The organism is Microbacterium sp. Marseille-Q6648, assembly GCF_943181415.1.
Taxonomy (GTDB): Bacteria; Actinomycetota; Actinomycetes; order Actinomycetales; family Microbacteriaceae; genus Microbacterium.
On sequence record NZ_CALPBZ010000005.1, the window covers coordinates 398,908 to 456,578 of the forward strand.

Consider the following 57,671-nt stretch of genomic DNA (forward strand, 5'->3'; position numbering starts at 1 on the left):
ATCTGAACGCGTTCGACGACGCCATGCACTCGGCTCTAGCTGACGTTCTGAACGCCAACACATCCGCGCCGTGGGTCTTGACCTACGACGATGCGCCCGAGATCCGACGACTGTATTCGGGTAGGTTTCAAGGCACCTTCGAGCTTCCGTACTCCGCGCATCGGTCAGCACAGTTTGCTGAACGGATGATTGTGTCGTCGGCAGTCGCCCGACACATGGAGGAGTTCACACCGTCACGGTGACAAGAGGACTTTGGGCGTACAGCCGAGCGACGACAAGCCAGCGCGTTATCTTGGCTATCAAGCGCAGCTCTTCGTCGCTTCCCTCGGCCACGCGAGCCACTTGAATCGTCGCTAGCTCTACGATTCGCAAACGATCGAGAACCAGCCCAAAGTTGCGCTCATCCTGACGCGCATGACCTCGAGCGGACACTGCAAAGGTCACTTTTTTCGACGCGGTGGCATCATCGTGCAACATGAACGGCATGAACATGGCCGGCAGAAAGTGCTCGGCAGGCACGTCCTCGAACCAGTCGAAGAAGTGACCCTTAATGAAGGTGAGAACAGACTTCCCTCGCCAGTTCTCACCCGACGCTACCTGTCCAAAGACAGTCAGCGCCGCATATTGCCCGTCGACGAACGGCCGCCAAATGACAATATCGACTGTGCCGTCTTTCTCGTACCCCGTTGTCCATTCGGGGTCTTCCTGTTTGATCTTGCCGTGACCGAGACGCTCGACGAGCACGGTTAGCGCGGCACGAAGCTTCGGAGTCGCGTCCGGACGGGGCCACCCGAACCAGTGGGCCATGCCACCGACCAACGCTGGTGCCGCGAGGAATGAAACGGCCTGGAAGACATCGCCGGCACCTGACTTCATCCATTTGTATCGACTCTTTAGCGTCTTGGGCCAGTCCGACGTGGGCTTGGGGAGCACGCCGCGGCGAAACCCCGCAATCAGCAAGCACACAAGGTACGCGAGACGCGGCAGCGAAACAGTCGGATCCGATTCCGATACGGCGAGCGACCACCCGCCGTCGCCCTGCGTTCGAAGCGCGAATGGGTACGACGATCCGAGGGTCGTTTGCCTATGGCGTAGCTCCATCCAAACGTCGTTCACGATTCGCTCGGACTCAGAATCGAGGATCTCTGCATCCAAGAATTCACCGACCTCGTCGTCCAGCTCCGGCCGGCCGTTTGTCGGATCCTCGCGAACGCTCTGGCTCCGTGAAAGATCGGCATGGGAAACTCGCTCGCCTGTGCGGAATGCCCTAATTTCCACCCAGTCAGCCATGATCGATCGCGTGGATCCAGCGTCGAAGAGCTCGATGGGCATATTCAGGCGTCTCTTAAACCGGGATTGACGTCACGCGCCTCACTGAGCATTGACTGCTGGATAGCTCGGGTCGTCTTGAAGGCGGTACTGGCGATTTCGAGCAGTTCAGGGTCGCCGTCATAGTTCCCGATCAAAGAGGAAACGGTCTTGGCCTGGGCAAGAAGCGCAGTGAGTTCGGCCGAGAAGCGGGCTGGCTTGTCCTCAACCGTCTCGTACGCGACCTCAAGGTCGTTCGTGCTGGACAGCATCGCGATCGCTGACGGGTTTTCGAGCACCGAGGCGAGGTGCTTTAGGTCAGGGTTTTGACTCTGAATGACTGGTGGGGTGTCACCCTGACCGTAAAGCCAGACCATGAGTTGGTTCAGATGAGCGGCATGACTGTCGGGGATCGGATTCTCAGGCAGGAGCGTCCCAGTGTCCGTAAGACCGACGTATTCACGGAGGCTGGGTCGCGTCAGCCCGGTGTAAAGGTGCGAGAAGGCGAAACGTCCTGAAATGGCGCCGCGATCGAAGCCTTGCCGTTCGCTCTGTGTCAATACGCGGTACCCGTTCACTAGGCGTACGACCGTATTGTGTGTATCGCCCAGCCGGCGACTAACTGTGGCTAGGTCGGGTTCTTCAGCAAGCCACTCCGCGGCGTACTTTGCCTTGGCGAAGGAGTCCCACTTGAAGGCTCCATTGATGTGCTTGAACCCTATGAAATCCCGAGCCTCCGCGCGCGTCTTTACGCGCCACACGGTGACGATGTCAGGGATACTCCCTGCGGGGATGTCTTTCGGGATCGTCTGACCGACCCGTTTCGCCAATGCTGGGTCGGAGAGCAGGCGCAACACGGCGAGCCGCCGGTTTCCTTCAATGACAACGTCGTCGACCTTCAGCACGTCGTCACGATCGAGCACGATCATGGGTTCGTAGTTCATCCAACCCGAACTGGTGATCGAGTCGATCAGTTCGGAGAGTGAGGCGTTATCGACTAGGTGCTGGATGGCCTCCTCTTCATTCGCAAAGAGGTTGTCCGGCATGCGCGGATTGCGCAGATCGAAGTTGAGGTCCGAAGGACTGGAGGTGTCCTCGCGAAACTGAGACATGGCACTCCCTAACGTCTACTTGAGACTAGCGGCGGCGAGACCCGGCGCACTGCTTCGTCGGCATAGGGCAGAGATCCGGTTGGCCACATCTTGGCCACAACCGGCCGCCAGGGGGAAGCGATTCTGTGATCACCGTGCACATCTGAGATCAGACACGGCCTGGGGAGGAGTCGCAGGCCCAGCTTGCGCTGCTACTTCCAGCACGACTGAAAATCGTGAGGTCACGGGATCGACGCCCGTCGGAGCCACTGGGACCCTCGTGTGGCTTCTACACACGGGGGTTTCTTCATGCCCCGCCGCCCGCCTCGCGATGCGAGGCTGGAGGCATGTCCGGAGCCATCGTCAGCCTCGAGCTCCTCCTCGACGGCCGCACCGAAGCGGCCGTGCGCGACGAGTGGGCGGCGCTGGCGGCATCCGGTCTGTCGAGTCTTGCCGCGCACACCGCCCCGAGCAACCGGCCGCACATCACCCTGGTCGTGCGGACGCGGATCGCGGCGTTCGAGACTGACGGGATCGCACGACGGCTCCCTCTGCCGGTGACGCTCGGCGCGCCGGTGCTGTTCGGCACGGGCGACCGGCGAGTGCTCGCGCGGTCGGTGGCGCCGAGCCCCGCCCTCGTCGACCTGCACCGCGACCTGCACGGCGCCCTGGGAGCGGGCGAAGACGCTGCGCACACCACACCGGGCGCATGGTTCCCCCACGTCACGCTCGCGCGGCGGGTGCGGCTGGCCGATCTCACGACCGCCCTGCCGCTCGTCGGCGGCGAGCTCGACGGCACGGCGACGGCGCTGCGGCGATGGGATGCCGCGACGCGCACCGTCACCCACCTGACGGGCGCGGATGCGTGAAGGGATGTGACGCGCCCCGGGCGCGCGCGGCGCGGGCTCGATAGGTTAGGCGCGTGACCGCTCCGATCGATGCCACCGCCACTTCCGCCTGGGCCGAGCTCTCTGCGCACCGGGACGCCTTCACCCCCGACCTGCGCGGCTGGTTCGCCGCCGACCCCGACCGGGTCGAGCGCCTGACCTTCACTCTCGCCGACCTGCACGTCGACCTGTCGAAGAACCTCGTCACCGACGAGATCCTCGCCTCGCTCGTCCGCCTCGCCGAGCAGACCGGCGTCGCCGAGCGGTACGCGGCAATGCTCGCCGGCGAGCACATCAACACCACCGAGGACCGGGCGGTGCTGCACACGGCCCTGCGCCGGCCGAAGGGTGCGACCCCCGCGCTCGTGGTCGACGGGCAGCAGATCGACGACGACGTGCACGAGGTGCTCGACCGGGTCGCCGCGTTCGCCCGGCGCGTGCGCTCCGGCGACTGGAAGGGCGCCACGGGCAGGAAGGTCACGCACGTCGTCAACATCGGCATCGGCGGCTCGGACCTCGGTCCCGTCATGATCTACGAAGCGCTCAAACCCTACGCGGATGCCGGCATCGAGGCCCGCTTCGTCTCGAACATCGACCCGACCGATCTGGCGCAGAAGACCGCCGACCTCGACCCCGAGACGACGCTGTTCATCGTCGCATCGAAGACCTTCACCACGCTCGAGACCCTCACCAACGCCCGCCTGGCGCGGGACTGGCTGTGGTCGAAGCTCGCCGAGACCGGCGCCATCGCCGACGACGAGACCGCCAGGACGGATGCCGTCGCCCACCACTTCATCGCCGTCTCGACGGCGCTCGACAAGGTCGCCGCGTTCGGCATCGACACCGACAACGCGTTCGGCTTCTGGGACTGGGTCGGCGGCCGGTACTCGGTGGACTCGGCGATCGGCACGTCACTGGCGATCACCCTCGGACCCGACGTGTTCGCCGAACTGCTCGCCGGATTCCACGCCGTCGACGAACACGTGCGCACGCAGCCCCTCACGCGGAACGTCCCGGTCCTCATGGGTCTGCTGAACGTCTGGTACGTGAACTTCCTCGGCTCGCAGTCGCACGCCGTGCTGCCCTACGCGCAGCAGCTGCACCGCTTCGCGGCCTACCTGCAGCAGCTCACGATGGAGTCCAACGGCAAGTCCGTGCGCTGGGACGGCAGCCCTGTCACCACCGACACCGGCGAGGTCTTCTGGGGCGAGCCGGGCACGAACGGCCAGCACGCGTTCTACCAGCTCATCCACCAGGGCACGCGCCTGATCCCCGCCGACTTCATCGCGTTCGTGAACCCCGCGTACCCGCTCGCGGACGACGGCCGTGACGTGCACGGGCTGTTCCTGGCGAACTTCCTCGCGCAGACGAAGGCGCTCGCGTTCGGGAAGACCGCCGAAGAGGTCGAGGCCGAGGGCACGACCGGCGCCCTCGTGGCTGCCCGCACGTTCGCCGGCAACCGGCCCACGACGTCGATCTTCGCCCCGTCGTTGACCCCTGCCGTGCTCGGCCAGCTGGTCGCGCTGTACGAGCACATCACCTTCACGCAGGGGGTGATCTGGGGCATCAACTCCTTCGACCAGTGGGGCGTCGAGCTCGGCAAGCAGCTCGCGCTGCAGATCGCGCCCGCCATCGAGGGCGACGACCAGGCGCTGGCCGCTCAGGATGCGTCGACTCAGGCCCTGCTGGCGTACTACCGCTCGCACCGCAGCTGAGTCGCGGCATCCGGGGGCGGGGCTCTCCTCCGCTCGTCGCGGCGACGGGAGGACGTGTCGCCCACGGGAGGACCTCCCGCGGCCGGAGCATCCTCCGCTCGGCGACGACTCCTCCGCCCGTCGCGGTGGACGGAGGCGCTGAGTCGCGGCCCGTCACTCGGTGAGGGTGACGTCCACCTGGATCTCGGTCGCGAGACGCTCGAGCTCGCCGGTGACCACGCCCAGATCCACGGATGCCGGAACGCGCGCCACGACGGTCGCCTCGAAGAGGCGCCCGCCGTACATGGCCGCGTCGCGGGTCTCGGTGCTCAGCCGCTCGATGCTCAGGTCGTGTTCGCGGAGCACGGCGCTGACGTCGCGGACGATGCCGGGACGGTCGTTGCCCAGCACCTGCAGCGTGAGGTGGCGCGAGGGCGCGGCATCCTTCTCGGCGGCTCCGGTGTGGACGGCCACGGTGAGCAGTCCGTCGAGCACGGTGAGCGCGACGCGCAGCTCGTCGGCGCGATCCTCGGGGACCGAGACCTCGATGACGCCGGCGAAGGCGCCGGCGAGCTCTGCCAGGCGGCTGTTCTCCCAGTTGCCGCCGTGCTCCTCGACGATGTCGGCGACGGTGGCGACGAGACCGGCGCGGTCGTCGCCGACGACGGTGAGGACGAGGGTGATCACGAGCGCCAGCGTAGCGCTCGCGCCCGGGCCGCGTCAGCGCCGCGCGTCCAGCCCGCCCGGACCTGCCCTCTGGTGCTGACGGCGGCCGCTGGGGCATGATCTGCCTCAGGCCGCATCGCCGAGGGGGGCTGCATGACGGATGCCGGACGACCCGTGCTCGCGCGCTGGCACGTCGATCTTCCCGACCTCTCGGGCCGCCGCGCTCTGGTCACCGGCGCCAGCGACGGGGTTGGGGCCGAGATCGCGCGGGCGCTCGCGGGTGCGGGCGCGCATGTGGTCATGCCGGTGCGCTCGCGGGCGAAGGCCGCGGTGGTCACCCAGCGCATCCTCGCCGAGACTCCGGACGCGCAGCTGTCGGTCCGGCTGGCCGACCTGTCGTCGCTCGGGTCGGTCGACGGGCTCGTCCGGCAGCTGCTGGCCGAGGAGGAGCCGATCGACATGCTCGTGCTGAACGCCGGGATCGTGCTCCTGGGCGATCCGGCGCGGCACGTCAGCACCGACGGGTTCGAGCTGCACCTCCAGACCAACGCCCTCTCGCACGTGGCGCTGACCGCCGGCATCCTGCCTCTGCTGCGAGCGCGCGGTTCTCGCGTGGCCGTGCAGTGCAGCCTCGCGGTGAAGCACGGGACGCTGGCGTTCGACGACCTGCAGGTCGAACGCGGATACCGCCCGCTCCGCGCCTACACGGCGTCGAAGGTCGCACTCGGCCTGTTCGCCGTCGAGCTGGCACGCCGCAGCGGGGCCGGGGACTGGGGGGTGCGGGTCGCGCTCTGCCACCCCGGCATCGCCCTCACGAACATCGCGCCCGCAGAGCTGCGCGGGCGCCGCTCCCCCGGCGCGCGGCTGGGGCGCGCGCTCATGGAGCGCCGCATCCTGAGCCAGAGCGCGGGCGAGGCGGCGCTCCCGGCGCTGCGGGCGGTGACGTCTCCCGACGTGTCGTCCGGAGAGCTGGTGGTGCCCTCGGGGGCGTTCGAGCTGCACGGGAGCCCCCGAGCGAGGAAGCCGTACCGGAGCATTGCGGACCCCCTCGCCGCCGCACGGGCGTGGGACGTGCTGACGCAGCTCGCGGGTGCCCGCTTCCCGGCCGAGCCGGGCACGCCGCCCCTCGGTCCCGGCAGCGGGCGCGGCTGAGGATCCGGGTCAGAGCTCGCCCGGCGACGTGGCCTGGCGATCGAGCTCGTCGACGAAGCGGCGCGCGGCGCTCGGCTCGGCGTCGGGCTTGCGCGGGGCGTAGACCACGAGCGAGTGGAAGACGAAGCGCACGACGAACGCGACCACGAGCGTGATCGCCGTGGCCACCACGGCCGACAGGTGCCACGACTCGACCATGAACGCCATGATCGGGATCCGGATGAGAGCCTCGGCGTTGTTGAACGAGAACGACTTCGCGAAGCGCACCCAGCCAGTGGAGGCCTGATCGCGCATGTCGTGGAAGACGAACCGCTCCATGAGCAGGAAGTTGCCGATGATGGTCGCCTCGGCGCCGATGACGGCGGCGACGATGTAGTCGACCCCCAGCTGCGTGAGAGCCCACACGATCGCGAGGTTCGCCACCGCCCCGAGCCCGCCGATCACGGCGAAGAGCGACATCTTGCCGAACCGCAGCGCGGCCAGCTGCGATATGAAGTGCAGCCCCTGGCGGAAAGACGCTTTGGAGTCGCCGGCATGGCGATCGGCGAAGTCGAACGGCACCTCGGCCACCCGCAGGGCGCGGCGCGCGAGGATCTCGAGGAGGATCTTGAAGCCACGGGGCTGGAGCAGCGCCTGGTCGACGCTGCGCCGGTCGAGGAGGAAGAAGCCGGTCATCGGGTCCGAGACGTTCCGCAGCCGCACCGGGAACATCGCGCGGGTGATCGCCGTCGAGGCCTTCGACACCATCACCCGCGTCCGGTCGGCCAGGCCGCCCGACGTGCCCCCGCCGGCGTACCGCGAGGCCAGCACCAGGTCGACGTCGCCGCGTTCGAAGCGCTCCCACAGGACCGGGATCGTCTCGGGGGGATGCTGCAGATCGCCGTCGATGACCAGGCACGCATCCGACTCCGCCGCGGCGAACCCCTCGAGCACCGCCCCGCCCAGTCCGCCGGCCGCGTGGGCACGGTGGATGACGCGCACCGGCAGCGGCGCGGTGGCGGCGACGGCCTCGATGACGTCGGGGGTGTCGTCCGTGCTGTCGTCGACGAACACGATCTCGGCATCGAGGCCGTCCACCGCCGCCGAGACGCGACGGACCAGCTCCGAGACGTTCGGAGCCTCGTTGTAGGTCGGGACGATGATCGAGAGCTGCACCGGGTCTATCGTCGCACGCGCCCTCGCCCGCCAGGGCGCGGATTTCTCGCCCCGGATCATGCGTGCGCTGCGGCGTCCGGTCCCTATGCTGGCGGCAGGACCGGCGGAGGGGGAACCGTGGTGCGGGATCGGCGTGGGGTGCTGCTGCTGGCCGGCATCGCTCTGGTCGCCCTCACGACGCGGTTCCTTCCGTATGTCCTGCCCGGGGTGCTGGTCACGCAGCGCGAATACGACGACGGCGTGATGTTCGCCGCAGCGCTGTCGATGCTGTCGGGCCAGTGGCCGTATGAGGACTTCGTCTACCTGCATCCGCCGGGCTCGTTCCTGTGGCTCGCACCGCCCGCGCTGCTGGCCGGCGTCGTCGACGAGGCCACGGCCTTCGCCGTCGCCCGGATCCTGGCGGTGGCGACGGGGGTGGCGAACACGGTGCTCATCGGCGTGCTGCTGCGCCGCTTCGGTACGGCGGCCATGGTGACCGGTGCGCTGCTGTACGCGGTGTGGCCGGTGGCGGTGGCGACCGAGCAGGTGTACCTGCTCGAACCGGTGCTGAACCTGCTGCTGCTCGTGGCGCTGTGGTCCCTGTCGCGGCGAGCGCTCGCGATGACGTGGATCGCCGGCATCGCGCTCGGCGTCGCCCTCACCGTCAAGTACTGGGCCGTCGTCGACATCGCGGTCGTCGCGGTCATCGTGGCGGTGCGCTTCGGCGCGCGCGGACTCGTGCGCTTCGTCGCCGGCGCCGCGGGGGCGGCGGCCGTCGTGGCGCTGCCGTTCTTCGTCCGCGCCCCTGCGGAGATGTGGCAGCAGAGCGTCATGACCCAGCTGTCGCGTCCGCCGGCGGGAACGAGCCTGGCCGCACGGGCCAACCGGTTCTCGCTGTTCGTCGACGTGCCGTGGCTGGACGCCCTGGTGCCGTGGCTCGTGTGGGCGGCGCTGCTCGTGGCGCTGCTCGTGATCGCCCTGCTCCCCCTCGCACGCGCGCTCCGCGCGAGGACTCGCGCGTCGGTCTGGCCGGATGCCGTGTGGTGGGGGCTCCTCGCCGTGATCCACGCCGTGCTCATCGCCGCGAGCGGCGTCTTCTACAACCACTACGCCACCTGGGTGCTCGCCCCGCTCGCGCTGTCGACGGGCGCCGCCGTCGCCGCCCTCTCGCATCGGCGGGTGCGGCGCGGACTCGTCGCCGGGATCGCGGCGGTCGCGGTCGTGACGGTCATCGCGGGCCTGACGGCCGTGCGACCGACGAGCCTGCGCATCGACGAGGTGACTGCTTGGTCGTCCACGCGGGAGTGCGTCTGGGGCGATCCGACGAAGCTGATCCAGGCCGACACCGTCCAGCGCAACATCGCCCGTGGCTGCGCGTTCGACGTCGATCCGTTCGGGGTCGGGCTCGTCCTCGTCGGACCGGATGCCGCAGGCGACGCCGTGCAGGACGAACCCGTCGTGCACCAGCACACCTGGCGGCAGCTCGAGCGTGCGGACGGCGTCGTGCTCGGCACCGAGCCTGCGCCGCGCGCCGGAGGCGGTCCCGGACGGTTCGCCGAGGAGTTCGCGCCCGCCGGCTCGAGTGGCGGTGTGGGCATGTGGAGTCGTCGCGGGACGTGAGGAGCGGCATCCGGGCCCTGCTCAGGAAGCATCCGTGAGAATGGAGCGCATGACTTCTGACGCTTCGTCCTCGATCACCATGTTCGGCGCCGACTGGTGCCGCGACTGCATCCGCACCAAGAAGCAGCTCGACCAGCTCGGCGTCGAGTACACGTACGTCGACCTCGTCGCCGACCCGTCCGCAGCGGACGTCGCCCGCGACATCTCGGGTCGCACGAACATCCCGGTGGTGGTGTACCCCGACTCCACCCACCACGTCGAGCCCTCGAACGCCGACGTCGAAGAGAAGCTCAAGGAGCTTTCGCTCATCTGATCCGCCGCGCCCCACCGGCTCTGCCGCCCGCGAGCGGCGGTGGATAGGCTCGGGGCGTGAACGAAGGCGTCGAGCGCAATACGCGCCGGATCGAAGGTTCGGTGGTCACCGACTTCACCGACCGCATGAGCTACGGCGGGTATCTCGACCTGGGGACGCTGCTGAGCGCGCAGCGCCCGCTGAGCGAACCCGAGCACCACGACGAGCTGCTGTTCATCATCCAGCACCAGACCACCGAGCTGTGGCTGAAGCTGGTGCTGCACGAGCTGACGGGCGCCGCGGACCTGCTGCGCGAGGACCGGCTCGCCCCGGCCCTCAAGTGCATCGCGCGGGTCAAGCACATCCAGAAGACGCTCACCGAGCAGTGGTCGGTGCTGGCGACCCTGACGCCCGCAGAGTACGCGCAGTTCCGCGGCATCCTGGGCAATTCGAGCGGCTTCCAGTCGGCCCAATACCGCGCCGTGGAATTCCGGCTGGGCAACAAGAACGCCGCCATGCTGCGGGTGTTCGACGCGGATGCCGCGTCGAGCGCGCTCCTGCAGGACGCCCTCGAGGCACCCAGCCTCTACGACGAGTTCCTGCGATTGCTGGCGCGTGCGGGCTACGACATCCCCGACGGCGTCCTCGAACGGGACGTCACCGAAGCCTGGACCTTCACGCCCGAGCTCGTGCCGGTCTTCGCCGCGATCTACGACGATCCGCAGGCGCATTGGGCGGCGTACGAGACGTGCGAGGAGCTGGTCGACCTCGAGGACAACTTCCAGCTGTGGCGGTTCCGCCACCTGAAGACCGTCGAGCGCATCATCGGCGGCAAGACGGGCACCGGCGGATCCAGCGGGGCCCCGTTCCTGCGGCGCGCACTCGAGCTCACCTTCTTTCCGGAGCTGTACGCGGTGAGGACGGAGATCGGGCGATGATCGAGCTGCTCGGACCCGACGCCCGTTTCGCGCGACGTGCTCTCACCGGCGAGCACGGCGTCTCGCTGCCCGCCTTCATCGACCACCACGTGCACCTGCACCTGATCGACGAGCACGCTCTGCCCGCCGGAGGGATCGCGGCCGTGCTCGACCTCGGCGGGGACCCCACTGCTCTCGCTCGACGCTCCCGCGAAACCATGCCGCACGCGGCATACGCGGGGGCGTTCCTGACGGCGCCGGGCGGCTACCCCTCCGGAAAGTCCTGGGCGCCGGCGGCGACGGTGCGCGAGGTGTCGTCGGCCTCGCAGCACCCGGGGGTGCCCGGCGGCGCCGCGACGGCGGTCGACGAACAGGCGTCCTGCGCGGCATCCGTCATCAAGGTCGCGCTCCACGCGGGCGCTCCGGGCGTGCTCGACCCGCCCACGCTCGAGGCGATCGTCGCGAGTGCGCGCGAACGCGGGCTGCCGGTGGTCGCGCACGTCGAGGGCGAGGGCATGACGCGACGGGCCCTGGACGCGGGGGTCGACGCCCTCGCGCACACGCCGTTCAGCGAGTGGCTCGACGGAGCCTCGATCGCGCGAGCGGTGGCGCTCGGACAGCGATGGATCTCGACGCTGGCCATCCACGACGGCGTCGAGCGCGAGCGCGCGATGCTCAACCTCGAGACCTTCGCCCGCGCCGGCGGTCACGTTCTCTACGGCACCGACCTCGGCAACGGCGAACGGCCCGCCGGCATCGACGTCACCGAGCTCGAGGCGCTCCACGCCGCCGGCGTCCGAGGCCCGTCGCTCATCGCCGCGCTCACCGCGGCCTGGCCCGGCGGGGTCGCCACGCGCGGCGTCGCCACCTTCATCCCCGGTCCTGCCCCGTCGTCCGACGACGGGATCCCCGCGTGGCTCGCGGGCGCGACCGTCACCCCGATCGAGGAACTCGTCCATGACGACCACTGACCCCGCAACCGATCCCGCGGCCCCCGCCGCACGTGAAGACCTCGACGAGCGCGCCGCGAAGCTGGATGCCGCCGATCCCCTCGCGGGCCTGCGCGACGAGTTCATCGGCAGCGAGACGCCGCTGGTGTACTTCGACGGCAACTCGCTCGGCCGCCCACCCCGCGCCACCGTGGACCGCCTGTCGTCGTTCGTCGTGGACGAGTGGGGCGGGCGGCTCATCCGCGGGTGGGACGAGTCGTGGATGAAGCTGCCGTTCGACATCGGCGACACGATCGGCCGCGTCGCGATCGGTGCGGCCGCCGGCCAGACCGTCGTCGGCGACTCGACGACCGTGCTGCTCTACAAGCTGCTGCGGGCGGCGTTCGACGCCCAGCACGCCGTCGATCCCGCGCGTGTCGAGATCGTGTGCGACACCGACAACTTCCCGACCGACCGCTACCTCGTCGACGGCATCGCGCGCGAGCGCGGCGGGCGCGTGCGGTGGATAGACGTCGACCGCTCCGCGGGCGTGACCGCCGAGGTTCTCTCGGGCGCGGTCGGGGCCGAGACCGCCGTCGTGCTGCTCAGCCACGTCGCATACCGCTCGGGGCATCTCGCCGATGCCGAGACGCTCACGCGGGTCGCCCACGATGCCGGAGCGCTGGTGCTGTGGGATCTCTGCCACAGCGCCGGTTCGGTGCCGGTCGAGTGCGACGCGTGGGGGGTGGACCTCGCGGTGGGCTGCACCTACAAGTACCTCAACGGCGGACCGGGATCACCCGCGTTCGCCTATGTCGCGGCGCGCCACCAGCAGTCCCTCGCGCAGCCGATCCAGGGCTGGATGGGTGCCGCGGACGTCTTCGCGATGGGACCGGAGTACGTTCCCGCCGACGGCATGCGACGCTTCCTGTCGGGCACGCCCCCGATCGTCGGGATGCTGGCGATGCAGGACACCCTGTCGATCCTCGACCGCGTCGGAATCGAAGCCGTCCGCGCCAAGTCCCTGGCGCTGACGTCGTTCGCGATCGACGCCGCCGACGGGCTGCTGGGCCCGCGGGGCGTCACGGTGGCCTCGCCGCGCGACCCGGGAGCCCGTGGCGGACACGTCACCCTTTCGCACCCGGCGATGCGCGCGGTGACGGCGCGGCTGTGGTGCGAGGACGTCATCCCCGACTACCGCGACCCCGCGGGACTTCGGATCGGCCTGTCGCCGCTGTCGACGAGCTTCGCCGAGACCCTACGCGGGCTGCGGGCGGTCGCAGACGCACTCGACGCCGAGGCCTGAGCCCCGGCGTCGAGTGTGACGAGCTGAGTGGTCAGCGACCGCCGCGACGGGCGCCGCCGCCGTTGGGACGCACGACCGAGCCGACCATGAGCTTCGGAGCGGCAGCCCCGCGACCCTGGCCGCCACCGCTGCGGCGGCGCTGGCCACCACCGGCGGCCTGGCCGGTGCGCGCGGGCTGGTCGGCGCTCTGCGCTGCCTGACCCTGACCGCGGCCGCGGCCCTGACCGCGAGCCTGACCCTGACGCTGGCCGCCCTGGCCCTCGCGCTCCGAGCGTGCGGCGCGCTTGCGCTGGGCGTTGGCACCCTGGCTCGTGCCGGCGACCGGCGCGGCCTTCGGGGCGGGGGTGACGAAGGCGGCGACCTCGCCGACGAGCTCGGTCACCTGGGCCGACTCGTGGTGCACGGCCACGGGCGTCGCCGAGATGGCAGCGGCGCGCAGCAGCTGGGTCACGTCGCGACGCTGCTCGGGCAGCACGAGGGTGACGACCGAGCCCTCGGCGCCGGCGCGCGCGGTGCGGCCGGAGCGGTGCAGGTACGCCTTGTGCTCGGTGGGCGGATCGACGTGCACGACGAGCTCGACGTCGTCGACGTGGACGCCGCGGGCGGCGACGTCGGTGGCGACGAGCACCTTCGCCTCGCCGGACGAGAACGCCGCGAGGTTGCGGTCACGGGCGTTCTGCGACAGGTTGCCGTGCAGGTCGACCGAGGGGATGCCGCGGGCGGTGAGGTGCTGCGCGAGCTTCTTGGCCTGGTGCTTGGTGCGCAGGAACAGGATGCGGCGGCCGGTGCCCGAGGCGAGCACGCGCACGACCTCCTTCTTGGCGTCCGGGTCGGCGACTGAGAAGACGTGGTGGGTCATCGCGGCGACGTGCGAGGTGGCCTCGTCGACGGAGTGCAGCACCTCGTTCTTGAGGAACCGCGACACGAGCTTGTCCACGCCGTTGTCGAGGGTGGCGCTGAACAGCAGTCGCTGGCCACCGGCCGGCGTGGCCGACAGGATGCGGGTGACACCCGGCAGGAAGCCCAGGTCGGCCATGTGGTCGGCCTCGTCGATGACGGTGATCTGCACGGCGTCGAGCTTGACGTAGCCCTGCTTCATGAGGTCTTCCAGGCGACCGGGGCAGGCGACGATGATGTCGACGCCGTCGTTGAGCGCCTGGACCTGGCGCTGCTGGCTGACGCCGCCGAAGATGACGGTCGTCGACAGGCCGGCGGCACGGGCGAGGGGCTCGAGCGTGGCGTTGATCTGGGTGGCGAGCTCGCGGGTGGGTGCGAGCACGAGGCCGCGGGGCTTGCGGCGACGCTGGTTCGCGGCATCCAGTCGGGCGGCGAGCGGGATCGCGAAGGCGAGGGTCTTGCCCGAGCCGGTCTTGCCGCGGCCGAGCACGTCGCGACCGGCGAGGGTGTCGGGGAGGGTGTCGATCTGGATCGGGAAGGCGGTGGTCTTGCCGTCCGCCGCGAGCGTGTCGACGAGGTTCTGGGGCACGCCGAGCGCGCCGAAAGTGATGTCAGTCATGAATGTGTGTTCTCCGGGCACGATGGTGCCCTGGGTCGGTGCCGCGTCGGATCTCGTCCGCGGGTCGCCGTACGAAAGATGTCAGCCTGCGAGAATCCCGGGGGACCGCGGCGAGGGAAGCGTTCTACGACGCAAGAAGCGCGTCGGAGCGCTGCCAGATCCCCCCACCCTAGCAGGGCGACGCTCGGCGGCCGCCGTCAGGAGCCGGCGAAGCCGTCGGCGGCGGCACGCAGAGCGCGGGCGATGCCGGGCTCTGAAGCGGCGTGAGAGGCGTCCGGCACCACGACGAGGTCGGCTTCGGGCCACGCCCGATGCAGGTCCCACGCGGTCATCATCGGCGTGCAGACGTCATATCTCCCCTGCACGATGACACCCGGGATGCCGCGCAGGGCGTGCGCGCCGCGGATGAGCTGCTCGGGTTCGAACCAGCCGTCGTGCACGAAGAAATGGTTCTCGATGCGCGCGAAGGCGGTCGCCGCGGCATCCTCGGTCATCCCCGAGATGAGCTCCTCGTCGGGGAGGAGCGTGAGCGTGGCGGCCTCCCACCGCGACCACGCGACGGCGGCGGGCACGTGCACCGCGGGATCCGGATCCGACAGCCGGCGATGGTACGCCTCGATCATGCGGTGGCGCTCGAGCACCGGGATGGGGGCGATGAACTCCTCCCACAGGTCGGGGAACAGCGCCGCCGCGCCGCCCTCGTAGAACCACTCCAGCTCGTGACGGCGAAGGGTGAAGACCCCACGCAGCACCAGTTCGCTCACCGCGGTCGGGTGGGACTGCGCGTACGCGAGGGCGAGGGCGCTCCCCCACGATCCGCCGAAGACCTGCCAGCGGTCGATGCCGAAGTTCCGGCGCAGCAACTCGATGTCGGCGACCAGATGCCACGTCGTGTTGAAGCGCAGGTCGGCGGCCGGCTCGCTCGCATGCGGCGTGGACCGTCCGCAGCCGCGTTGATCGAACAGGATGATGCGATAGCGATCCGGGTCGAAGAACCGCCGGTGCCAGGGCGACGTGCCGGCCCCCGGGCCGCCGTGCAGGAACACGACGGGCTTGCCGTCGGGGTTTCCGGACTGCTCCCAGTAGACACGATGCCCGTCGCCGACCAGCAGCTCTCCGGTCTCGTACGGCTCGATGGGCGGGTAGAGGATCTCGTCGAGGAGACCGCTCACAGACGGTCCCCCGCGATGGAGAACGTGTCGCACACCGAGACGCCGCCTTCGTAGCCCTCGCGGAACCAGCGCTCGCGCTGGTCGCTGGAACCGTGCGTCCAGGACTCGGGGTTGACCTGTCCGCCTGACTGCTCCTGGATGTGGTCGTCGCCGACGGTCTCGGCGGCGTTGAGCGCATCGGCGACCTGCTGCTGCGTGGGAGGCTCGAGGAACGGCGTGCCGCTCTCGTCCTCCTGCTCGGTCATCTGGCCGACCCAGGCGCCGGCGAAGCAGTCGGCCTGCAGCTCCATGCGCACGCCGTTGCTGTCGGGGCCGGTGCCGTTGTTGGGGTTCTGCTCCATGACGCCGGTGATGTACTGCACGTGGTGGCCGTACTCGTGGGCGAGCACGTAGAGCTGGGCGAGCGGGCCCGCGCTGGCGTCGAAGCGCTCGCGCAGCAGGGCGTAGAAGGTCGGGTCGATGTAGATCGTCTCTTCGGGCGGGCAGTAGAAGGGCCCCGTCGCGTTGGACGCGGTGCCGCACTGCGTGGAGGTCTCGCCGTCGACGACGATGACGCCGGGCTCACGGTAGCCCTCGACCGTTTCGGCCCAGAACTGGTCGATGGCGAGCGACCCGGCGGCGATGCGGCACGCGTCGTCCTCGTTCGCGTCGGCTCCGGTCTCGCAGTCCTGGATCTCGCTCTCGGGCGCCGGCGCCCCGCCGCCTCCACCGCCCCCGAGAAGACCGGACAGATCGGTGCCGGTGAAGAGGCTGATCAGCAGCACCGCGATGGCGCCGATGCCGACTCCACCGCCCGCGATGGCTGCACCGCGCCCGCGCCGACGCGCCCGGTTGCCCGAGACGTTGGCGTTGTCGTTGAACGTCATGGCCACACCGTACTCCGTCGTCGCCGGTTCCCGACGCCGCTTGACAGGCGGCAATAAGCTCGCCCCATGACCCCGCCACCTGTCACCGTCACGATCACCGGCGCGGGAGGCCAGATCGGCTACGCGCTCCTGTTCCGCATCGCCGCGGGAGACATGCTGGGCGACCGCGACGTCCGCCTGCGGCTGCTCGAGATCCCGCAGGGGATGCGCGCCGCCGAGGGCGCAGCGCTCGAACTCCAGGACTGCGCCTTCCCGCGGCTCGTGAACGTCGAGGTCACCGACGATCCGGGCACCGCGTTCGACGGCTGCAACGTGGCCATGCTCGTGGGCGCGCGCCCGCGCGGCCCGGGCATGGAGCGCGCCGACCTGCTGGCCGCGAACGCCGGCATCTTCGGACCGCAGGGCGCGGCCATCGCCGCGGGCGCCGCCGCCGACGTCCGCGTCGTCGCGGTGGGGAACCCCGCCAACACGAACGCCCTCATCGCGGCGTCGGCGGCGCGCGGCATCCCGCCCGAGCGCTTCACCGCGCTCACCCGGCTCGACCACAACCGCGCGGTCGGGCAGCTGGCCGAGACCCTCGCCGTGCGACCCGGCGGCATCGAAGGCGTCATCATCTGGGGCAACCACTCCGCCACCCAGTTCCCCGACGTGGCACATGCGACGGTCGACGGCGTGCCGGTGGTCGACGTCCTCGCCGACCGGCTGGGCGGCCCGGACGCCGCCCGCGCGTGGCTCGACGACGTGTTCGTGCCACGGGTGGCGCGACGCGGAGCCGAGATCATCGAGGTGCGGGGATCATCGTCGGTCGCCTCGGCAGCCAGCGCGGCGATCGACCACGTGCGGGACGACGTGCTCGGCACGCGGGGTCGCCGCACGTCGGCGGCGGTCGTCTCGCACGGGGAGTACGGCGTTCCCGAGGGACTGGTGTGCTCGTTCCCCGTCGTCTCGGACGGCACCGGCTACCGGGTCGTCGAGGGTCTTTCGCTCGACGACCGCTCACGCGCCCGACTGGACGCGTCTGTCGCAGAGCTCGTCGCCGAGCGCGAGGCCGTGGCCGCCCTCGGCATCCTCTGACCCGGCGTCGTAGGGGACAATGGTCCGAAGCGAGGGAGCCCCCATGACCGACACGACGCATTCGACGGATGCCGCGACGCACGCCCACACGCATGCGCCCGCCACGGGGGTCGACACGGCGCCGCTGCATCTGCCCCATCCCGCTGCGGAATGCCCGCGCTGCTTCACGGAGCTGCAGCAGGACCGGCACTGGTGGCGTGCGCGTCCGTCCGGGTCACGACTGGTCGGTCTGGTCATCTCCAGGGACGACATGCCCTCGGTGGTCGAGCAGCGCGACGAGCTGACGCGGTTCGGCGTGCCGATCGAGGGGTTCCGGCATCCGGCCCCCGAGACGCTCGAGTCGTGGGAGGAGCGTCTGGTCCGGCTGTTCGGGACGCTGACGGGCGGCGACGTGCTGGTGGTGGCGAACGTCCACGCGCTGGGGCGCAACATCGACGAGGAGACGCGCACGGTCGCCGAGCTGCACCGCCGCGGCGTCGTGGTGAAGGTGCTCAGTCACGGCAGCCGGCACCTGGCCGATCCCGGACGATGAGCCGGACGGGGCTCAGGCGTCGTCGCCGGCCTCGTCCGCAGCGTCGAGCAGCGGCAGATGCTCCCGCGTCACCAGGCGCGCGGCGATCGCGTGCTCGACCAGGCGCACCCGGCGGTTTGTCGCATACGACCCGACGCCGCCGCGCAGCCCCGGCACGCCGATGCGGTCGAGCTTGTCGCACACGTTGTCGAGCTTGCGGTTGAATCGCGTGAGGGTCCACCCGAGCCGTTCGGCGGCCTGCGCCGACGTCGGCAGGTCGCTCATGCCGGTGCCCTCGCGCTTGAGCACGGGCTCGGCGAGAGCGAGGATCATGAGGCGCTGGCTGAGGGTGAGCGGCACTTCGCCGATGGTGCTCATCCCGTCCTCCGCAGCGTCGAGCTGGGACATCTCCCGGAAGGCGGGAGCCGTGGAGTGGATCGTCAGCTCGTAGGTGGTCGGGCCCGCGCTGAAGATCACCGACGTCGAGGCGAAGACGAGCGGCAGCCGCGCGCCCGGCGCGAGCCACGCCTGCACGCGACTGGCCGAGTCCGTGACCGTCGCCGACAGGCGCGAGCCGACGTTCGAGAGCAGCCACAGCCCCCCGACGTGCTCGATCGTCAAGAAGTGGCGGTGCAGGAAGAGGTTGTCATCGATCGCCAGATCGCCGTCCCGCCCCACAGTGAAGACCTGGTCGGGGTCGACCGTGAAGGTCTCGCCGGCGAACTCGACGGCCAGCGCGGGTGAGGCCTCGGTGACGGTCACGGCGCACACCCCCGCACGGGATCGGAGGCCTGTCCGCCTTCGCGGACGGTGCGGACCTCGATGCAGGTGGAGCCGGACGGGTCGGCGGGCACGGTGACCGAGGCCTCGGACACCGGCTGCAGGTCGGGGTCCTCATCGGCGCGTGTGACGACGCCCCACAGGTAGCGGTCGCCGTCCTGCGGCGACGGGTTGTTCCAGGTGAAGACGACGCGGTCGCCGGAGGCGCTGCCGGCGAGGTCCTCGGGCGAGGGCACCGACAGGACGACCGGGTCCTGCGGGGCCGCGGTGGTCGGCGCGGGAGTCGCACCGGTGTCGGGCGAGAGGATGCCGGGAAGCGACACCGCGACGACGACGGCGATCACGACGACCGCCGTGGCCGCGGCGAACCACAGCCACCGGGGAGTGCGGGTGCGGTGGCTGTCGGCCGGGCCGGTGGTGCCCGTGGTCTCGGGCGCGGGCGCCGCGTCGGTCGGTCCCGCTCCGGCGACGACCGCCGGAGCGGGCGCGGCCCGCGGTGCGGGGGCGCGCAGCACCGTGTGCCCGGCATCCGTCTCGGACGACGCGGCATCGGCGCGGACGACGGTCTCGAAGTCGGCGGTCCCGAACGTGGGGATCTCCCTGCGGGCGGTGCGGTCGCGGGAGTCGCGGACGACCGTGGCGTCGACCCCTGTGTCGGTGACCGGCGCAACGAACGAGGGCCGGGTCGGGCCGGCCGCCGGGGCGGTCTCGGGGTCGATGCTGACGATGCCGCGCACGCGCGTGAGCCCGTCGTCCTCGTCGTCGACCTCGTCTTCGGGCAGGCCGTCGTCGAGGATGTCGATGGCGGTCACCGAATGCGACAGCTCGATCTGCACCTTCTGCAGCGAGCGCGCGAAGGCGATCGCGGTGTCGTAGCGGTCGGCCGGGGACTTCGCCATCGCCCGCTCGAGCGTCGCCTCGAGGGCGGCCGGGACATCGGCGCGGCCGAGCGGGGGCAGCGGTCCGCGCTCGATGCGGTCGATCAGGTCGGCCGCGGTGTTCCGACCGCCCGGGGTCTCGAAGGGTGATCTGCCGGCCAGCAGCGAGTAGACGGTCGCCCCCAGTGCCCACACGTCCGACCGCGGGTCGGAACGGGGGACGTCGGCGAAGGACTCCGGCGGCGACCACGGAATCGACAGGCCCTGCGAGTCGGCGGCGGCCGCCGTCGTCGACGCGATCCCGAAGTCGGTCAGGGCGGGCCGGTTGTACTCGGTCACCAGGATGTTGGCCGGCTTGATGTCGCGGTGGAGGACGCCGGCCCGGTGCGCGGTCTCGACCGCGGCGGCGACCTGCACGCCGACTCGCAGCGACTCGGCGACCGAGAACGGCTCGCGGCGGTAGCGCGCCTGCAGGTTCGGCTTGGGGCAGTACTCCATGACCAGATACGGCCGGCCGTCGTCGGCGACCCCCGCCTGGTAGATCGTGACGATGGCCGGGTGCGTCGACAGCATGGCCATGACGTTCGCCTCGGCGGTGAACTCGGCCACCGATCCGCTGGACATGCGCTCGGTGAGAAGCACCTTGACCGCGACACGGCGCTTGGGCAGCTGCTGCTCGTACAGGTACACGTCGGCGAATCCGCCGGAGCCGAGCACGTCGAGGTATGTGAAGCCCGGCAGCGCAGGCGGCCGCATGGGGGCGCGCTGTGCGCTCATGCCAGGTCCTCGATGGTCACCGTGATGCCGTCGCCCAGGTCGAGCACGTCACCCGGAACGACGACGCTCGCCTCGCCGGGGTGCAGGCGCACCGGGTCCGCGCCCGTGCGCAGCAGCGTCGTGCCGTTGGTCGTCCGCAGGTCGGTCGCGACGATGCTGTCGCCCTCGACGCGCAGCTCGAGGTGGCTGCGCGAGATGTCCTGCTGCGGGCTGTCGACCGCGACCAGGTGCGGCAGGTCGGTGCCGGACACGCGGGTGGCGCGGGGTCGCCGGCCGATGACGACGGTGCGGTCCAGCCGCAGGACCTGCCCGGTCGACAGCCGCAGCCGCCCCGGGGCGGGAAGCCGAGGAGGCGCGAGCGGGCCCGGGTCGTCGAGGGCGCCGCCGGTCTCACGCAGGCGCCGGGCCTCGGCGACCGAGATGGTGGCGCCGTCGTGATCGCCGACGTCCGGGCCGGTCTGCGCCGTCGACACGTCGCCGCGGACGACCGTCTCGGCGGGAGCCTCGCGTTCGGCCGCCCGCGCGGACGCGCGGACGCCCACGACCGTCTCGTCCACCTCGCCGTCGGCCGCCGCCTGCGGCGACACCGTCGAGTCGACGGGCAGCAGCGTGTCGGCCATGGATTTGACCGCGGCGGAGTCGATGAGCGCCGTCGGAGCGGTGGGGCGCGCGGGTACGGCCGGGCGCGCGGGCGCGGCGGGGGGTGTGATCACCACGGGCGCGGGAAACGGCGGCGGGACGGGGACCGGCGATGCCGCGGGCGCCGGGGCAGGATCGGGCTCCGGGGCGGGCCCGGGCTCAGGGCTCGGCGCCGACTCGGGCTCGGGCTCGGGCTCAGGCTCAGAGGTCGGCGCTGACCGGGGCTCGGGCTCCGGTGCGGGCTCGGGCTGTGGGGCCGCCTTCGGCTCGGAGATCGGCTCGGCGGCGGGCGCAGACGCCGGTACCGGCGTGGAGGCGTCCGTCGGCGCGGGCACTTGCGTCGGCGCCGACGCCGGAGCGACCACGTCGGCGCCGTCATCGGCACCGGCGGCGAGGTCGCTGCGCACCCAGGCCAGGGCCGCGGCGAGCACGACCCCGTCCGAGACCGGCAGTGAGGCCGCGGCATCCGATGCGCCGATCTCGATGCGCGACACGTCGGGCACCGCGCGCTCGTTCCACGTGGTGACGCCGGCGCCCGACACGGTCTGGCTTCCGCCGGCGGCGTGGACCGTCGCCTCGAGGTCACCGCGGACGATCACGCGCACGCCCGCGCCCTCGGCGAGCGCGACGACGAACGGCGGAATGGCGTCGAGCGACGCGCCGAAGGCGCCGGTGAGGGCCTCGAGGACGCCGCCCAGCCCGCGCCCGTCGGCGACTTTCCGCCACACCGCAACGGCGAGGTCCGCCTCCACCCCGGCTCCCAGGACGGCGACGCCCTGTGCCGTGACCACGACGGGCATGTCTCCGGGCGCGTAGAGCACCGCCATCAGATTCCCCCTCCGGACATGACTCGCGGCAGTGTATCGCCATCGACATCCTCGGTCGCCGGGAGCGCAGGTGCGGTGTCGTCGAACCCGGGCTCCGGGCGGCCGCGGTGCGCGACCTCGACGGCGTCGACGACGATCGCGGTGATGTTGTCGCGCCCGCCGTGCAGCAGCGCCTCGTGGACGAGGCGGGTCGCCGCCTGCTGGGGGTCGGCTTCGCCCTGGAGCAGCTCGCGGATGCGCGCGTCGGCGACCTCGGCGGTCAGTCCGTCCGAGCAGACCAGGATGCGGTCGCCGGTCTCGGCGGGGAGGAGCCAGTAGTCCGGTTCCGAGACGGTGCCGGCGCCGATCGCCCGGGTGATCACGTGCCGCCGGGAGTCGCGCGCCGCGTCCGCGGGATCGAGCTCGCCGCTGTCGACGAGCTCTTGCACGACGGAGTGGTCGACGCTGATCTGCTCGAACGTCTCGCCGTGCAGGCGGTAGGTGCGGGAGTCCCCCAGGTTGATGGCGAGCCAGTAGCCCTCACCGTCGACGTCGGCCACGGCGACGCCCGCGAGCGTCGTGCCGGCACCCGCGCCGGCGCCCGGGGGCAGCTCGACGACCCGCCGCCTCGCCGCATCGAAGGCCGAGCGCACGTCGTGGATGGTGAGGCTCTCGCGCCCGGCGAACTCAGCGAAGGCGGTGATGACGGCGGCGCTGGCGATCTCGCCCGCGCGATGACCGCCCATGCCGTCGGCGACGAGGAACAGCGGGGCCGCGGCGAGGTGGGAGTCCTCGTTCACCTTTCGGCGCAGGCCCGTGTCGGTCGCCGAGCCGGCGCGGACCGTGATCGGCCGCGACACGCTCACGGGGCGTCCACCGCGACGCTGCGGTCGCCGAACTCGAGCCGGTCGCCGGGGCGCAGACTCGTCGGAAGCCCGGGCACGAGCGTTCGCCGCACTCCGCCGCGCACGAGGACCGTGCCGTTGAAGGAGTGCCGGTCCACGATCCAGGGTCCGGCGTCGTCGGCGCCGATCTCGAAGTGGGTCTTCGAGATCGTCAGCGTCTCGTCGCGGACCGCCACGCAGACCGCTCCCGACTCGTCGGTCGGATTGCGCCCGAACACCGTTCGTCCGTAGACGGCGGTGCACGTGCCGTCGTCCCACGTCAGCGAGGCGAGAAGCCCCGTCCGCGACAGGGAGTCGTCGAGGATCGTGGTCATGAGGTCGGGGCTCCCTTCCGCGCCGAGCGGGCGAATCTCGTCCCGGCCAGGAGCGAGCGCACGCTCAGCCGCGCGCGGATGCGGCGCCACAGCGACGAGCGGGCACCCATGGTGCCGACGATCTCGTCCACCTGACGCCAGAACTCGTCGATGTCTTCGGCGCTGGGGTCGGAGGGGCCCCACACCTCGGCGTCGGCGCGGTGCGCAAGGGTCGCCACCGCGGGCTCGTCGAAGGCCGAGCGGACGACGTCCGCGTCCTCGGTGCGGGTGGCGCCGGCGGGCACGGGGGTGCCGTAGTCCACCGCGCGGTCGACGAGTTCGTCCCACCCGCCGCTGATGCGATCGGCTGCCCGCTCCGCCTCTCGGCGCCGCCGGCGACGCGTCGCCTTGATCGCCCCGATGATGAGGAAGGGCGACGCGAGCAGTGCGAGCACCAGCAGGCTGATGCCGACGATCGCGGCGATCAGCAGGATGAGACCGGCCGGCCCCTCCTCGTCCTCGTCGGCCTCGCGCTCGTCGGGGATGGTGGGCGGCATGTCGACCGGAGCCTGCTGCGGGGGCGGCGGCTGCAGCACCTGCGGCTTGGGGTCGGCGCGGGGCTTGGTGGTCTGATCGCTCGGGACCTGATCCTCGGGCGGCGTGGGGTCGAAGGGCACCCAGCCGACGCCGTCGAACGCGACCTCGACCCACGCGTGCAGATTCTCGCCCGTCGCGGTGAAGGTGTCGCCCGTCAGCGGCGAGTCCTCGTCGGGGTGGAAGCCCATGACCACGCGGGCAGGGATGCCGATCTGCCGGGCGAGCAGCGCCATGGCGACGGCGTACTGCTCGTCGTCGCCGACCATCTGCTCCGAGCCGAGCAGCGTCGAGATGCGCTCCGAGCCGTGACCCGCGCGCGACAGCGGCTCCCCTTCCAGGCCGTGGCTGAAGAAGCCCCCCTCGGACAGCATCGTCTGCAGTGCCCGCACCCGCTCGATCGGGGTCTCGGCGTCGGCGGTCGCGTCCGAGGCGAGCTCGGCGAACTCCTGCGGCACGGCGCGCTGCGTCGGCATCTTCACGGGGGCGAAGGCCACGTCGGCGAGGGCGTCATCGCTCGGGAACGACTGCACGACGACCTCGAGGTCGTAGGCGTCGCCCTCTCGGAGCCCGCTGGTGACCACGCCGGTCTGCGTCGACGGGTTGTAGTGCGCGGTGCGACGCAGCTCCTCGGCTCGTTCTCCCTCGAAGGCGACGGATTCCACAGCGCCGACCCCCGGCATCCACACGGCGTCGTAGTCGCCGATCTCGATGCGGACGCGGGCGGACTCGCCCTGAGCGTCGGGCGACATCTCGGAGCGGACGGGCGTGAAGGCGCTCGACGCGCCCGCACCCTCGTCCGAGACGTTGTAGACCGTGCCCGAGTACGCGTCCATCGCGGCGATCCGCACGCGCGCGTCTTCGGGCAGGCCTGTCGCGGTGAACAGCGGCGTCTCGGCGGCATCGCGCACGTACGCGCGGAAGGACTGCAGCGGGCTCGGGAACTCGCGGATGTCGAACGGCGGGATCACCACGTCGCGAAGGACGTATCGGGGGGATGCCGGCGCGGCCAGTCCGCTGGTGACGACGCCGACCGCCACGGCGACGGCCACGACCCCGGCGCCGAGCGCCAGGCGCCGCACGGTTCCCTGGGCGGCGGGGTCGCCGTCGTCGCCGAGCGGGATGGCGGCCTGCTGCGGGGTCCACGACTGGCGCATCGCGAGCCACCCGGTCGCGACGACGGCGAACACGACGCCCTCGACCACGGGGACGGCGGGCTGGGCGGTGCCGAGCGCGATCTGCACGGCCAGGAATCCCACGGCAGGCAGGAGCGCCCACGCGGCGCGGCGCGCGCGCAGCGCGATGCTCGCCGTCAGCACGCTCGCCACGAGGGTGAGCAGGAACGGGACGATGAGGAAGCCCTCACCCGCGGGGACGGGCGCCACGGTGGTGAGCAGCTCTTTCCACGACGTCACGACGCCGAGCGCCAGCATGCCCCACGTCTGGAGCGTCGGGATGACGCCCAGGATCGTGGTGTGCGACAGCGCGAGCGCTCCGCCGAAGAGGAAGTACACCAGCACCGTGATGCCCGCGAGCGTCAGCACGCCGAAGCGTCGCCACGCGCCGAGCGCGGCCACGGCCAGCCCGAGGACGAGGCCGCCGATCGCCGCCACGAGGTAGCCGGGGCCGGAGTAGGTGGGCCAGAATCCGGCCACCGGCACGGCCAGCAGCAGCGCCGCCGCCGTCAGGTCGAGGATCCAGCGACGCGTGGTGAGCGCGGCGGGCCTCATGCGAGCACCCGCCGCAGGGCCGAGGGGAGCTCCTCCAGCGCGCCCACCGTCACGACGTCGGCGTCCGCGATGCGGCGGAGGGCGGGGGCGGCGCCGGCGTGGGCGACGATGGCGAGCACGCGAGTGCCGTACGGCAGGCGCGCGCACGCGGCGCGCAGGGTGGCGGCGTCCGTCCGGGAACCGGTGAGGAGGACGACGACGCTGGCGGCGGGAAGGGATGCCGCGACGCTCACGGCGAGGTCGCGGATGCCGCCGCCACGGGGCTTGGAGGGCTCCAGCGCGGACAGGGCGTCGAGGAGCTTCTTGCCGGTCTCGGCGCTGTGACGCCGGCCCTGCACCTGCAGGTCGACCTGGCGCGAGTCGCGGACGGCGCGGAGCCCGAGCGAGCCGGCGGCCGAGATGGCGAGCTCGAACTCGTCGTCGCCGGCGTACTCGGCGGGGTTGCACGAGAGGGCGAGGACGAAGTGCGAGCGGCGGGTCTCTTCGTACTGGCGCACCATGACCGAACCGGTGCGGGCGGTCGACTTCCAGTGCACGTGCCGCAGGTCGTCGCCCGGCTGGTACTCGCGCAGGGCGTGGAAGGACACGTCGTCCGGGGACAGATCGCGCGCGGCGAGCCCTTCGAGGTCGCGGAAGAAGCCGAGCGACTGCCCCTCGAAGGGCACGGTGCGCGGGTGGACGAACAGGTCGACCGGCTCGTCGCGGTTGTGCACGCGCTCGAACAGGCCGAGCGGATCACCGCGGACGACGCTGACCGGGCCGACGGCCAGGACGGCGCGGCGGGTGGTCGGGATGGCGAACAGCTCGTCGACCGAGGCACCGGGACCGAGCCGGCCCACGGCGAACTCGCCACGGCCCGCACCGACGGGCAGCACCACCCGGGACGGCAGGATCGCGCGGTCGCCGGTGTTCGACAGTGTCAGCGTGCCGACGGCCCGCTCCCCCACGATGACCCGCGTCCGCCCGAGGTCGAGCGCGACGTCGTAGGCGGTGCGGCCGATGAGGAACAGCGCGCACAGCGCCAGCGTGGCGGCGATGACGACGGCGGAGACCGTCAGCTCCCACCACCCGAGCCCCTGCCCGGCGACCCAGAGCACGACGGCCGCTCCCACGAGCACCCAGGCCGCGGGTCGGAAGACGCCCAGCACCAGACGCGCGCGCCGCTGCACGGATGCGGCGACCGGGGTCACGGCATCCGTCCACGAACGCCGCTGCGCGGGCGCAGCGGCCGGGGCGAGCGTCTCGGCGGTCATCAGGCGGCGGACCTCGCCTGCGGTGCGGCGATCGACTCGACGACGCGCGCGATGACCGTCTCGGCGGTGGTACCCGAGAACTCGGCCTCGGGGTCCATGACCAGACGGTGGGTCCACACCGGGCCGACCAGGGTCTTGATGTCGTCGGGGGTGACGTAGTGACGGCCGTTCGAGGCGGCGTAGACCTTCGCGATGCGGATCATCGCGATCGAGCCGCGCACCGAGACGCCCAGGCGGGTCGCCGGGTCCTCGCGCGTCGCGGCGGCCAGCTCGGCGGCGTACCGCAGCACGGCGCCCTCGACGTGGACGGTCGAGGCGAGGTCGGCCATGTCGGCGACCGCGCCGGTGGTGATGATGGCGGGCAGGTGCGCCGACGGGTTGCGGTCGGCCGAGCCGGCGAGGATGCGCTCGGCGACGTCGAGCTCGGGGTAGCCGATCGACGTCTTCACCAGGAAGCGGTCCAGCTGCGCCTCGGGAAGCTTGTAGGTGCCGGCCTGCTCGATCGGGTTCTGCGTGGCGACGACGAGGAATGGCCGGCCCACCTCGTGCGCGGTGCCGTCCACCGTCACGCGCGACTCCTCCATGACCTCCAGCAGCGCCGACTGCGTCTTGGGGGAGGCGCGGTTGATCTCGTCGGCCAACACGATCGAGGCGAAGACGGGTCCCTTGTGGAACTCGAAGCGGTGCTGGGCCTGGTCGTAGATCGTCACGCCGGTGACGTCGGAGGGCAGCAGGTCGGGGGTGAACTGGATGCGCGCGCTCGTGCCCTGGACGGTGGCGGCGAGGGCCTTCGCGAGGCTCGTCTTGCCGGTGCCGGGGGCGTCCTCGAGCAGCACGTGTCCCTCGGCGAGCATCGCCGAAAGCACGAGCCCGACGACCTCGCGCTTGCCCATGAGCGCGCGGTCGACGTTGTCGACCAAGCGCGTGAAGGTGGACTGGAACCAGGCGGCCTGTTCCGGGGTCATCGTCATGTCAGTCGTTTCCTCGTTCTCGTTCTGGTCCGGTCACCACGTCACGCGTCGCGAGTCGCCCCAGCCGCGGATGTTCACCCACACCTGCTCGCCGGCGTCGCCGAAGTAGCAGCCGAGCTGGATCGTGCCGTTGCGCGGGACGTTGTACGTGCGGCCGCCGAACTCGCCGCCGAAGGGTCCTGTCGCATTGCACGTCAGGTAGTAGTCGCCCGCGGGGAAGTCCTGCGTGCTGAGCGTCACATAGGCGCACTGGCTCGACGTGCACGTCGCGCTGTTGGTGCGCGAGCCCTTGCCCGCCTGCGCCACGGGCTGCGGCGCGTCGACCGTCGTGGCCTGCGCGGACGCGATGGGGCTCACCTGGCCCTCGGTGTCGAAGGCGCGCACGTCGATGCGGTGCGTCGTGCTGTAGGCGTAGGTGTTGGTGCGCGAACCGTTCTTGGCGACGTCCTGCCACCCACCGCCGTCGATGCGGATCTGCACCTGCTGGATGGCACGGCCGTTGGGGGCGGGCGCGCCCCACGAGAACGTGATGTCGCGTCCGCTGCGGCTCGCGTCCGCGCTCGGCGTACCCACGGGCCCGTACGGCCGCTGGGCCGCGGAGGGCGCCGATGGAGCGCCGTTGTAGCGCACGCCGTCGAGGGCCGTGTAGGCGCGGATGCGGACCTGGTAGTCGGTGCCGTTGTTGAGACCGGTGATGAGCCGGTTGCCGGCGAGCGCCTGCCAGTTGCCGCCGTTCAGCGAGTACTCGTAGCGCATCTCGGCCTGCGTCGCACCGTTGCCGTCGGGCTCGGTGAATGACATCTGCAGGCTGCGATCGCCCGGGCGCGCCGAGACGTTCGTGGGCGCGTCGGGTGCGACGAACGCCCGCCGCGGCGCCGAGTTCGGCCCGTATTCGCCCCACCCGGCCTTGTTGTTCGCGCGGACGCGGAAGGTGTAGTCGGTGGTGGAGGTTTCGATCACGACGGCCTGGCTCGTCGCCGAGGTCTCGATGGTGTTGACCACCGCGCCCCCGCGGAGCACCTGCAGCTGGTAGACCGAGATGGCGGCGCCGTTGTTCGCGGGCGGCGACCACGAGACCTGCATCTGGGCCTGTTCGCCCACCGGCTCCAGGCGCTGCGTCGACGGAGCAGCGACGGGCTCGGGGGCACGGGCGGGCACTTCGCTCGCCGACCAGCCGCTCCAGCTCGAGGGCTCGGGAGCGCGGTTGTGCGCACGCACGCGCACCTGGTAGGACGCGCCGTTCTCGAGGCCCTCCCACACCAGCGTGTTGCCGGTGACGTTGGTCTTCTGCGAGACACCCGACGGCGGGGCCGGCGAGATCTCGAGGGTGAACGTCTCAACCGGCGAGCCCGGCGTCGTCGGGGTCTGCCAGGCGACGTTGAGGCTCTGGTCGCCGAAGGTCAGCGTCGGCGGCTGCGGGGTGTCGGGGCGGGCGTCGGGGCGCGCGGTCTCGGACGGCGGCGACGGGTCGGACTCGCCGACGGCGTTGGTGGCGACGACGGTGAAGTTGTACTCGACGTTGTTGGTCAGCCCGTCGAGCGTGCACGTCGTGGACGCGCACTGCTTGACGTAATCGCCGCGCGTCGAGCTGACGGTGTAGCCGGTGATGGGCGAGCCGTTGTCGACGGGCGGGGTCCACGCCAGCACGACCGTGCGGTCCTGCACGCTCGAGACGGTCGGCGTCCCCGGGGCGTCCGGGCGACCCTGCACCGTGATCGTGATGAAGCCCTCGACCTCGCGGTCGGGGTCGCCGGTGGCGTCCTGCACGCGGTAGCGGACCACCATCGTGCCGACGAAGCTGGCGGACGGACTCACCGCGACGCGGTCTCCGCTCACTTCGGCGCGGCCGTCGCCGGTCTGCGTGACGGCCGACACGAGGGTCAGCGGCGTCTCGGGGAACGGGTTGAAGTCGTTGTCGAGCACCGGCACCTCGACGGTGCTCCCCTGATCGACGCGCGGCAGCACGTCGTCGTTCGCGGTGGCGAGCGGCCGGGTGGAGGCGGTGACGGTGACGACCACCGTCCCCTCGATCGGGTCGGTCTCGCCGTCGGTGATGCGCAGCCCGATGGTTGCCTGCGTGCCCTTGGGGGTGTCGGCGGCGGCGCCGACGCGCAGCGTCGAGCCGTCCTCGATGCTCGCCGTCAGACCGGCGGGGGCACCGCCGACGACGGTGTAGCTCATGCCGTCGATGTCGCCCTCGTCGGGATCGGTCGTGAGCGAGCGCAGGTCGAGCCCCGTCGCGTCCTCGCCGGGGGCGACGTTCATCTCGCCGTCGACGAACGTCGGCTGCTGGTTGGCCGGCGGTCGGACGGTGACGGGCATCGTCAGCGTGGCCTTCCGGCCCTCGGGATCGTCGGGCCCGGTGCCGTCGGTCACCTCGAAGGTGATGGCGTCCTGGCCGTAGTAGCCGTCGGCGGAGGTGTAGACGAGCGTGCGCTGGTCCTTCACGAGCTCGGCGCCGTTCGAGTGCACCGCGCTGACCTTGGCGGCCTCGGTGATCACGACGTCGCGGTCGCCGGCGGCGCGGACGTGCTCGGACAGCGGGATCTCGACGGTCTCGCCGCTGTCGACCTCGATCCCGGTGGTGGTGATGAGCGTGGGCGGCAGGTCGTCGAGCGCGGGGACGCGGATGAACGCCGACGCGATCTGGCCGTCTTCGTCGGTGATCGTGTAGGTGACGAGGTGCTCCTCGTCGTCGAGCGTGATGCGGACGGTGCCGTCCGGACGCGCCTGGGCCACCGGGTCGTCGACCTCGACGGTGAGCGCGGCGACCGTGCCGTCGGGGTCCTCGTCGTTGGCGAGCACCTCGAGGTCGACGGTCGGTCCGTCCACGTCCTCGGGGAGGACCCGGTCGTCGCGTGCGATCGGGCGCAGCAGCGGGACCTCCTCGTCGACCGTGACCTGGAGCACCGCGATGGCCTCGGCGCCGCGGGCGTCGCGGATCGTGTACTGGAGCGAGGTTTCGAGCTCCTCGTCCGGCGACGTGACGATCACGCGGTCGCCGAGCACCTCGGCCTCGAGCCCGGGGACGTCCGGGAGGATCAGTCCCCCCGCGACCAGGCCGATCGCATCTCCCTCGGGGTCGGAGTCGTTCGTGAGCACCGGCACCGCGACCGAGCGCCCGGGGCGCATCACGACGGTGTCCTTGACGGCGTACGGCGCCTGGTTGCGCGCCTCGGGCGGGGCGATGCCGACGCGGATCGTCGCGGTCGACTCGGCGCCGAGGCGGTCGCGCACGCGATAGGTGAAGGTGTCGGTGCCGGATGCCTCGACGTCGGCCTGATACTCCACGTGCGTCGCGCCGGTCTCGACGACGCGGCCCTTCTCGGGCGCCGAGGCCAGGCCCACGAGGTCGACCGAGTCGCCGTCGGCGTCGATGCCGTCCAGCGGGATCGGGATGCGCACCTGGGAACCGGCGAGCACCCGCGCGGTCACGTCACGGGGGCGCGGCGTCTGGTTGGTCTCCTCGTCGACGGGGAGCACCTGGATCGTGACGTAGCCGGCATCCTTCTGCCCGGTCGAATCGACGACCTCGTAGGTGGCGTAGACGGTGCCCGCCTCGGGGCCCGCTTTGAAGCGGATGGTGTCCTGCGAGACGAAGATGTCGCCCGCGTCGGCGGCCGGGAGCGGCTCGACGAGATCGGGGGCGACGTGGATGGTGTCGCCGTTGGGGTGGTAGTCGTTGTCGAGCACGGGGATGGTCACGACGTCTCCGGCGCGGACCACGGCCTCGTCGTCGTCGGCGACCGGCGGGCGCAGCTTCTCGGGCCCGGGAACGGGGATGACGACCACTTCGCCCTCGGCACTGCGGATGCCGTTGGAGATCGTGTACTTCAGCGTCACCTGGGTCGACAGTGCACCCTGGTCGCTGACGCGCAGCGTCTCGTGCCCCAGGACCGAGACCGAGACACCGCTGTCGGACTCGATCGAGACGGACTGGATCACGAGGATCCCGCCCGCCGGGTCGATGTCGTTCGCGAGCGCCGCGACGAGCACCTCGCCGCCGCTCGGCAGCAGAGCGACGTCGCGCACCGCGACGGGTGCGGCATCCTCGTCGGCGTCCTCGAGCACGTCGACGCGCACGACGCCAAGGGCGTTCTTGGCGCCGGCCGAAGCGAGGTACTGCACGTAATAGGTACCGACGGCGTTCGAGGTGAAGGTGAAGGTGGAGTCCGAGAAATCAGGCACGACCGCAGCGCCCGGCACCTCGTCGACCCGTGTGAGCCGCAGCGGTTCGCGACCGGTCGAGAGGTCGTTCAGCAGCGGCGAGACCTCGACGGGCACACCCGCTCTCGTGACCACGTGGTCGGCGTTGGTGACCGGAGAGGTGGAGCCGACGGGGCGGACATCCAGGCGCAGGATGCCGGCGGTGGACTTCTGCGTGTCGGACACCGTGATGGCGATGTCCTTACGGCCCTGCACCCCGTTGATCGAGCGGTAGGTGATGCGCCCGTCGGGGGTGAAGTCCACTTCGTCGCCGGGCTCGGCCTCGACGCCGCTGAGGAAGATGTCGTCTCCGTCGGGGTCGATCCAGTCGGGCAGCACGTTGTGGGTGACCACACCGCCGGCCTCGACCTGCAGCGAGGTCGTGCGTTTCTGGCTCGGAGCGCCGTTGACGGTGTCGGGGCGAACCGACAGCGTCACCGTGGCGGTGTCGGAGCCGCCGCGGCCGTCGTCGATGCGGTACTGGAAGCGGGCGGACCCGTTCGCCGACTCGGGCACGGCGATCTGCAGCCCCGCGCCGTTGTTGATCGTCTGCACCTCGCCGAGCGACGGGCCGCCGTCCGGCAGCGTCACGGTGAGGATGTCACCGTCGGCGTCGGTGTCGTTGTCGAGCACGGGCAGCACGGTGGTGCGGCCGGGGCGCACGCCGAAGTCGTCGTCGACGGCCTCGGGGACGGTGTTCTTGTCGGTGCGCTCGGGGAGCGTCGTCTCGACCGTCTCGTCGGTGGTCTCCTCGTCGTTCTCCTCGGCCTCGCCCTCGGGCGGGGTGATGTCGTCCCAGTTGTCGACCTGCTGCAGGTCGTCAGCAGCCATCCACGCGGATCCGCCGCGGATGTCGTTGAGGACGATGACGTCGCGGTTCACGCGGAAGACCAGCTCGGCGTCGTCGTCGACGCCCTCCACGGTCGTGGCGAGGTCGTCGGCCTCGCCGATGCAGTCGCGGATGAAGGATGCCGAACCCGACCACACGCCGTAGGTGCAGCCTGCCAGCGACACCGGCTCGGCCGGAGCCCCCTCGGCGCCGGCGTCGACGACGACCGGTTCGGAGCCGTCCAGCGGCGCCCGGACGAGGGTCGACGCGGTGGCCACGGCCACGGCGTCCGATGCCCCCGACGGCTGCTGCAGCCGTGCGGTTTCGGCGTCGGCGATATCGGCGCGGAGGCCGCCCGTGCTCACGAGGGTGCCGCCGGTGCGATCGAGCACGACCGCGGTGCCGCCCACGGCGGTGACGGCGAGCTCGGCGCTGTCGGCGATGTCGCCCAGTTCGGTGCGCTGCGGCTCGCCGAAGCTGCCGTCCGGCACGGCCGGCACGGTGACGAGCTCCTTCTGCTCGGACGAGGCGGCGTAGACGGTGCCGTCGGTCCCGACGGCGAGCGCCGCACCGGCGCCGAGGGTGTCGACGGGCTCGGTGCCCTCGATGTCGAAACCGCCCACGCCGTCGGCGGGAAGCGCCCACAGGGCGCCGCTCTCGGGGTCGAGGATCGCGACGGTGGTGCCGCCGAGCGCAACCGCCGCGCCGCCGGGGACGTCGGCGGAATCGGTCATCGTCACCATGGCCGGGTCGATGGCCGTGACCGAGGATGCCGCCTGGTCCACCACGACGATGTCATCGCCGGACTGGAGGATGTCGTACTCCTCGGAGGCCGTGCGCAGGCCGCCGTCGAGGACGCGCGACTCGTAGTTGAAGTGGCCGACGAGCAGGCTCGACTGCTTGGTGACCCACACTCCGCCGTCGTGCAGATCGACCTCGGTGGTGGGGAAGCCGTCGTACAGGAACGCCATCGTCGTCAGCGCGACGGCCGAGGCGGTGACGGCACTGGCCGAGGCGATCGCGCGCGGGCGTGCGCGGAGCCACGCAAAAGCTCTCATCGAGCTCGGCCTCCTCCGAGGTGGTCGTTTTCATGCGTGGCGTCGGGTCCCGACGGCGAGATCGGGCGCACACTTCGCGGACGTGTGGACGGTTCAGCCTAACCCGGTATACCGGGGGTGCCGCGATGGGGAGAATCACCCACCCGCGACCCCCGGCTCATCCGGCGACGTAGGCCCGCAGATGCTGCGCGGTGAGGGAGTCGCCGGAGGCGACGAGGTCGGCCGGCGTGCCCTCGAACACCACGCGACCGCCGTCGTGCCCGGCGCCGGGACCGAGGTCGATGATCCAGTCGGCGTGCGCCATGACGGCCTGGTGGTGTTCGATCACGATGACGCTGTTGCCGGCGTCGACCAGGCGGTCCAGCATCCCGAGCATGTTCTCGACGTCGGCCAGGTGCAGTCCCGTCGTGGGCTCGTCCAGCACGTAGATCGCGCCCTGGGTGGCCATCGAGATGGCGAGCTTCAGCCGTTGGCGTTCACCGCCCGAGAGGGTGTTGAGCGCCTGCCCCAGGGTGAGGTAGCCGAGTCCGACGTCGATGAGCCGCGCGAGGGTGAGCGCGGCCGGTCCCTTCGTGAAGACCTCGGCCGCTTCGGATGCCGACATCGCCAGCACCTCGGCGATGTTGCGGCCCTCGAGGGTGTACTCGAGGACGTGGTCGCTGAAGCCGGACCCGTCGCACGTCTCGCACAGGGTCTCGACGCTCTGGGTGTAGCCGAGGCTGGTGATGATGACGCCCAGGCCCTTGCAGGCGAGGCACGCACCCTCGGAGTTGGCACTGAACAGCGCAGGCTTGACGCCGTTGGCCTTCGCGAACGCGGTGCGGATGACGTCGAGGAGCCCGGTGTACGTGGCCGGGCTGCTGCGTCGCGAGCCTTTGATGGGCGTCTGGTCGACCACGACCACACCATCGTGGCGGGGCACGTTGCCGTGAATGAGCGAGGACTTGCCGGAACCCGCGACGCCCGTGACGACGGTGAGGATGCCGAGCGGCACGTCGACGTCGACACCCACGAGGTTGTGCTGACGTGCGTCGCGGATCTCGATGACGCCCTTCGGCTCGCGCGTGGCCGGCTTGAGGCGGGCTCGGTCGTCGAGGTGGCGTCCGGTCACGGTGTCGGAGGCGCGGAGTCCCGCGACGTCGCCGGTGTACTGCACACGGCCGCCGTTGCGCCCCGCCCCGGGACCGAGGTCGACGATGTGGTCGGCGACCTCGATGACCTCGGGCTTGTGCTCGACCACGAGCACCGTGTTGCCCTTGTCGCGCAGCTGCTGCAGGAGCGCGATCATCCGCTCGACGTCGTGGGGGTGCAGCCCCGCGGTCGGCTCGTCGAAGACGTAGGTCACGTCCGTGAGCGACGATCCGAGGTGGCGGATCATCTTGGTGCGCTGCGCCTCGCCGCCCGAGAGGGTGCCCGAGGCGCGGTCGAGCGACAGGTACCCGAGTCCGATGTCGATGAACGAGCCGATCGTCTGGCGAAGCCCGCGCAGGAGCGGGGCGACGGCGGGGTCGGTGATCGTCGCGAGCCACGCGGCGAGGTCGGTGATCTGCATCGCGGCGGCGTCGGCGATGCTCACCCCGCCGATGGTCGACGAGCGGGCGCCGGCGTTGAGCCGCGTGCCGCCGCACTCCGGGCAGGCCGTGAACTTCACCGCACGGTCGACGAAGGCCCGGATGTGCGGCTGCAGGGCGTCGCGGTCCTTCTGCAGCATCGACTTGGTGATCTTCGGGACGAGTCCCTCGTACGTCATGTTGATGCCGGTGACCTTGACCTTCACCTGCTCCTTGTAGAAGAAGTCGTGGCGCTCCTGCTCGGTGAACTCCCGCACGGGCTTGTGCGGGTCGACGAAACCGGACTCTGTGTAGATCTTCACCATCCAGCCGTCCGCGGAGTACCCGGGGATCGTGATGGCACCGTCCGCCAGCGACTTGTCGTGGTCGACCAGCTCGTGCACGTCGACCTCGCTGACCTCGCCGAGCCCTTCGCAGTGCGGGCACATGCCGCCCGTGATCTCGAACGACCGGCGCTCGCGCTTGGGCGCCCCCGGACCGCGGTCGACCGTGATGGCCCCGCCGCCCTTGGCGGAGGGGATGTTGAACGAGAACGCCTGCGGCGACCCCACGTGCGGCTGCCCGAGGCGGCTGAAGAGGATGCGCAGCATCGCGTGGGCGTCGGTGGCGGTGCCCACCGTCGAGCGGGCGTTGGCCCCCATGCGCTCCTGGTCGACGATGATCGCCGGACTGACGTTCTCGAGCGCGTCGACGTCGGGCCGGCTCAGCTGTGTCATGAACTGCTGCACGAACGTCGGGTACGTCTCGTTGATGAGCCGCTGGGACTCCGTCGCGATCGTGCCGAACACGAGCGAGGACTTTCCTGATCCGCTCACGCCGGTGAAGACGGTGAGTCGCCGTTTGGGGATCTCGACGTCGACGTTCTGCAGGTTGTTCTCACGCGCGCCGACGACGCGGATCACGGCGTGCGAGTCGGCGATGTGGATGACGGGGGCGGTGGCCATGACGGCCAGGCTATTGCGGGCCGAACGCGGCCGCGAGTGCGATCTGGTCGAACAGTGCCGTCATCGCGTGGCGGAGCTCGCCGAGGGGCGACGCGCAGCTCGCCAGAACCACCTGCTTGGAGCCGGGGACGGCGTACCAGTACTGCACCTCGAGACGGGTGGCCGTCGCGGTCCGGTCATCCTCGGCGACCTCCTCTTCGTACAGGCGCTCGAGGCGCAGCATCCGCGCGCGCGGCCCGTCCAGCCGCGTGGCGGTCTCGACGCCGGGGTAGCGCAGCTCGACGAAGCTGCGCCGCAGCACCTCCAGCACGGCGTCTGCGTCGGTGCCCACCGCGGGGCTCATGCGCATGCCCGACGGGGCATGGACCGTCAGCGACGCCGGAGTGGCCACCCCGGGAGACAGCTCGAGGCACAGGAAGACGGCGTGCGCGCCGGCATCGCGCGCGGCATCGACCGCGCGCTGGAGATGGGCGCGCAGGCGCCGTCGTGCGAGCGCGGCGTCGTCGGCGACGCCCACCAGTTCGGCGACGGCGAGATCGACCTGCGCGGTCGCGGCGGGCTCGTCACGCGGGTCCACCGTCAGCCAGCGCCCCGGCAGCTGGAAGCTCAGCCGGGGCGGGGCGGGTGCCTCGATCGTCACGCGCCCTCCGCGATCGCACGGACCTCGTCGGGCTGCAGGGTGAGCGAGTACGGTCCGGTGTCGGGCACTCCGAGGGCGTCGAACACCGAGGGCAGCACGGTGATCTCGTCCGCGGATGCCGCGAAGCGGTCGGGGTAGTCGGATCGCTCGCCGTCGATGAGCCGGATGGTCACCTCGTGCCGCGATGCGACCGGATCCTCGGCGAGCACGGGGGCGGCGCCGCGGACGGCGGTGACGAGGCCCTCGTCCGACGGGTCGTCGACGAACAGCAGCACCTGCACCTGGGTGTTCCACGGCGCTCCCGAGTGCGTCGTGTACACCATCGCGCCGTTGACGCCCTCGGCTCCGGACAGCCCGGCCTCGAGGCCGGCGACGTCCGGATCGGCCGCGCACCCGCCGAGGGCGAGCGCCCCGATCGCCAGCGTCGCGGCCAGGACGGTGCGCACCGGCATCCGCTTCATGTCGTTCACGATCCTCGCGTGTAGTCGGCGACGTAGACGTCCTCGTAGCCGCCGGCACCCTCTGCGGCGAAGAAGATCTCGTCACCGCGCCGGGGCTCGGGCAGGTAGCGCTCGGCCTCTGCACCATACATTCCGGCGTGGTGCACCGGCCACGTCAGCGGCCGGTAGGTCCGCCAATCGCCGTCGACGCGGACGCGGTCGATCGGGTCGAGGCCGAGGAACTCCAGGGTGTGCACCGGATCGAGCCCGTTGTTGATCTGCGTGACGCGCACGCCGTCGGGCATGTCGCTGTAGTGCTTGTCGATCGCCGACCCCGCCGTGAAGACCGACTGCACACGACCCTCGACGCGGGGGTTCGTCGCCAGCTCACCGGCCATCATGCCGCCGAGCGACCAGCCGGTGAACATGATGGGGGCATCGCTCTCGAAGACGCCGGCCTGCGTCATGGCGTCCCAGACGGCCTCTTCGTACTGGGTGGGGACGCCGGGGAAGAGCGAGAGCATCGCGTCGGTGCGCGCATCGTTGAGGGCCCCGTCGGTGTTCGTCAGGCTCCAGTTCTGGGTGCTCGGCAGCTGCACGCGCCACGACACGATGTTCCCCTGCGCGTCGCGGACGGCGACGACACGGATCTCGGTCGCGTCCTCGCCGCCGGCGGCGTCCTGGCGGGCGAGCTGGGCCATGAGGTCCTGGTAGTCGCGGGCTTCGCGCGCGTCGTTGCGGGCGTCCTCGTCGGCGTCTCCGGTCGGGGCCGTGGACTCGTTGCGTTCGGCCACGCGCTGCGGGTTGCGGAGCACCTCGGCGATGGCCAGCGCCAGCAGGGATGCCGCGAGCAGGCCGGCGAGGACCAGCATCCCGATGGGGCCGAGCAGCAGGAAGGCGATACCGATGAGGAGGGCCGCGGCGACCACCATCAGCGCGACGACGAGGGCGGACACGAGCGCGCTGAGGAGCTCCTTCAGCGCGTCGACCACCACCGACAGCACTTCTGAGGCCCACTCCCCCACCATCGACAGGAAGTCGCCGACGCCGTCCCAGAACTGGTCCCAGTTGTCGCGCCACGAGTCGGCGCCGTCCTCGATCGCCGTCTCGATCGCGTCGATGGCGCGGTCGGCGGCGTCCCAGATCTCACGACGCGCCTCGTTCAGCCGGCGCCGGGCTTCGGCGATCTGCCCGTTCGAGAAGCCCACCCCGTCGGTGGTCGTCCACAGATCGGTGTAGAGCCCGTCGGTGGAGGATCCGTCGGCCTCGGCGCGCGTGATGTCGGTCCGGAGGTCGTCGAGCTCGCCCTCGAGCCGGGTCGCCCGCGCTTGGTGGTACTCGGCGTCCGCGACCGCCGCGCGGGCGTCCTGCTGGATGGGCTCGAGGTCGACGGCGAACGTCGTCAGCGCCGAGGCGGTGCCGGCGTAGCGGCCGTGGGCGCGCCGCAGCCCGGACGAGGCTTCGGCGGCGGCATCGGCGATCTCGTCGGTGGCGGCGCTGCGCTGGGCGTCGACGAGGTCGCGCAGGGCGTCGGCAGCCTGCGTGATCGCAGCCGCGGTGGCGGCGAGCGCCCGCGCGCGAGGCTCGAGCTCTCCCGGGCGGCCGGCGAAGACGTCCTCGAACTCGAGGGCGAGACCCGACGTCATCGCACGTCCGCCGTCTCGACGGCGTCGGCCATGGTGCGGTCGAGGTCGGTGAAGGTCTCGTCGAGGGCCTCGAGCCAGTCGCGGACGACCACGAGCTGCTCCTCGAGCTTGCCGCGGTTGTGGTCCCAGTTGTCGGCGAAGTCCCGGACCCGGCGTGCGAGACGGGGCTCGCCGGTGAGCTCGGCCAGGTCGTCGCCGACGCGATCCGCGTCCTGGAAGGTCGCGAGAGCGTGGGCGACACGCGCTTTCGCCGCGCGGAGGGCCGTCATGTCCAGTGCGATGTCGTCCATCGGTCCTCCGCGTCGATCGGTGCCTGCGACGGGTCGGTCGGTGCCGGCCGGCCCGTGCACGGCGAGCCTAGGGGCCCGCGGCAGCGGTGACGATGGGGAGAATGCACCATGCCGCGCGTCAGGCCGCGCGCCAGCATCCTTCGACGTGGTCGTCCACCATGCCGCTCGACTGCATGAGCGCGTACATCGTGGTCGAGCCGACGAACCGGAAGCCGCGCGACCGGAGGGCGCGGCTGAGGGCGTCGGACTCCGGCGTCGTGGCCGGCACGTCCCCGAGCGTCCGCGGACGCGGGCGGGGGTCGGGCGCGAACGACCACAGCAGCGCATCCAGCTCGCCGGGAGCCATGTCGAGCACGAGCCGGGCGTTCGAGATGGTGGCGAGGATCTTGGCGCGATTGCGGATGATGCCGGCGTCGGCCATCAGGCGCTCGACGTCCGCCTCGTCGAAGCGCGCCACCGCGGCAGGGTCGAAGCCGGCGAACACCTCGCGGAAGCGCGGTCGCTTGCGCAGGATGGTGATCCACGACAGCCCCGCCTGGAAGCCCTCGAGGCTCATCTTCTCGAAGAGCGGCCGGTCGCCGTGCAGAGGCCGGCCCCACTCCTCGTCGTGATAGCGGCGGTACTCCTCGGCGGCCGGATGCCCGCCGTCGCCGATCCACGCGCAGCGCGCCCGCCCGTCCTCGCCCACCCGCACGTCCATGTGGCCAGTATCCCGCGGCGGCCGCGTCAGGCCGGGCGGGCGCGGAGGTAGCGGTGGATCTCCTCGGTGCCGAGACTGTGGCCCGGCAGCGGCGTCGGGCCTCCTCCGGCACGCAGTCCGTCGATCATGATCCCCAGCTGCCGCCCGACCACCTGCGCGCGGGCGCCCTCGGGGAAGGTGCCGAATTCGCCGAGGCTCCAGGCGGCGATGGAGATGTCGTTGGCGTAGACGTCCGTCCGCAGCGCGCCCTCCTCCTTCGCGCGGCGCACCACGTCCTGGAACGAGGCGTCCCACTGGACGCCGTGCTGCAGGGTGGGGTCGAGCTCGAGCTTGCGCCGCATGACCCGCAGGATCGCGGGCCGCGCGACGGCGAGCTGGCCGATGCCGACGACGAGGGCGACGACGCCGTCCCAGCCGGAGGCGCTCGCCTCCATCTCGTCGATGACCAGCTGCTGGGCCCGCAGGTGCTCGTCGTAGAGCGCCGAGATCACGTCGGCGACCGAAGCGAACCGTCGGTACATGGTCGCGCTGCTCACCCCCGCCGCGCGCGCGAGCTGCGCCATGGTGGGCGCGTCGTCGTGGCGGGTGAAGTGCCGCTCGGCCGCAGCGAGGATGAGGTCGCGGCTGCGCTGCACCTCGATGCGCTCGGCGCGCGTCCGTCCGTCGTCGGTCATCATCCTGAGCCTAGATGCGGAGTGCCCGGGCCGGAGGGTTTCGACGCGGAGCCCTGTTCCGTCTCCGGTCACTCCCCAGTACCGGCGGCGCCCCAGACGCCGTGGCACGGCCCCCCAAGCGAGACTGCTTCTCCCGATGGTCGGGCCCCGCGTCGGATTCCCCCCGCCGTCGAAAGTAGCCGAGATGCTATCCGGACACAAGTCCCCACTTACGACCCGGGTGCGCCGACTACTTCTTCTTGAGCGTCTTCTCCGAGGGTGGCAGCTGACCGGCCGCCGCGAGCGCCGCGTAGTACTCGCGCGCCTCGGTCTGTCGGGCGATCTCGGCCCCCGACGCGATCGGCGCCCGCACGTGCTCGGGCGCGAAGCCGTACGCGTCGACGAGGTCCTGCGCGTGCGGGCGGAGCCGCGCGCACAGGCGGTCGATGTACCGGGTGACCGAGGCCGCGCGCTGGGCCGACAGCCGACCGTTGATCATGTACCACGCGAGGTGCTTCTCGACCAGGTGCAGGCCGAACAGGTCGCGGAGCCACGTCAGCACCTGGCGGGTGCCGTCGTCCGCGATCGCCTTCACGCCGTCCGAGAACGCCTCCCACTGCAGCAGCTCGCCGTGCGCCCGCGCCGCCTCGATGAGCTCGACCTGATGGGCGTTGAAGAGTGCGGCAGCTTCGGCCGGATCGAGCTTGGATGCCGGGCGCAGCGCCGCAGCGACGTCGGCGACCATCTGCTCGACCCGCCCGGCGAGCAGCTCGTGCTGCTGCTCGGCGCGCAGTCCCAGCTCGACCGAGCGCGCGGTGGAGCCGAAGTCGGCCACCGCCTGACCGAGCTGGCGAAGACCGGCGCCGTGGAAGACCTTGCCCGCGGTGTGCTCGACGGCGTAGCGGGCGAGCTTGGCGGCATCCGCTCCCTTGAACTGCGTCGCGTAGTCGCTCAGCAGTCGCTTGCCGACCAGCTGGAGGAGGACGTTGTTGTCACCCTCGAAGGTGGCGTAGACGTCGAGGTCCTGGTGCAGCCCGACCATGCGGTTCTCGGCGAGGAAGCCCTGGCCGCCGCACGCCTCGCGGCACTCCTGAATGGTGTCGAGCGCGTTCCATGTCGACAGCGGCTTGAGCGCTGCGGCGAGGGTCTCGAGGTCTTCTCGCTCCTCGGAGGTGTCGGTGCGGCCCGAGAAGACGCCGTCGAACTTGCGCAGCAGCTCGTCGTGCGAGAAGAACTGCGCGTAGTTCTGCGCCAGCAGCGGCAGCAGGCGCCGCTGGTGCTTGCCGTAGTCCAGCAGCACGACCTCGTCGGATCCCGCTCCGGAGTCGAACTGGCGTCGCTGGTTGGCGTACGTCAGGGCGATGTGCAGCGCGAGCGCGGTGCCGGTCGTGGCCGCGCCGTCGAGCGACACGCGGCCCTGCACGAGCGCGCCGAGCATCGTGAAGAATCGGCGGCCGGGGCTGGGGATCTCGCTCGAGTACGTGCCGTCGGCGGCGACATCGCCGTACCGGTTGAGGAGGTTCTCGCGGGGCACGCGGACGTGGTCGAAGTGAAGGCGGCCGTTGTCGATGCCGTTCAGGCCGCCCTTGGGCCCGTCGTCCTCGCCGCCGATGCCGGGCAGGAAGGCGCCGTCGTCGTCGCGCAGCGGCACGAAGAAGCAGTGCACGCCGTAGTTGACGCCGCCGGTGATCAGCTGCGCGAAGACCGTCGCCGCTTTGCCGTGCAGGGCGGCGTTGCCGAGGTAGTCCTTCCACGCGCCGCGGAACGGCGTGTGGATGACGAACTCCTCGGTGGCGGGGTCGTACGTCGCCGTGGTGGCGATCGCCGCGACGTCCGAACCGTGCCCGGTCTCGGTCATGGCGAACGCGCCCGGCAGCTCCATGTTCGTCACGGCGGTAAGCCAGCGATCGTGGTGCTTCTTGGTGCCGAGCTGGTGGATCGCCGACCCGAACAGGCCCCACTGCACACCGGACTTGATCTGCAGGCTGGGGTCGGCGAGGACGAGCTCCTGGAAGCCGGCGAGGTTGGCGCCGTTGTCGTCGAGCCCGCCGTACTCCTTCGGCAGCGCGCGACCCGAGGCGCCGTTCTCGACCAGCAGATGAAGCTGGGTGAGCACGCGCTCGCGGTGCTCGGGCATCGGCATGCCCTCGACCCGCCAGAACGCGGGATCCTTGATCATCTCGCGCGCCTCGCGGCGGGTCGCGGCCCACGTCCCCAGCAGCAGGTCGGTGACGGCGTCGACGTCGATGCGCGGCTCGGCCGCCTCGTCGGCGGTGTGGGCGGCAGTCGGCGCTCCCCCGGCGGGGGTGCGCTTGCTCAGGGACGGCTTGCGGGAACGGACGGCGGCGTCGGTCATGTGCCTCACCTTTCGGCAGTGAACTCGTGAAAAGTCCCTTTGACGGTAGGACTCCCACAACTCATGCTCAAACCGAGTGGAGGATAGCGACAATGGTCGGCGGCGGCGACGCTCGGCCGGATTGTGCGGTCCCCACAGTGGCCCCTGTCGGTGCCGCCGGAGGGCGGGTCGGGTGAGATCCTTCCCGCCGGCACCACGCTCGGATGGCCTACAGCGTGAGCTCGTGGCGGAACAGCGGGTCGGTGGTGTCGAACCGCACATCCGGGCGAGCCGTCGGCGAGCACTCCGCCGGTGCGCGGTCAGGCCGCGGCGACCACTTCCAGCACGGCCTCTCCGTAGGCCTCGCGCTTCTTGGCGCCGATGCCCGTGATGCCGTCGAGGTCGGCGAGGGTCGCGGGGCGGTGCTCGGCGAGTGCGCGCAGGGTCGCGTCGCCGAACACGATGTAGGCCGGCACCCCGAGCTCGCGCGCCACTCCGGCGCGCCACTCGCGCAGCGCCTCGAAGAGCCCGCGGTCGCCGTCGGCGAGCGAATCGGATGCCGCCACGCGCCGCACCCGCGGAGCGCTGCCCGTGCGTCCGAGGACGTCGCGGCGCAGGGGCACCGGCGTCTCACCCCGAAGCACACCGGCGGCGGGGTCGCCGAGGGCGAGCGTGCCGTATTCGCCGCGCGCGACGAGGATGCCGCGGGCGAGAAGCTGGCGGATGACGCTCCGCCAGTCCTGATCGCTCAGGTCGGCGCCGAGGCCGTAGGTCGAGAGGGTGTCATGGCCCTGCTGGCGGACGCGCTCGGTCGACGCGCCACGCAGGATGTCGATCAGGTGACCCGCGCCGAAGGACTGATTGCGCTCGCGCTGGAGCCGGACGATCGTCGACAGCAGCTTCTGCGCGGCGATCAGCCCGTCCCAGGTCTCAGGCGCTTCGAGGCACGTGTCGCAGTTGCCGCACGGCTCGGACGGCTGGCCGAAATAGCCCAGCAGGTTCTGGCGGCGGCATCCGACCGTCTCGCACAGCGCGAGCATCGCGTCGAGATGCTGGCCGAGACGCAGCTTGTACGAGCGGTCGCCGGGCGACTGGTCGATCATGCGTCGCTGCTGCACGACGTCGCCGAGGCCGTAGGCCATCCAGGCCACGGCGGGGTCGCCGTCGCGGCCGGCTCGCCCGGTCTCCTGGTAATAGCCCTCGACCGACTTCGGCAGGTCGATGTGCGCGACGAAGCGCACGTCGGGCTTGTCGATCCCCATGCCGAACGCGATGGTCGCGACCATCACGACGCCGTCCTCGCGCAGGAACCGCGATTGGTTCTTGGCGCGCACCGATGCGTCCAGTCCTGCGTGATACGGGAGTGCGTCGATGCCCTGGCCGCGCAGGTGCTCGGCCGTCTGCTCGACCGACTTGCGACTGAGGGCGTACACGATCCCGGCCGAGCCTTCAGGCTGCGCGCGGATGAACGCCGTCAGCTGGCGGCGCGGGTCGACCTTGGCCTCGATCCGGTACTGGATGTTCGGGCGGTCGAAGCTGGCGACGAAGTGCCGCGCCTCGGGCATCCGCAGCCGGTCGGTGATCTCGCGGTGGGTGGGCGGGGTCGCCGTCGCGGTGAGCGCGAGCCGCGGCACGCCCGGGAAGCGCTCGGCGAGGTCGCCGAGCCCGAGGTAGTCGGGCCGGAAGTCGTGACCCCACTGCGACACGCAGTGCGCCTCGTCGATGGCGATGACGCTCAGGCGCCCCTGCGAGAGCAGCCGCATCGCCGACTCGGTGTTCAGTCGCTCGGGGGCGACGTAGAGCAGATCGAGTTCGCCGGCGACATAGGCGCGCTCGACGGCCTGGCGCTCGGCCGGGGCCTGCGTGGAGTTCAGGTAGGCGGCGCGCACGCCGTTGGCCACGAGCGCGTCGACCTGGTCGTGCATGAGGGCGATCAGCGGACTGACGACCAGTCCCGTGCCCTCCCGCACCAGCGCGGGCACCTGGTAGCAGACACTCTTGCCGCCGCCGGTCGGCATGAGGACGACGGCGTCGCCACCCCCGGCGACGTGCGCGACGATGTCGGCCTGATCGCCCCGGAACGCGTCGTAGCCGTACACCTCGTGCAGCACCGCGCGCGGGTCGGCGCCGACCAGGTGCCGCCGGGCGGGGAGTTCGGACGCCACGGGCACCGCGATCCCAGGATCCTCGGGGGGCGGCATCCACCCGTCGGACTCGGGCGGAGGCGCCCAGCCGTCGTCGTACGCGTCGGGCGGGGGCGCGTCGTCCACAGCCCACGCGAGGTCGGCGTACGGGTCTGCGGGGGGCGTGCTCATCCGCTCAAGGGTAACCCGCCCCGCCGACACCGCTCGGGCCCGTCCACAGCCCGGGCTGCCGCGCGCGGGCTCTTCACCGCGCCGGCCGGCAGGCTCCTCGCCGCGCCGACTCAGGTCCGCTGCCCTGCTCGCCGCGCGGGCTCCTCCCCCGCCGGCCGCGAGCGGAGGAGATGTCGCCGAGCGGAGGTCGGGAGCGCCGGATCCGGCCGCATCTCGGCGACATGTCCTCCCCCCGGCGCGGCGCAAGGAGGGTTGCCGCACGCGGGCGACGGCGGAGGGCCTCCGCGGTCAGAGTCGGATGACCTCGGTGACGCGGACGACGGCGGTGCCGTTCTCTTCGGATGCCGCGAGGTCGACGACGCCGCGGATGCGCCAGTCGTGGTCGCCGTCCGGGTCGTCGAGGATCTGCTCCACGCGCCACACGCCCGTGGACGCGGCATCCGTCTCGTCGATCTCGACCAGTCGCGGCGACCGCGCCGAGCCCCCGGTGAGGATCTCGTCGTGGTCTTCGAAGTAGGCGTCGAGCACCGCGGGCCAGTCGACATCGGGGTCGAGGGCTTCGAGGTCCTCGTCGCGCTGCAGCGCGGCCAGCTGCACGCGCCGGAACAGCTCGTTGCGCACGAGCACCACGAACGCGCGCCGGTTGGTGAGCACCGACGGCGGTGCGGGCGGGACGACCGGGGCGTCGGGGTCGGTGACGGGGTTCACCAGCGACGCCCACTCGTCGACGAGGCTGGAGTCCACCTGCCGCACGAGCTCGCCGAGCCACTCGATGAGGTCGACGAGGTCGGGGGTCTGCGCATCGGTCGGCACGGTCTGGCGGATCGCCCGGTACGCGTCGCTCAGGTAGCGCAGCACGAGACCCTCGCTGCGGGCCAGCTGGTAGTGGTTGATCAGCTCGGCGAACGAGAACGCCCGCTCGAACATGTCGCGCACCACCGACTTCGGCGACAGCTCGAAGTCGCGCACCCACGGCTGGCTCGAGGCGAACACCTCGTACGACTGCATCAGCAGGTCTTCGAGGGGTTTCGGGTGGGTGATGCCCTCGAGCAGCTCCATGCGCTCGTCGTACTCGATGCCCTCGCGCTTCATCGCCGCGACGGCCTCGCCCCGCGCGAGGAACTGCTGCTGCGACAGCACCGGCCGCGGATCGTCGAGGGTGGCCTCGATGACGCTCACCACATCGAGCGCGTAGTGACCCGTGCCGGTCCCGAGCTCGGACGAAGGGCCGGTCTCGTCGTCGTCGGGCGACAACAGCTCGATCGCGGCGAGCGCGAACGGCGACAGCGGCTGGTTGAGGGCGAAGTTCGGCTGCAGGTCCACGGTCAAGCGCACGTGGCCGCCGTCGCGGGTCACGACGCCGGCCGTCACCAGTGTGCGGTAGATCGCCAGGGCGCGCCGCGCGAGCTCGTACCGGCGGGCGCGCGGCTCGTGGTTGTCGAAGACGAGCGAGCGCACGTTCGAGAACACGTCGCCGCCGCGGGCGATGACGTTGATGAGCATCGCCGCCGTCAGCTGCAGCTGGGGCACGAGCGGCTCGGGCTCGGCGGCGACGAGCCGCTCGAAGCTGGCCTCCCCCCAGTTGACGAAGCCCTGCGGCGCCTTCTTGCGCACGACCTTCTTGAGCTTCTTCGGGTCGTCTCCGGCCTTGGCGACGGCGGCGGAGTTCTCGATCTCGTGATCGGGCGCCATCACCACCACGGTGCCGGCGGTGTCGTAGCCGGCCCGGCCTGCGCGACCGGCGATCTGATGGAACTCCCGCGCGCTGAGCTGCCGCATCCGCTGCCCGTCGTACTTCGCCAGGGCGGTGATGAGCACCGTCCGGATAGGCACGTTGATCCCGACGCCGAGGGTGTCGGTGCCGCAGATGACCCGCAGCAGTCCCCGCTGGGCGAGCGTCTCGACGAGGCGGCGGTACCGCGGCAGCATCCCGGCGTGATGCACGCCGATGCCGGCGCGCACGTACCGCGACAGGGTTCGGCCGAAGGCGGTGGTGAAGCGGAAGCCCCCGATCGCCTCGGCGATCTCGTCTCGCTGCTCGCGAGAGACGATGCGGATGCTGGAAAGCGCCTGAGCCCGCTCCATCGCCGCGGCCTGCGAGAAGTGGACGATGTAGACGGGGGCCTGCCGGGTGTCGAGCAGCTCGCCGACCGTCTCGTGCACGGCGCTGCGCGCGTACGAGAAGTGCAGCGGCACGGGGCGGTCGACGCCGGTGATCCGGGCGGTGGCGCGGCCGGTGCGCCGTGTGAGGTCGTCGGCGATCGCGGTGACGTCGCCGAGGGTGGCCGACATGAGGATGAACTGGGCGCGCGGCAGCAACAGGAGCGGCACCTGCCACGCCCATCCGCGGTCCGGGTCGCCGTAGTAGTGGAACTCGTCCATGACGACCTGATCCACGTGAGCATCCGCACCCTGGCGGAGCGCGAGGTTGGCGAGGATCTCGGCCGTGCAGCAGACGATCGGAGCGTCGGGGTTGACCGACGAGTCGCCCGTGACCATGCCGACGTTCTCGGCGCCGAAGATGTCGACCAGAGCGAAGAACTTCTCGCTCACCAGCGCCTTGATCGGCGCGGTGTAATAGGTGCGGCCGCCGCGGGCGAGGCTCGCCGCGTGCGCGGCGACGGCCACGAGCGACTTGCCCGTGCCCGTCGGCGTCGAGAGGATCACGTTCGCGCCCGAGACGATCTCGATGATCGCCTCGTCCTGCGCCGGATAGAGCGTCAGCCCGCGCTCGGCAGCCCATTCGACGAACCCCAGGTAGGCGGTGTCGTCATCGGCCCCGCGCGGGACGTGGACGATCAGCGGCGAGGGCACCCCTCCACTCTGTCACCGATCCGGCGCGCCGGCGGTCGCCGCATCCCGTTGCTCTACCAGGGGAGCGCTGCCGCGATCACCCCCGCGTAGGCCTGCTGGCCGGCGGCGTTGGGGTGGAAGCTGCGATCGAAGGTCGCCTGCCCCGACACGAGTCCGCTGATCCACCGGTCGCCGGTGTCGCACAGTCCGTGCCCGTCGAAGGCCGCGGTCACGTCGACGTAGCCCACGCCGGGGTCGGAGGTCAGGAACTGGTAGAGGTCGACACCGCCCTCGATGGCCGCGTTGACGTTCGTCACACCGGTGTTGGCGAGCATCGCCTGCTGCGCGCTGACCTTGACCGGGGTCCGCTGGAAGGCGCCGACACTGCAGGTCCCGGTGACGTCGCCGAACAGCAGCGGGTATCCGGTGACGGCGATGTAGGCGTTCGGGGCGTACGTGCGGATGGCTCCGACGAGCTGTGCGATGCGCTGCGGCAGATCAGCGAGGGCGAGAGCCGCCTCGCCGTACTCCGTCTGGCATGACACCGGTGTGCCCAGGCTGCTGCACGCGGCGAGCACGGCCTGCCAGTCGGCGTTGTTGATACCGGCGGTGAGGGTGACCAGCTGCGTCGCCGGACCCAGGTCGCCGAGCTGCCCGTAGAGGACGTGGTCGGTCGTCGCCCCCGCGCACGCGCTCGACGCGGCGCCGCCGAACCCCGCTCCGAGGATCTCGGGGTAGGCCCGCGCCGAGCGCAGGCACTCCAGATCGAGGTACGGCAGGTTTCCGGTGCCGGCGGCCTCGGAGTCGCCGAGGGCGACGTAGGCCTCCCCGAGATGTCCTTCGGCCGTCGCCGCCGGCGCCCCGCCCAGGAGCGCTGCCAGCGCCAGGGCCGCAGCCGTGGCGAGTGTGATGATGCGTCGCTTCATGATTCTCCTTCGAACCATCGCGCGCGGCCCCCAGAGCCACGATCTGTGCTGAGAATAGACCCGCTGCGAGCCCCGCACCAGGGCCCCGGCGGCGGTGGCGGAATGCGGACCGCCCCCGTACGTTGAAGTCCACGACGAAGGGATGCCGATGCCACACTCCGCCGATCAGATCACCGTCACCCGAGACGAGACTCAGCGCCGTTACGAGATCCACGTCGGCGACGTCCTCGCCGGCTTCACCTCGTTCCGCACCGACTCCCGAGGGCGCGTGCTGTTCCCTCACACCGAGGTGGATCCCGCCTTCAAGGGACGCGGCCTCGCGACAGAACTCGTCGCACAGGCGATGGCCGAGGCCGCGGAGCGCGGAGACACCGTGGTGCCTCACTGCCCGTTCGTGTCGCGCTATCTGCGTGAGAACCCGGTCGACGGACTCGACGTCGACTGGCCCGACCAGCCTCACCCGGAATGACCCGGCTCGACGCGGACGACGCGGTCGCCACGGAGTCCTCGGCCGAGTGCGACGGGCCCCGCGTCGTCCAGCTCGAGGCGCGCGAGGTGCCCCTGGGCGGCGTCCGAGCGATGTCGGTGCGCCGCGCCCTCCCCCAGCGCGACCTCCCGCTCGTCGGGGCGTGGTGCTTTCTCGACCGGTTCGGCCCTCAGGTGACGCGCATGCGCGTGGAGCCGCACCCGCACATCGGCTTGCAGACGGTCACCTGGCCGTTCGAGGGCGAGGTGCGCCACCGCGACACGGTCGGCAGCGACGTCCTCGTGCGACGCGGTGTGCTGAACCTCATGACCAGCGGCGCCGGCATCGCCCACTCCGAGTACTCGGTGGGCGAGGGCGCCGTGCCGCTGGACGCGCTGCAGCTGTGGGTGGCGCTGCCCGAGGGCCGCCGTCACGGCGGACCCGAGTTCGAACGGCACGAAGATCTGCCGGTGGTCGCGCTCGGCGCGCTCGAGGGGGCGGACGGGCACGCCACCGTCGTCGTCGGCGATTTCGCCGGCGTCGCGTCGCCGGCCACGATGCACACGCCCATCGTCGGGGCCGAGATCCACCTCGAACCCGGCGCCCGCGTGCAAGTTCCACTCACCGCCGCCTGGGAGTACGCGGTCCTGCCGATCTCCGGCGACGCCCGGCTGGTCGATGCCGCCACGGGGGGCGACGTCGAACTGGACGTCACGCATCTGCTGTATCTCGGCACCGGACGCGACGAGGTCGTGCTGGCGAGCTCCGCCGGTGCGACGCTGTTCCTCCTCGGCGGCGAGCCCTTCGACGAAGAGATCGTCATGTGGTGGAACTTCGTCGCGCGCAGCCACGAAGAGATCGTCACCGCGCGCGACGCGTGGGAGGCGGCATCCGATCGCTTCGGGCATGTCGTCGATCACGGCGACGAGCGGATCCCGGCCCCGCCGCTGCCGAACGTGCGGCTGACGCGGCGTCGCCGCAGACTCTGAGCAGCCGCTCCGCCACGCGAAGAGGGCGCCCGGGCCGAAGCCCGAGCGCCCTCTCTGCGTGCGGTGGTTACGGAACGTCGACCGAGACCACGGTGCGCACCTGCGAGTCGCCGTAGCGGACGACGCCCAGGTAGTCACCGGAGGTCAGACCCGACCACGACAGCTCGTAGGACGTGGGGACGCCCTCCTCGGCCGGGAGCGGGTTCGGCGTGGCGGTGAAGTCGCCCACACCCTCGCCGCTGACGACGGCGGAGGTGAGGTCCCACGTGAACGGAGCGCTGTACGAGTACACGTGCGCCTCGACCAGGTAGGTGCCCTTCGCGGGCGCCGTGAGGGTCACGGCCTCGTCGGCGGAAGCCGTCGCCGAGGTCCACGACTCGTAGTAGCGCCAGTCGGTGGGGCCGACCACGCGGTAGACGAACAGGTCCATGTCGGACCCGGTGTCATCCGAGGAGTCGATAGCGAACTTCGCCAGCTCGGCGCCCTCTTCGACCTCGACCACGTAGTAGCTGTAGCCGTCGTCCGCTGCGCCGGTGGTCTCGTCGCCGGCCACCAGAAGCTCTTCGGGCGTGAGGCCCGCGAGGTTCAGCGGCAGGTCGCCGGTCACACCGGGCGTGATCTCGACCTCGACGGAGCCGTCGGCGCCGCTGCCCTCGACCGACGCCGGAGCGTCGGCGGTGACGGGGAAGATCGCGATCGGCGAGCGCACCTCGGTGGTACCCGAGGTCCACGTGAGGAAGCCGGTCGTCCAGGCCTCGACGTCGGCACCGGCGTTCGTGAACGTCACGGTGAACTCCTTCGTCTCGCCCGCCTCGGCGAAGCTCAGCGAGCTGGGCTCCACCACGGCGTCGATACCGGGCAGGTCGACCGAGGCGGTGAACGTGCCGGCCTGCGTCGACGTCACCGAGCGGGTGATCGTCTGCGGGCCCGAGAGCGCGCCGATGCCCATGGAGGCGAGGTTGAGGTCGCTGGCGTCGGTGGGCTCCACCCCGAAGTCGTACAGCTCGAGACCCTGGAGGTACGACGCCCAGTCCTGCGCGTCGTTCAGGTACAGCAGACCCGGCTCGAAGTACTTCGTCGGGTCGACGTGTCCTGCTCCCTGGGCGAACGGGTCGGTGTTCTCGGAACCGTCGGCGTTGACCGAGTTGTACGCGGTCGTCATGAGCGCCGACTTCACCTCGGCGGGCGTGGCCGTCGGGTTCTCGCCGAGGTAGAGGGCCCCGAGGCCCGCCACGTGCGGCGACGACATCGACGTACCCGACTTGAACCCGAAGGCGGGCTCGGCGTCGGGGGCGTTGTGCTCGGCGGCGAGGATCGCCACACCGGGCGCGGTCACGTCCGGCTTGATCACGTCGCTGCCGTCGGCGAGCATCGGGCCACGGCTCGAGAAGCCGGCGACCTGGGGGGTCGGGGTCTCGACACCGGTGGTGTTCTCGCCGACCAGCGTGGCCGTCGGGTTCTCGGTGTTCTGCACGTAGTCCAGCAGAGCGTCACGGTGGGTGTGGTCGATGTGGACCGTCGGCACCGAGTGGAAGTCGTTGTCGAGCGAGCCCGGCGTGACGTTCACGAGGATCATGCCGACGCCGCCCTTCTCGGCGACCTCCTGCGACTTCTCGACGCGCGCGTTGACACCGCGGTCGCAGACGACGATCTTGCCGTCGACCTTGGCCGCGTCGAGCGTGCCGAGAAGGCACAGCTCGGCGTCGGCAGCGGTCGCGCCGGCTGCCGCGACATCACCCGAGTACACGACGTCGTCGGTGATCGACTCGCCGAACGGCACGGTGACCGAGGCGCCGGCGGCCTGGAAGCCGTTCGGCAGCTCGACGGTGCCCTCATAGGTGGGGATCGTCGATGCGGCGACCGTCATGTACCACGGCGAGGCGTGGTCGGCGGTCGATGCGTCCGGACCGGAGTTGCCGGCGCTGACCGAGACGAACACGCCTGCGGCTGCCGCGTTGAAGAACGAGATGTCGTCCGGCTGCAGCACGCTCGTGGCCGAGCCGCCGCCGATGGAGTAGTTGATGACGTCCACGCCGTCGGCGACGGCCTGGTCGATGGCGCCGAGCAGGTCGCTCAGCGCGCAGATGTCATCGGCGGTGCTCAGGACGTCGGGACCGACCCAGCACGCCTTGTACGAGGCGACCTTCGCGGCCGGGGCGACACCCGAGATCTGACCGAAGTCGATACCGGCGACCTCGGTCTCGACGCCGAAGTTGCCCGCCGCGGTGCCCGCGGTGTGCGAGCCGTGGCCGTCGCCGTCGAGCGGCGAGAGGTAGTCGGCACCGAAGTCGAAGCCGGCAGCCTGCGCGCCGGACGAGAAGTACTGCGCACCGATCAGCTTGGTGTTGTAGTCCTGCTTGCTCCAGCCCTCGCCGGCGACCCGCTTGGAGCGGAAGATGTTGCCGTCGGACTTGCGGAACAGCACGTGGTTGCCGTCGATGTAGGGCTTCGCGCCCGGCTTTCCGAGGAGCTTCTCGCCCGCGAACGAGGGGTTGTCGGCCGCGATGCCGGTGTCGACGACACCCACCACGACGCCGTCGCCCGAGGACTCCACTCCGCCGACCTCGTCCCAGACCCCGCCGCTGCCGTCGGGGAACGAGCCGAGACCGAGGAACTCGGTCGAGGGGATCGCCTGCGGGTGCCGGATCTCGTCGGCGTACACGCCGAGGACGTCCTTGCTGCCGCGCAGCTCGGCGACCTCGTCGCCGGTCAGGTCGGCGGTGAAGCCGTTGAGGGTGATCTGGTAGCTGGCGGCGGCCTCGACGCCCACGCTCTCGGCGAGCTTGCGCTGCTCGTTCTTGAGGTGCGCGACGTACTTCTGCGAGTTGGGCGTCGCGGCATCCAGCTGCGTGCCCTTGGCGGGCTTGGTGGGCGCGATGCCGGGCGTGCCGCCTTCGTACGTCGCCAGCGGCGCGTCCTTCAGCAGCACGATGTAGTGGCCGTCGGGCGCATCGATCGGGATGGGTCTGTTCACCTCCTCGGAACTCGCGCCGAAGCTTGCTGTGGCTGTTCCGGTGAACAGTGCGGCGAGTGTGACGACCGCAGCTGCCCTGACGGAGGATCGACCCATTTGTGGCCCCCCAAGGGTGGTGTTCTGAGAGATGTTGCGCGGCGTCTTCGGCGCGCAACGAATGCAAACGTAACTCACAGGGTCCATTCAGTGAACGGCCGATTTGTGAGAATCGTATGAGAGCCGCCGGTAGCATTGAGCGGGTGGGCCACCCATCCCGACTGTCGACGAGCATTCTGCTCACGTGCGCGGCCATCGGGGTCGCGACGGGCATTCTGCAGGCAGCGGCGGGCGCGATCAGCGGTCCGATCTCAGCCGCGGTGCCGATCGTCTACGGCCTCGTTCTCGGCATCCACGTGCTGCCGGGAGTCATCGCGCAGGAACTGCTGCGGGCCCCGTGGGTCGCCCTCGTGACGCACCTGGTCGCGGCCCTCGTCGCCAGCGCCGTCGTCCCCCTGTGGATCGGACGCTACGTGGGCACGGCGCTGCTGATCGGCGCCCTGCAGGAGGGCATCGCGGCGCTCGCGCGCTACCGACGATGGGAGCCGTGGCGCTTCTTCGTCTCGGCCGTCATCGTCGGGGCGGTCATCGCCGTCGCCATCTGGTTCGCCGCCGACGTCGCGCGCTTCCCGTTCTGGGGCCAGGCCGTCTACGTCGCGCTCTTCGCCGTCGGCCCCGTCGCGTGGACGGCGGTCGGCCTCGGCGCCGGCGCAGCCCTGCGCCGCGCGGGAGTGCCCCGCCGCCGCGTCTGACTCCGCGTTCCGGCGACGGGCTAGCGTGGAGCGCGTGACCGACACCGCCGCGCTGCTGAGCGTGCGCGACGTGTCGATCACCTACGACGGCGCGGGTGCTCCGGCGCCGGCTGCGGCATCCTTCGACATCGCCCGCGGCGAGGTGGTCCTGCTGCTCGGCCCGAGCGGTTCGGGTAAATCCACGCTCACGCTCGCGACGAACGGCCTTGTGCCGCACGCGGTGCCCGCCGACGTGGCCGGCACCATTCGCGTGGAAGGGCTCGACGCCGCCCTGACCACCGTCGCAGAGCTCAGCACGCACGTCGGCATGGTGTTCCAGGACCCGGACGCGCAGCTGGTCACCGGAACCCTGCTCGACGAGGTCGCCTTCGGGCCCGAGAATCTGCGGATGCCGGTGGGCGACGTGCTCGAGCGGGCGGAGTCCGCGCTTCGACGTGTGGGGCTGTGGGATCGCCGGCGCGAGAACCCCGACCGGCTGTCGGGCGGCGGTCGACAGCGCCTGGCCATCGCCTGCGCGCTGGCGATGGGCTCGCCGCTGCTCGTGCTCGACGAGCCCACGGCGAACCTCGACCCGCGCGGTATCGCCGACGTCTACCGCGCGCTCGCCGACCTCGTCGCGGACGGCGGGCGCGGGATCCTGCTGGTCGAGCACAACCTCGACCAGGCCATCGAGCTGGTCGATCGCGTCGTCGTGCTCGACCACGCCGGCCGGATGATCGCCGACGGCGCAGTGGACGATGTGCTGCGCGGACGCGCCGAAGAGCTCGACTCCCTCGGGGTGTGGCTGCCGGTGTCGACGCTGGCGGCCCTCCGGCTGCGACGTGCGGGCTACACGATGGAGCCGCTGCCGCTGAGCCCGGCCGAGCTGCGCGCAGCGCTCGACGGTCAACCGGCCCGCACCACCCCGCGGGCACCCGCCGCCGGACCGCCGACGAGAAACGCCGCGACGCCCCCGCCACCGCCGCCGCCGCCGCCGCCGCCGCGATCGTCAGCGTGAACGGCCTCACGGTGCGCCGCGGACGCACCGCCGTGCTGCACGACGTCGACCTGGAGGTCCGCGCCGGCGAGTTCACCGCGATCGTCGGAGCCAACGGCGCCGGCAAGACGACGCTGCTGCAGGCGATCGCCGGCGTCATCCGGCCTCCGCGCGGCACCGTCCGCGTCGCCGGTCGCGATGTCGCCCGCACGGATGCGCGCCGACTGTCGGATCGCATCGGGTTCGTCTTCCAGAACCCCGAGCATCAGTTCATCGCGCACACGGCCTTCGACGAGCTCGCGCACGGGCTTCGCGTGCGTCGGATGCCGGAGCACGACGTCCGCGCGCGCACCCTGGCGATGCTCGACCGGTTCGGGCTGGCCGACCACCGCGACGTCCATCCGTTCCAGCTGTCGGGAGGACAGAAGCGACGGCTGTCGGTGGGGACCGCGCTCATCACCGGAGCCCCGGTGCTCGCCCTGGACGAGCCGACGTTCGGCCAGGACCGCTCGCGAGCCGACGAACTCCTGGCGCTCCTGCGCGAGCTGCACGACGAGGGCACCACGGTGCTCGTGGTCACCCACGACATGCAGCTGGTCACCGATCATGCCGACCGCACCGTCGTCCTGGCCGGGGGCCGCATCCTGCGCGTGGGCGACACCGACGCGGTGTTCGCCGACGACGACCTCATCGAGCGATCGGGACTGCTTCCCCCTCCGCTGCGCCGCGCGCTGCGCGATCTGTCCTCGCACCCCGCCCTGGCGGAAGTGACACGGATCGCCGATCTGCCGGACGAGCCGACCGCGGCGGTGCCGCTGTGACCGCCACCGGACCAGTGCTGACATCGCAGGGCGCGCGCTCGCGAATGGACCCGTACGCCGAACGCGTCCGCGCGTCACCGCTGCGGTTCCTCTACGGGCTCAATCCGCTGGCGAAGCTGCTGGCCCCGCTCCCCGCGATGGTGCTGCTGGCGTTCGTGCGCGATCTCGCCACACCGGCGGCGTTCCTGGCGCTGACGTACGCGGTGCTCCTGGTCGGGGTGAGCATCACCCCGCGACTGCTGGTCGTGCTCCTGGCGCTGGTCCCCGCCGCCGCGGTCTCGATCGGATTCGGGTTCTCGCTGTGGATCGACCCGAGCGGCGTCGACCAGTCCCTGGTGGTGTGGCGCGTCGGGTCGTGGACGCTCTACGGCGGTGCGCTGCTGGTCGGCTTCGCCACCGGCCTGCGGATCGCCGCGATCATCGCCCTCGCACTCATCGCCGGACTGTCCACGACCGGACCGGACCTCGTCCGGGCGGCGGTCCAGCAGCTGCGTGTGCCCTACCGCATCGGCTACACCGCTCTCGCGGCCTTCCGTTTCGTCCCGCGTTTCGGGCACGAACTCGAGGTCATCCGCCACGCCCACCGCGTCCGCGGCGCCCACGGCGGCCGCGGACCCCTTGCCGCGGCCGCACGCTGGTCGGGCTATCTCGTACCGCTGCTGGCCGGTGCGATCCGTCACGCAGAGCGGGTCGCCCTCGCGATGGACGCGCGCGCCTTCGGAGCGCACCCCGACCGCACCGAGAGGCACCTCGTGCCGTGGCGCGTCCGGGACGGCGTGTTCACCGCGGCCTTCGTCGCGGCATCCGGGGCGATCTTCTGGGTGCTCTTCCCGTGGGGAGCGGCCTGACCGCTACTTCTTCCCGGCGAGCTGACGACCGACGATCTCGCGCATGATCTCGTTGGTGCCGCCGTAGATGCGGTGCACGCGTGCGTCGAGGAACGCGCGGGCGATCGGATACTCGGTGATGTAGCCGTAGCCGCCGTGCAGCTGCACGCACGTGTCGAGGATCTCCCACTCGCGCTCGGTCGCCCAGAACTTCACCTTCGCGGCCTCCTCGGCCGAGAGCTTGCCGTCCTTGTATGCCAGGAGCGCGCGGTCGGTGTACGCCCACAGCGCGTCGACGGTCGCGGCGACGTCCGCGAGCTGGAACCGGGTGTTCTGGAAGTCGATGATCCGCTGACCGAAGGCCTCGCGGTCCTTCGTGTAGGCGATCGTCCAGTCGAGGGCGGCCTGAGCGGCCGCGGCACCGGCGACACCGATCGAGAGGCGCTCGAGCGGCAGGTTCATCATGAGCTGAACGAAGCCCAAGCCCTCTTTTCCGCTGATCAGGTTGGCCTCGGGCACGAACACGTCGCTGAAGGACAGCTCGGCGGTGTCGTGACCCTGGAAGCCCATCTTGTGCAGCTTCTTGCCGTGGTCGAAGCCGGCCATGCCGCTCTCGAGGATCAGCAGGCTGAACGCGTCGGGACGGCTCCCCTCGCCGGTCTTGACGAACGTCACGACCATGTCGGCGGTCTTGCCCGACGAGATGAAGGTCTTCGCGCCGTT

The 57,671-nt window shown here is 71.2% G+C and carries 46 protein-coding genes (2 of these 46 only partly in view); 17 read left to right on the forward strand and 29 right to left on the reverse strand.

The features are described 5' to 3' along the window. A protein-coding gene (locus NFR93_RS14045) for a DNA adenine methylase (RefSeq protein ID WP_251454453.1) crosses the window boundary here: on the forward strand, window positions 1-242 show its end. It extends 622 nt beyond the left edge of the window; 242 of the gene's 864 nt are visible here — the last part of the coding sequence; the start codon falls outside the window, past its left edge; its stop codon occupies window positions 240-242. Here NFR93_RS14045 and NFR93_RS14050 read toward each other — a convergent pair. Both NFR93_RS14050 and NFR93_RS14055 read right to left on the reverse strand, forming a co-directional pair. Then, window positions 226-1,332, reverse strand: a complete 1,107-nt coding sequence (locus NFR93_RS14050) for a hypothetical protein (RefSeq protein ID WP_251454456.1) — start codon at window positions 1,330-1,332, stop codon at window positions 226-228. The genes NFR93_RS14045 and NFR93_RS14050 overlap by 17 nt on opposite strands. 2 nt (window positions 1,333-1,334) lie before the next feature. Further along, window positions 1,335-2,420, reverse strand: coding sequence for a hypothetical protein (locus tag NFR93_RS14055; protein WP_251454459.1), 1,086 nt, complete (start codon window positions 2,418-2,420; stop codon window positions 1,335-1,337). Between the two features lie 326 nt (window positions 2,421-2,746). Between NFR93_RS14055 and NFR93_RS14060 the strand changes: the two genes are divergently transcribed. After that, entirely contained in the window at window positions 2,747-3,268 is a 522-nt protein-coding gene (locus NFR93_RS14060; RefSeq protein ID WP_251454462.1) for a 2'-5' RNA ligase family protein, read from the forward strand. 53 nt (window positions 3,269-3,321) lie between these two features. Beyond that, window positions 3,322-5,001: a glucose-6-phosphate isomerase gene (gene pgi, locus NFR93_RS14065; protein WP_251454464.1), complete on the forward strand. Its 1,680-nt coding sequence runs from the start codon at window positions 3,322-3,324 to the stop codon at window positions 4,999-5,001. Between the two features lie 153 nt (window positions 5,002-5,154). Here the strand turns inward: pgi and NFR93_RS14070 are convergent, their stop codons facing one another. Further along, window positions 5,155-5,667, reverse strand: coding sequence for a glycine cleavage system transcriptional repressor (locus NFR93_RS14070; RefSeq protein WP_251454467.1), 513 nt, complete (start codon window positions 5,665-5,667; stop codon window positions 5,155-5,157). A gap of 132 nt (window positions 5,668-5,799) precedes the next feature. Between NFR93_RS14070 and NFR93_RS14075 the strand changes: the two genes are divergently transcribed. Then, on the forward strand, window positions 5,800-6,798 hold the full coding sequence (locus tag NFR93_RS14075; protein WP_251454470.1) for an SDR family oxidoreductase: 999 nt from the start codon (window positions 5,800-5,802) through the stop codon (window positions 6,796-6,798). A 9-nt stretch (window positions 6,799-6,807) separates the two neighbouring features. Here NFR93_RS14075 and NFR93_RS14080 read toward each other — a convergent pair whose 3' ends face one another. Further along, complete coding sequence (locus tag NFR93_RS14080; RefSeq protein WP_251454473.1) at window positions 6,808-7,953, reverse strand: glycosyltransferase; 1,146 nt, start codon at window positions 7,951-7,953, stop codon at window positions 6,808-6,810. Window positions 7,954-8,070: 117 nt separating this feature from the next. Here NFR93_RS14080 and NFR93_RS14085 point away from each other — a divergent pair, with 117 nt between their 5' ends. Genes NFR93_RS14085 through NFR93_RS14105 form a run of 5 tightly spaced genes read left to right on the forward strand, consistent with a single transcriptional unit; the run spans window position 8,071 to window position 12,996 of the window. Beyond that, window positions 8,071-9,552, forward strand: coding sequence for a hypothetical protein (locus NFR93_RS14085; RefSeq protein WP_251454476.1), 1,482 nt, complete (start codon window positions 8,071-8,073; stop codon window positions 9,550-9,552). A 49-nt stretch (window positions 9,553-9,601) separates the two neighbouring features. Then, the gene (locus tag NFR93_RS14090) at window positions 9,602-9,865 is read left to right on the forward strand and encodes a glutaredoxin family protein (protein WP_251454479.1); all 264 of its coding nucleotides are present in this window, start codon (window positions 9,602-9,604) and stop codon (window positions 9,863-9,865) included. A 56-nt stretch (window positions 9,866-9,921) separates the two neighbouring features. Beyond that, window positions 9,922-10,782 (forward strand): tryptophan 2,3-dioxygenase, encoded by an 861-nt coding sequence (kynA, locus tag NFR93_RS14095; protein WP_251454481.1) that lies wholly within the window; start codon window positions 9,922-9,924, stop codon window positions 10,780-10,782. Further along, window positions 10,779-11,732 carry an amidohydrolase family protein gene (locus NFR93_RS14100; protein ID WP_251454484.1) on the forward strand — a complete coding sequence of 318 codons (954 nt, stop codon included), beginning with the start codon at window positions 10,779-10,781 and terminating at the stop codon, window positions 11,730-11,732. The genes kynA and NFR93_RS14100 overlap by 4 nt, the downstream gene beginning before the upstream one ends. Next, entirely contained in the window at window positions 11,719-12,996 is a 1,278-nt protein-coding gene (locus NFR93_RS14105) for a kynureninase (RefSeq protein WP_251454487.1), read from the forward strand. The genes NFR93_RS14100 and NFR93_RS14105 overlap by 14 nt, the downstream gene beginning before the upstream one ends. A 31-nt stretch (window positions 12,997-13,027) precedes the next feature. Here NFR93_RS14105 and NFR93_RS14110 read toward each other — a convergent pair whose 3' ends face one another. The 3 genes from NFR93_RS14110 to ypfJ all read right to left on the reverse strand — a co-directional run bounded on the left by NFR93_RS14110 (window position 13,028) and on the right by ypfJ (window position 16,550). Then, window positions 13,028-14,512: a DEAD/DEAH box helicase gene (locus NFR93_RS14110; RefSeq protein WP_251454488.1), complete on the reverse strand. Its 1,485-nt coding sequence runs from the start codon at window positions 14,510-14,512 to the stop codon at window positions 13,028-13,030. 197 nt (window positions 14,513-14,709) lie between these two features. Next, window positions 14,710-15,684, reverse strand: coding sequence for a prolyl aminopeptidase (gene pip, locus NFR93_RS14115; RefSeq protein WP_251454491.1), 975 nt, complete (start codon window positions 15,682-15,684; stop codon window positions 14,710-14,712). Continuing rightward, window positions 15,681-16,550 (reverse strand): KPN_02809 family neutral zinc metallopeptidase, encoded by an 870-nt coding sequence (ypfJ, locus tag NFR93_RS14120; RefSeq protein WP_251454494.1) that lies wholly within the window; start codon window positions 16,548-16,550, stop codon window positions 15,681-15,683. Before ypfJ ends, pip begins: the two co-directional genes overlap by 4 nt. Before the next feature lie 66 nt (window positions 16,551-16,616). On the opposite strand from ypfJ, the gene NFR93_RS14125 reads away from it, so the two are divergent. Both NFR93_RS14125 and NFR93_RS14130 read left to right on the forward strand, forming a co-directional pair. Further along, complete coding sequence (locus NFR93_RS14125; RefSeq protein ID WP_251454496.1) at window positions 16,617-17,624, forward strand: malate dehydrogenase; 1,008 nt, start codon at window positions 16,617-16,619, stop codon at window positions 17,622-17,624. Between the two features lie 43 nt (window positions 17,625-17,667). Beyond that, the gene (locus tag NFR93_RS14130; RefSeq protein WP_251454498.1) at window positions 17,668-18,156 is read left to right on the forward strand and encodes a recombinase family protein; all 489 of its coding nucleotides are present in this window, start codon (window positions 17,668-17,670) and stop codon (window positions 18,154-18,156) included. 12 nt (window positions 18,157-18,168) lie between these two features. On the opposite strand, the gene NFR93_RS14135 is transcribed toward NFR93_RS14130, so the two are convergent. The 20 genes from NFR93_RS14135 to NFR93_RS14230 form a co-directional block, all read right to left on the reverse strand. Then, window positions 18,169-18,906: an FHA domain-containing protein gene (locus tag NFR93_RS14135; protein ID WP_502846300.1), complete on the reverse strand. Its 738-nt coding sequence runs from the start codon at window positions 18,904-18,906 to the stop codon at window positions 18,169-18,171. Next, a complete protein-coding gene (locus tag NFR93_RS14140; protein WP_251454502.1) occupies window positions 18,894-20,570 on the reverse strand; it encodes a serine/threonine-protein kinase in 1,677 nt (558 codons plus the stop codon). Before NFR93_RS14140 ends, NFR93_RS14135 begins: the two co-directional genes overlap by 13 nt. Beyond that, on the reverse strand, window positions 20,567-22,036 hold the full coding sequence (locus tag NFR93_RS14145) for an FHA domain-containing protein (protein ID WP_251454504.1): 1,470 nt from the start codon (window positions 22,034-22,036) through the stop codon (window positions 20,567-20,569). The genes NFR93_RS14140 and NFR93_RS14145 overlap by 4 nt, the downstream gene beginning before the upstream one ends. After that, window positions 22,036-22,881 (reverse strand): PP2C family protein-serine/threonine phosphatase, encoded by an 846-nt coding sequence (locus tag NFR93_RS14150; protein ID WP_353049919.1) that lies wholly within the window; start codon window positions 22,879-22,881, stop codon window positions 22,036-22,038. The genes NFR93_RS14145 and NFR93_RS14150 overlap by 1 nt, the downstream gene beginning before the upstream one ends. Beyond that, a complete protein-coding gene (locus NFR93_RS14155) occupies window positions 22,878-23,234 on the reverse strand; it encodes an FHA domain-containing protein (protein WP_251454506.1) in 357 nt (118 codons plus the stop codon). Before NFR93_RS14155 ends, NFR93_RS14150 begins: the two co-directional genes overlap by 4 nt. After that, a complete protein-coding gene (locus NFR93_RS14160) occupies window positions 23,231-25,537 on the reverse strand; it encodes a transglutaminase-like domain-containing protein (RefSeq protein ID WP_251454509.1) in 2,307 nt (768 codons plus the stop codon). The genes NFR93_RS14155 and NFR93_RS14160 overlap by 4 nt, the downstream gene beginning before the upstream one ends. Beyond that, the gene (locus NFR93_RS14165) at window positions 25,534-26,790 is read right to left on the reverse strand and encodes a DUF58 domain-containing protein (protein ID WP_251454512.1); all 1,257 of its coding nucleotides are present in this window, start codon (window positions 26,788-26,790) and stop codon (window positions 25,534-25,536) included. Before NFR93_RS14165 ends, NFR93_RS14160 begins: the two co-directional genes overlap by 4 nt. Further along, window positions 26,790-27,761 carry an AAA family ATPase gene (locus NFR93_RS14170; protein ID WP_251454515.1) on the reverse strand — a complete coding sequence of 324 codons (972 nt, stop codon included), beginning with the start codon at window positions 27,759-27,761 and terminating at the stop codon, window positions 26,790-26,792. Before NFR93_RS14170 ends, NFR93_RS14165 begins: the two co-directional genes overlap by 1 nt. A 33-nt stretch (window positions 27,762-27,794) precedes the next feature. After that, window positions 27,795-33,854, reverse strand: a complete 6,060-nt coding sequence (locus NFR93_RS14175; protein ID WP_251454518.1) for an Ig-like domain-containing protein — start codon at window positions 33,852-33,854, stop codon at window positions 27,795-27,797. A 157-nt stretch (window positions 33,855-34,011) separates the two neighbouring features. Further along, on the reverse strand, window positions 34,012-36,369 hold the full coding sequence (locus NFR93_RS14180; protein ID WP_251454521.1) for an ATP-binding cassette domain-containing protein: 2,358 nt from the start codon (window positions 36,367-36,369) through the stop codon (window positions 34,012-34,014). Between the two features lie 10 nt (window positions 36,370-36,379). Continuing rightward, window positions 36,380-37,009 carry a hypothetical protein gene (locus tag NFR93_RS14185; RefSeq protein WP_251454524.1) on the reverse strand — a complete coding sequence of 210 codons (630 nt, stop codon included), beginning with the start codon at window positions 37,007-37,009 and terminating at the stop codon, window positions 36,380-36,382. Continuing rightward, complete coding sequence (locus NFR93_RS14190; protein WP_251454658.1) at window positions 37,006-37,470, reverse strand: hypothetical protein; 465 nt, start codon at window positions 37,468-37,470, stop codon at window positions 37,006-37,008. Before NFR93_RS14190 ends, NFR93_RS14185 begins: the two co-directional genes overlap by 4 nt. Window positions 37,471-37,475: 5 nt before the next feature. Further along, on the reverse strand, window positions 37,476-39,095 hold the full coding sequence (locus NFR93_RS14195; RefSeq protein WP_251454527.1) for a hypothetical protein: 1,620 nt from the start codon (window positions 39,093-39,095) through the stop codon (window positions 37,476-37,478). Continuing rightward, window positions 39,092-39,385 (reverse strand): hypothetical protein, encoded by a 294-nt coding sequence (locus tag NFR93_RS14200; protein WP_251454529.1) that lies wholly within the window; start codon window positions 39,383-39,385, stop codon window positions 39,092-39,094. Before NFR93_RS14200 ends, NFR93_RS14195 begins: the two co-directional genes overlap by 4 nt. Window positions 39,386-39,503: 118 nt before the next feature. Then, the gene (locus NFR93_RS14205) at window positions 39,504-40,085 is read right to left on the reverse strand and encodes a DNA-3-methyladenine glycosylase I (RefSeq protein ID WP_251454531.1); all 582 of its coding nucleotides are present in this window, start codon (window positions 40,083-40,085) and stop codon (window positions 39,504-39,506) included. A gap of 26 nt (window positions 40,086-40,111) precedes the next feature. Next, window positions 40,112-40,759 (reverse strand): TetR/AcrR family transcriptional regulator, encoded by a 648-nt coding sequence (locus NFR93_RS14210; protein ID WP_251454533.1) that lies wholly within the window; start codon window positions 40,757-40,759, stop codon window positions 40,112-40,114. 229 nt (window positions 40,760-40,988) lie between these two features. Beyond that, complete coding sequence (locus NFR93_RS14215) at window positions 40,989-43,094, reverse strand: acyl-CoA dehydrogenase family protein (RefSeq protein WP_251454535.1); 2,106 nt, start codon at window positions 43,092-43,094, stop codon at window positions 40,989-40,991. 299 nt (window positions 43,095-43,393) lie between these two features. Next, window positions 43,394-45,388, reverse strand: a complete 1,995-nt coding sequence (gene recQ, locus NFR93_RS14220; protein ID WP_251454537.1) for a DNA helicase RecQ — start codon at window positions 45,386-45,388, stop codon at window positions 43,394-43,396. A 288-nt stretch (window positions 45,389-45,676) separates the two neighbouring features. Further along, on the reverse strand, window positions 45,677-48,202 hold the full coding sequence (locus NFR93_RS14225; protein ID WP_251454539.1) for a DEAD/DEAH box helicase: 2,526 nt from the start codon (window positions 48,200-48,202) through the stop codon (window positions 45,677-45,679). A 53-nt stretch (window positions 48,203-48,255) separates the two neighbouring features. Next, window positions 48,256-49,107, reverse strand: coding sequence for an SGNH/GDSL hydrolase family protein (locus NFR93_RS14230; RefSeq protein ID WP_251454542.1), 852 nt, complete (start codon window positions 49,105-49,107; stop codon window positions 48,256-48,258). Between the two features lie 148 nt (window positions 49,108-49,255). Between NFR93_RS14230 and NFR93_RS14235 the strand changes: the two genes are divergently transcribed. Further along, complete coding sequence (locus NFR93_RS14235; RefSeq protein WP_251454544.1) at window positions 49,256-49,576, forward strand: GNAT family N-acetyltransferase; 321 nt, start codon at window positions 49,256-49,258, stop codon at window positions 49,574-49,576. Next, window positions 49,573-50,562, forward strand: a complete 990-nt coding sequence (locus NFR93_RS14240; protein ID WP_251454547.1) for a pirin family protein — start codon at window positions 49,573-49,575, stop codon at window positions 50,560-50,562. The genes NFR93_RS14235 and NFR93_RS14240 overlap by 4 nt, the downstream gene beginning before the upstream one ends. A 67-nt stretch (window positions 50,563-50,629) precedes the next feature. Here NFR93_RS14240 and NFR93_RS14245 read toward each other — a convergent pair whose 3' ends face one another. Further along, window positions 50,630-53,536 carry a S8 family serine peptidase gene (locus NFR93_RS14245; RefSeq protein WP_251454550.1) on the reverse strand — a complete coding sequence of 969 codons (2,907 nt, stop codon included), beginning with the start codon at window positions 53,534-53,536 and terminating at the stop codon, window positions 50,630-50,632. A 239-nt stretch (window positions 53,537-53,775) separates the two neighbouring features. Between NFR93_RS14245 and NFR93_RS14250 the strand changes: the two genes are divergently transcribed. The 4 genes from NFR93_RS14250 to NFR93_RS14265 are packed head-to-tail and all read left to right on the forward strand — an operon-like array spanning window position 53,776 to window position 56,969. Further along, window positions 53,776-54,324: an ECF transporter S component gene (locus NFR93_RS14250; protein WP_251454552.1), complete on the forward strand. Its 549-nt coding sequence runs from the start codon at window positions 53,776-53,778 to the stop codon at window positions 54,322-54,324. A gap of 34 nt (window positions 54,325-54,358) precedes the next feature. Then, window positions 54,359-55,321 carry an energy-coupling factor ABC transporter ATP-binding protein gene (locus tag NFR93_RS14255; protein WP_251454556.1) on the forward strand — a complete coding sequence of 321 codons (963 nt, stop codon included), beginning with the start codon at window positions 54,359-54,361 and terminating at the stop codon, window positions 55,319-55,321. After that, entirely contained in the window at window positions 55,318-56,121 is an 804-nt protein-coding gene (locus NFR93_RS14260; protein ID WP_251454558.1) for an energy-coupling factor ABC transporter ATP-binding protein, read from the forward strand. Before NFR93_RS14255 ends, NFR93_RS14260 begins: the two co-directional genes overlap by 4 nt. Before the next feature lie 44 nt (window positions 56,122-56,165). Next, window positions 56,166-56,969 (forward strand): energy-coupling factor transporter transmembrane component T, encoded by an 804-nt coding sequence (locus tag NFR93_RS14265; RefSeq protein ID WP_251454661.1) that lies wholly within the window; start codon window positions 56,166-56,168, stop codon window positions 56,967-56,969. Window positions 56,970-56,972: 3 nt separating this feature from the next. Here the strand turns inward: NFR93_RS14265 and NFR93_RS14270 are convergent, their stop codons facing one another. Next, window positions 56,973-57,671 carry the 3' portion of an acyl-CoA dehydrogenase family protein gene (locus NFR93_RS14270; RefSeq protein ID WP_251454560.1) on the reverse strand. The gene runs 465 nt beyond the window's last position, so 699 of the gene's 1,164 nt are visible here — the last part of the coding sequence; its start codon lies off the right edge, out of view; its stop codon occupies window positions 56,973-56,975.

Bases quoted from the DNA above. Each gene is read 5' to 3' on its own strand.
- NFR93_RS14125 (WP_251454496.1), top strand. From the start codon at position 16,617: ATGACCCCGCCACCTGTCACCGTCACGATCACCGGCGCGGGAGGCCAG.
- NFR93_RS14215 (WP_251454535.1), bottom strand. From the start codon at position 43,094: ATGACCGACGCCGCCGTCCGTTCCCGCAAGCCGTCCCTGAGCAAGCGC.
- NFR93_RS14235 (WP_251454544.1), top strand. From the start codon at position 49,256: ATGCCACACTCCGCCGATCAGATCACCGTCACCCGAGACGAGACTCAG.
- NFR93_RS14200 (WP_251454529.1), bottom strand. From the start codon at position 39,385: ATGGACGACATCGCACTGGACATGACGGCCCTCCGCGCGGCGAAAGCG.
- NFR93_RS14055 (WP_251454459.1), bottom strand. From the start codon at position 2,420: ATGTCTCAGTTTCGCGAGGACACCTCCAGTCCTTCGGACCTCAACTTC.
- NFR93_RS14140 (WP_251454502.1), bottom strand. From the start codon at position 20,570: ATGAGCGCACAGCGCGCCCCCATGCGGCCGCCTGCGCTGCCGGGCTTC.
- recQ (WP_251454537.1), bottom strand. From the start codon at position 45,388: ATGAGCACGCCCCCCGCAGACCCGTACGCCGACCTCGCGTGGGCTGTG.
- NFR93_RS14195 (WP_251454527.1), bottom strand. From the start codon at position 39,095: ATGACGTCGGGTCTCGCCCTCGAGTTCGAGGACGTCTTCGCCGGCCGC.
- NFR93_RS14075 (WP_251454470.1), top strand. From the start codon at position 5,800: ATGACGGATGCCGGACGACCCGTGCTCGCGCGCTGGCACGTCGATCTT.
- NFR93_RS14240 (WP_251454547.1), top strand. From the start codon at position 49,573: ATGACCCGGCTCGACGCGGACGACGCGGTCGCCACGGAGTCCTCGGCC.
- NFR93_RS14090 (WP_251454479.1), top strand. From the start codon at position 9,602: ATGACTTCTGACGCTTCGTCCTCGATCACCATGTTCGGCGCCGACTGG.
- ypfJ (WP_251454494.1), bottom strand. From the start codon at position 16,550: ATGACGTTCAACGACAACGCCAACGTCTCGGGCAACCGGGCGCGTCGG.
- NFR93_RS14105 (WP_251454487.1), top strand. From the start codon at position 11,719: ATGACGACCACTGACCCCGCAACCGATCCCGCGGCCCCCGCCGCACGT.
- NFR93_RS14165 (WP_251454512.1), bottom strand. From the start codon at position 26,790: ATGACCGCCGAGACGCTCGCCCCGGCCGCTGCGCCCGCGCAGCGGCGT.
- NFR93_RS14110 (WP_251454488.1), bottom strand. From the start codon at position 14,512: ATGACTGACATCACTTTCGGCGCGCTCGGCGTGCCCCAGAACCTCGTC.
- NFR93_RS14205 (WP_251454531.1), bottom strand. From the start codon at position 40,085: ATGGACGTGCGGGTGGGCGAGGACGGGCGGGCGCGCTGCGCGTGGATC.
- NFR93_RS14050 (WP_251454456.1), bottom strand. From the start codon at position 1,332: ATGCCCATCGAGCTCTTCGACGCTGGATCCACGCGATCGATCATGGCT.
- NFR93_RS14190 (WP_251454658.1), bottom strand. From the start codon at position 37,470: ATGAAGCGGATGCCGGTGCGCACCGTCCTGGCCGCGACGCTGGCGATC.
- NFR93_RS14160 (WP_251454509.1), bottom strand. From the start codon at position 25,537: ATGAGGCCCGCCGCGCTCACCACGCGTCGCTGGATCCTCGACCTGACG.
- NFR93_RS14210 (WP_251454533.1), bottom strand. From the start codon at position 40,759: ATGACCGACGACGGACGGACGCGCGCCGAGCGCATCGAGGTGCAGCGC.
- NFR93_RS14100 (WP_251454484.1), top strand. From the start codon at position 10,779: ATGATCGAGCTGCTCGGACCCGACGCCCGTTTCGCGCGACGTGCTCTC.
- NFR93_RS14180 (WP_251454521.1), bottom strand. From the start codon at position 36,369: ATGGCCACCGCCCCCGTCATCCACATCGCCGACTCGCACGCCGTGATC.
- NFR93_RS14170 (WP_251454515.1), bottom strand. From the start codon at position 27,761: ATGACGATGACCCCGGAACAGGCCGCCTGGTTCCAGTCCACCTTCACG.
- NFR93_RS14155 (WP_251454506.1), bottom strand. From the start codon at position 23,234: ATGACCACGATCCTCGACGACTCCCTGTCGCGGACGGGGCTTCTCGCC.
- NFR93_RS14130 (WP_251454498.1), top strand. From the start codon at position 17,668: ATGACCGACACGACGCATTCGACGGATGCCGCGACGCACGCCCACACG.
- NFR93_RS14175 (WP_251454518.1), bottom strand. From the start codon at position 33,854: ATGAGAGCTTTTGCGTGGCTCCGCGCACGCCCGCGCGCGATCGCCTCG.
- NFR93_RS14265 (WP_251454661.1), top strand. From the start codon at position 56,166: ATGGACCCGTACGCCGAACGCGTCCGCGCGTCACCGCTGCGGTTCCTC.
- NFR93_RS14060 (WP_251454462.1), top strand. From the start codon at position 2,747: ATGTCCGGAGCCATCGTCAGCCTCGAGCTCCTCCTCGACGGCCGCACC.
- NFR93_RS14145 (WP_251454504.1), bottom strand. From the start codon at position 22,036: ATGGCGGTGCTCTACGCGCCCGGAGACATGCCCGTCGTGGTCACGGCA.
- NFR93_RS14230 (WP_251454542.1), bottom strand. From the start codon at position 49,107: ATGAAGCGACGCATCATCACACTCGCCACGGCTGCGGCCCTGGCGCTG.